This window comes from Vibrio sp. V12_P9A6T4, assembly GCF_963874835.1.
In the GTDB taxonomy this organism is placed as follows: Bacteria; Pseudomonadota; Gammaproteobacteria; order Enterobacterales; family Vibrionaceae; genus Vibrio; species Vibrio anguillarum.
In genome coordinates this window covers 1-57,671 of the sequence record NZ_CAWNJO010000030.1, presented here as the reverse complement: position 1 = coordinate 57,671, position 57,671 = coordinate 1, and the positions used below count along the sequence as shown (strand labels likewise).

The window sequence follows — 57,671 nt, the reverse complement described above, 5'->3', positions numbered from 1 at the left end:
CGCCAAGTTCTGTGATGTAGTTGTAGCGGCCCGGAAAATTGACCGCCAACCATTCAATAAAACCGTTTAAGCGCACCGTCGCTTCCATACTGCTGGTGGCAATCGCGTCCCAGCCATGTTTCCAGTGCACCATTGCGCTCGCCACACTCATCATGAGAATCATAGGGATAGCCATAATGCGAGTAAAAAGACCAAGTGCGATGCATATACAGCCGAGAACTTCTGTCGCGGCGGCTAAAAATGCCAGCAGTTCTGGAAAAGGTAGATTTAAACCACCATCGGCGGTTGAGGCGCCAAACCAAGCAACGGTTCCAGCGAAACCAACCACTTTGGAATGAGCGCCGACAAAAATCACCGGCACGAGAAAAAGTCGAATCGCAAGTAGTACTATAAAATCGAATTTTTTAAATTTTTCGATCACGCCATCGTACCAATTGAGGGCTGAGTGAATCATAGAGTTTCTCCTAATAAATACAGGCTGATGAGTCCTTGTTGCTGAAACGTTTGAACCCACGCCAAAAAATGGAAGTTGGATAGGTGTTGAGCTATCTGTTGTTCTAGTTGCGTTAGTGACTGCGTTGGGGCGTTTTGAATCATCTGAATTAGGGCGATATCCACTTCTCTGAGTTTTTGTGATACCACCTGATGCGATGCATGACGAAATACCCCATAACAGACCGTTTTCTGTTCTTGAATCAAAAAAGTGACCGATTCTGGATGGACAAGAAAAGGCACTTCGACCAGTTTTAACGTTGGGTTAAGCTGTATGCAAAACGCCTCCGGTTGAGCTTCAAGATCATCCCACCACACGTTGAGATCCGGCACATGGGCGCTATCCATTTCAGCGTTGAAAACGATCCATTCATATTCAAGCAGTGCGATTTGCTCAGCACTGAGGTTAACACTGGCGTTATGGTTATTTTGCTGTTGGATAAACTGAACAAATTCAGTCGCAATCTGATGGAACTCAGGCTCCATAGCGCCATGTATTACCAGCCATTCGTCTGTCAAAATGTAGAGTGTTTCCTCGTTAAGTTGAGCGTAAAACAGAGGAAAAGTGCGCTTAATGACAGAGTAGATATTCGCTCGAATGAACTCTCGATAACGGCAGGGCGGTTCGCCTTGCGCGACAGGAGAGCGGATCACGCAGGTCAGTGCGTGCATTGACATACTCATGTTCATTGGTGGTTTAAGCATGGCTACGCTCCACATCGATAACTAATGATGGCGCTGGTTGCATAATATCGTGATGGATAGTGCGCAACTCTTCAGTCAAAACCACCAGAGGGGGCACATGATGATCACGTTCAAGCAGCAAAGGACGGCTACCTTGTTGAGCGTAAGCATAACGAGCCAAGTCAATCACCTCTTGTTGTACTGGTTTGCCATGGGTATCGAGCAAGAAATCTTCGCGCTCTTTTAAGTGACCTGCGATGTGGTAATAGCAGATCGCTTCGCTCGGTAAAGTGGCCAGCATGTCAAACGGGCAGTAATTGTGGTTACGGCTATTCACATACACATTATTGATATCAATCAGCAGCTGGCAGCCGCTGCGCTCAACTATCTCAGCAATAAATTCGCCTTCGGGGATCTCCTTGCCGTAACTGTGGTAGTAGGAGATGTTTTCCAGCACCAAAGGGCGTTGCACAATATCTTGAACGCAGTGAATGCGATCGACCAAGTAAGCAATGCTCTCTTTATAGCGCGGGATAGGCAGCAGTTCATACAAGTACCCTTGGGCATCACGCGAAAAGCTCAAATGCTCACTGTAAATGTCGATGTTAAATTCATCTAAAAATGCCGCTACCTTTTTCACAAACGCTTTGTTCAGTGGCTGACAATCGCCAATCGACAAACTCAGCCCATGTGCAACCAGAGGATAGTGCTTTGCTATCTGCTGTAACTGCTCGCGTTTAAGTCCGCCCATGTTCATCCAGTTCTCCGGAGCAAGCTCAAGGAAATCGATGTCGGGATGGTCAGGCAACTGGCATAGCAAATCGATGTGTTCGCTACGCAAGCCGATGCCTTTTGAAGTGCGATCTATTGCCCGCATACACCACCAGTGATTTTGCTGTTGGTTAGAGTAATGGTTTCAGCGGAAGGTGTGATTCCCTCTGCGGTTAAGCCGCATTTACCATCTCTGGCGCGTACTAAACGTCCTTGCGGATCGCTTTTTAAATCCTGCTTTTCAAAACGTTTTTCAGTACCACATTTGCCAGCCGCGCATTTGCCACCATTTTGAGAGGTGGGTTGCGCACTCACTGGTACTTCCGTTGACGTTTCTGCAACGCTCATTGCAGGATGAAGAGCAATGGCCGAAGTCATCGCAATAGACAAAACAATTTTACAATTCATGGGTTATCTCCTTCACGGAACTCATTGGGTAGCTTGAGAGATCACGGGCGGCAATAACTTCGCCGTGATAAAACTGCTTGATGATCTTGGTGGACTCTGATTTATGTTTAAGGCCGACTCCCATCCAGTGGTTGAGCACGAGCAGTTTAGGATTGATTTTGGCTGCAATTTCGCCAATCACTGAAGGTTTAGCGTGCATAAATGCGGAAACTTCATCGGCTGACTCATGAACAGCCATCGGCATGACTAAGATGTCAGCGCCTTGAGCAAAATCGAGAAATGCTGGGTTACTGCCGTTTTGATCGGCAGAAATAACAATAACGCCCTGATCACTTTCAATACGATAAGCCAAACATGGCACGTCCCCATGAGGAATACCGAGTGCGTAAATGGTTAAACCGTCTTGTTGATACACTTTAGTTGGTGTCGTGGTTTTGTAAGAAACATCAGTGATGGTGACTGGGAACAAACCATCGCTGCCATCATACAAACCGTTCAAATAAGCATAAGCGCCATCTTTGCTATTAAAGAGTGCGTCCATATAGCCTGATAGGCTAGGGAAGGCTGATCCCGCTTGCGGGCCTGCAATATCTAGTGGGTCTTCTCGCTTAAAGAAGTAGCCGCCTTTGAGCAGCGCGGGCAAGTCTGCAACGTGATCGGTGTGAAAATGGGTAATGCCTAGAAAATCCAAATCTTCCAGTTTAGAGCCTGATTGGCCAAAGCGCAGATACGCGCCGCCGCCAGCATCAATCATGATTTTAGATTTGCCTTTCCACCAAATCACTTCCGCTGAAGAAGAGCGCAGATCATCTGAAATTGGCCCTCCTGATCCTAAAACTTGTAAAGTGAACTCTTTGTCGAGCGGTTCTAACGAGTTTGCGTAAGCACCGATGGCACCGCACGACAAACTGATTGCGAGCACCAGCGCCTTGAGTGGTTGTTTCATGCTGACTACCTTTTGATTGTCTTTTTTATGATATGTGGATACCTAGGGCGAAAAGAGACTTGCGATAAAAGTGCAAGCTTTTTGATTCTCGTCAAGGTGTAGGTGAAAGATATGATTTAAGAGGATGTTTGGTCAATCTTGATTTTCTTACCTATTGGTTAAGGTAAATTGAACAATGTGGTGTGATGCAATGATAAGCCTGTTAGATTCTAGGTTTGCACCGCATAGCTAGAACCAATTAATACACATAAAAAAATAACAAATGTTCTATTTAGAACGGCATCACTCTAGTGTTCAGTGATATTTAACCCACGTTTACTTTTAAGTGATGTTATTTTTGGGTGGTTTTGAATAGGGTAAAGCTATTATTTTTTACAAATACCTATGATGTCAGTAATGTTTATTATGAAGATGAAGCCAAGCTATTACGTGATTCCTATGCTTATTGCATTTAATGTCCATGCGGCTGACAGTCAGTGTGATGTGATTTCCAGCCAGTTACACGATGTGAGCAATGGCTCTGAAGCGGTTGAACATTCTGGCGGGTACAGCGTTCGTGACAATCCGCCTATTCGCTGCGCCGAGGTCGTGTTTAAGACCAAACAGAGTTACGACAAAGTGGTTGCTTGGATGAATGATGATTTCACGGCGATTTATGTCGATGGTTCAGAAGCAACGTCCAATATGGTTCGATTTCGAGAGGATGATGTAAAAGCTGGCTACGTGAAAATGAAGGTAAATCAACCAATTACCGCTTATGTCTGTTTTGGTCAATCGAGCGTTCCGATCAGTCAAATAGAGTGTGATATAAAATAGATTGCTTAGCAATGTTAAGTGCCATCTCCTTAAATGGGGGAGCAAATGATAGTCAGGCCTTATCCTGACAAAGCCATACATTTCGATACCCAATCCTTTTCTCATTCAACGTACAATCGCCGCACTTAATTATTGAAAAGGGTTGTTGTAACGATGTCAGCAAAATTTGTACTCTCACCCATTATGGGTTTGATGGTTTGTTTGGGTATGCATACACCAACAGTATTGGCTGAGTCAGTCGCTTGGGATCAAGCTGGTCAGCAATGGCAGACTCAACAATCGCAACATTTTATCGTGCACTTTCGCAGTGAATTGGCCCAGTACGCGGCACGTTCGTTAGATATTGCCGAGAAAGTGCATCAAGACCTTGCCAGTCAATTCTCAAAGATGCCAGCTGAAAAAACGCACCTAACGTTGGTGGATGACTACGACTATTCCAACGGTTGGGCAACGCCGCTGCCTTATGCTCAAATTCGCTTGATCTTAAATCCCCCCAGCGATGTCAATGGATTGGAAGGCAATGATGAATGGTTGCACATGCTCATCCGCCATGAGTACACTCACATTGTTCATATGGAATTAAATGAGCGTGCGGTTACCGGAGCTCGACGTATTTTTGGCCGTCACACACTGCTTTTCCCGCATGCAATGACACCCTCGATGCTGTTAGAAGGGTTAGCGGTTTACATGGAAAGCCAAAATGAACAAGGTTATGGACGTTTGCACAATAGCCATTTTGCGATGCAAATGCGCATGGAAGTGGCGAGCGGACAACTAGCTGATCTCAACCAAATCGTGGTAGCGAACAAACGTTTACCGCTTGGCAGTAATTACCTCTACGGCGCGTATTTTATTGATTATTTAGCCAAAACGTATGGCGAAGACGCACTCCAACATTTTTTAAGCGATTATAGTGGCTACCTAATTCCGGGCGTTTTCTTAAACCGAAGCGCTCAACGTGCTTTTGGTAAAGACTTTTTTGCGCTTTGGCAAGAGTTCCGTGCCGATCTAATCACGCAGTTTTCAGATCAAATTGTGCAAAGTAAGGAACAGCCTTCGGAGGCTCAATCTCTCGATAGCCAGCCGTTTGAATATCTATTAGCCAATGGTGGATCAGAGCAATTACTGGCTTGGCGTCGTGATGGGGTTGATCGAGCAAATTTAGCGATGTGGGATAGTAAGCAAAATCAATGGCAGCGTTTATTGACTACAAAAAGCTTAACTAGCCTCGATGTTCATCCCCAACAAGGTATCGTCGCGTCACAAGTGAATAGTTATCTTGATGGACGAGTGTTGAATGATCTTTATCGCTACGTTGATGGGCAGTGGCAGCGTTTAACCGAGCAACAGCGCTTTACCCAAGTACGCTGGAGCCGAGATGGGCAAAGTGTTTTCGCTACCCGTCATGAACAAGGGTTGCCTGAATTATGGCAGGTGACGCTGGATGGGCAGCAAACCCGCCTATGGCAAGGCACATATGGTTGGGTCATTGGTGATATGGCGCTGTCTCCGACAGGCGACATTTATGCTTCCGTGAAGCAGCCGTCTAGCGCTTGGAATATCATGCGTTTTGTCGCCAAAGAGCAGCGTTGGTTGGCTGTCACTGAAACATCAGCAACCGAGCATCAATTGAGTTTTACCCAAGAGGGTGAGTTGCTGTTCAGCGCCGATTACACGGGGCGTTATCAGATCTACCGAATGGACTTGGCCAGTTTGCAGTTGGAGCAGTTAACCAATGAAATTGGTGGTGCTTTTTCTCCACAATGGAATCAATCGCAAGGGCTTATCTACCAAGCTTATGAGCATGATGGTTACCATTTGCGCCACATTCCGACGGTGACGGCTTTCAATGAGGCTCCGCTGTCTTCCTTTGCCAAGGTGACATCCGTTGCTTCGACGCCGATATCTCAGGCCGAAAAAAGTAACACTACCGACTACTCACCGTTGTCGACTTTAACGCCACGTTATTGGGTTCCCGTTTGGCAAGGGGATGATAACCAATCGTTACTTGGTTTCTCGACCAGTGGTTCAGATGTGTTAGGGCGACATCAATATGAGATCCAAGCGGCTTGGGATACAAAAAATGCGTTGGCGACGTACCAATTGGGGTATCAATATGACAACCGTTGGCAAGCGACGCTCAGCCGAGAGCATGAGTTTAAGTTAAACCCATTGACCAATAAAGACGATCGCATTGTCCGTCAAGATGACTTGACGTTACAACGTAATTATTTATGGCATGGTCTCGATGATAACTTAACGTTTGGTATCGGCACTTATTGGCAGAAAGAGTCATTGATCAAAGCGCCTCAAGGTACACGCTATACACAAGCCAGTGATGAGTGGCTGGCAGGGGCTGCGCTGCAATGGGATAACCGTGAAGGCTTATTGAATGTTCCCGGTTATGCGTGGGGTCATTACGCTGATTTGGTATGGGAGTCCAATGTTGGCGGTGATTACTCTGGACAAAAATGGCAGGCGCAGTGGCAAGCACATTGGGACCTCCCGGGGAGCTTCAACCTTACCACTCATCTTGCGGCGGGTTATGCGGACTCAAAAGCCAAAGCGTTTGAGCTGGGCAGTTACGAAGGTGACAGCGCGCAGCTCTATGGCCGCCAACAGATAGCGTTGCGTGGCTACAGCTCTGCGGCTCAAGTAGGGCAAGCTTACGCGACACAAAGTGTTGAACTAAGCCGCTTATTGTATCGCGCTGAACGAAACTGGAATTTGTGGCCAATTGGCTTGGGGGATATTTCAGGTTCTGTATTTGTCGACTCAGGATCAAGCTGGAACGATAACCAAAACTACCAAGCCCTGACGGGGGTTGGTGCTGAAGTGCAGATCGATACCATCGTACTTTATGGCGGCACGTTACCAGTACGGATTGGTTACGCTCATGGATTAGACAGTAAATTAGGCAAAGATGAAGTGTATATCAAGCTAACGGCTCAGTTTTAACCGTTTGTTGAGGAGGAAAGGGTCGCATCAAATGCGACCCTTTTTGCGCTGTAAGCCGAAGCAAGGCTTACTGCTTACTCAAACCTAACGCTTCTTGTGGGGCATGGTTATTTTTTGTCATAATTCTTCCGTAATTTGATACATCTTTTTCCTCGGTCTTACAGCTGATGATTGGTACAACTCATTGGCTGCGCTGTTCTGGATTTTCATTCCCCTCAATCGACGAGGAGCCTTAGTGACTTTAAGTAAGAAAATCCTCAGGCAGTGAACTTAATTAGGTCGATCAACGTAATTAACAATTAAGTAAATTGTTGTTATTTGATTGCCTAGTCTTTTTTGATTGAGGAAAGAGTGATGTTAGAGACCCTCATGTTGTCGCGGATCCAGTTTGCCGCCAATATCAGTTTTCATATTTTATTTCCAACCATTACGATTGCGCTTGCATGGGTGATGGTGTTTTTTAAGTGGCGTTTTGTACGAACGCAAGCTCAGTTGTGGTTGGACTTATATTATTTCTGGGTCAAGATATTTGCCCTGACTTTTGCGCTCGGTGTTGTTTCTGGTATCACGATGAGTTTTCAATTTGGGACTAACTGGCCAGGATTTATGGAGAGAGTCGGTAACGTCGCTGGGCCATTGTTAGGCTACGAAGTGATGACGGCTTTCTTTATGGAGGCGACCTTCCTTGGCGTGATGCTTTTTGGGCGTGGAAGAGTACCTGAATGGGTGCATACCTTAGCAACCGTGCTGGTGGCGATAGGCACATCACTCTCTGCTTTTTGGATTTTAGTTTTAAATAGTTGGATGCATACACCTGCTGGTTATGAAGTGATTGAAGGCATTGTTCATGTCACCAGTTGGAAGGAGGTTATTTTTAATCCTTCTATGCCGTATCGGCTTGTACATATGTTGCTGGCTTCTTTACTCACCGCAAGTTTTGTCATTGCAGGGATCTCTGCTTACCAATTTTTGCGTAATGCGCAACTGGAAGCAGCGAAAGTGGGCCTTAGAGTCGGCATTATTCTCGCGGCCATTGCTATACCAATACAAATTTTTGTTGGCGATTTACACGGCTTAAATACGTTAAAACACCAACCCGCTAAAATTGCTGCGATGGAAGGGGTGTGGGACACGGAGCAAGGAGCATCGTTACTCTTATTCGCTTGGCCGGATGAAGCCACACGTAGCAATCACTTTGAACTCGGCATTCCTAAATTAGCCAGCTTAATACTCACGCATGACCTCGACGGTGAAATTGTGGGTTTAAATCAATTTGCACCGGATCATCCCCCGGTTAAGCCACTGTTCTTCGGCTTTCGAATTATGGTCGGAATTGGCGTGCTGATGCTGCTAGTGAGTTGGTTTGGTGCATGGCGTTTAATTCGTAAAAAAACCTTACCCAAGTTCTATCTTTATACCGTTGTCGCGATGACGTTTTCAGGATGGGTAGCCACATTAGCAGGGTGGTATGTTACTGAAATTGGCCGTCAACCATGGCTTGTTAGTGGTGTATTGCGTACTTCTGATGCAGTTACTGCGATTGGAAGTGGTTCTGTTGTGCTGTCATTAGCCATGTATTTAACCATTTATGCCGTATTGCTAGTTGCTTATATCCATACACTGTTTTATTTAGCAAGGCAGTTCTCCACAGGCATAACGATTCAACCGATTGACGAGCAAAAGGCACCATTATGATCTCTTATCTACCGGAAATTTATCTTTTATTGCTTGGTTTTAGCGTTTTCATGTATGCGGTACTTGATGGTTATGATTTGGGTGTCGGTATTTTATTACCCCAAAATAATGAGCAACAGCGCGATAGAATGATCGCCTCCATTGGTCCTTTCTGGGATGCCAATGAAACATGGCTAGTGCTAGGCGTTGGTATTTTATTGATTGCGTTTCCAAGTGCACATAGCTTGATTTTGACAGAGCTGTATTTGCCCACCGCACTGATGCTGATCGCATTGATTATGCGTGGTGTAGCGTTTGATTTTCGTGCAAAAGCGAAAGCGGATCATAAAGACCACTGGGACTTGTGTTTTAAAACCGGTTCTTTACTTGCCGCATTAACCCAAGGTTACATGATTGGACGGTATGTGATGAGCTTTGAGGAATCGATGCAGGCTTATGGCTTTGCACTACTCAGTTCGCTGTGCGTGACGGCTGCTTATGTTTATATCGGTGGTGCTTGGTTGGTGTTAAAGACCGAGGGCGCGTTACAAATTCGGGCGGCGCGCTGGTCACGCCGTGCGGGCTGGTTGGCCGCGCTGGGCATTTTTTCAGTCAGTATTGTTAACCCGTTATTTAATCCACTGGTCGCGGAACGTTGGTTTAGTTTCCCTGAAATGCTGTTATTAGCTCCTGTTCCGCTGGTGGTGTTAGTTACGATTTTTATGGTTGATCGCTATTTAAAAAGAGTGCCTGTAGTGAATGATATGGGAGTTCAATGGCCATTTTTTGGCGTGATGCTAATTTTTGCATTAAGCTTTCTTGGATTAGCCTATAGCTTTTTCCCTGATGTCGTCCCCGGGATAATGACGGCTCAAGAATCAGCCGCCTCTACGGCTAGCTTATTGGTAGTGGGCATTAGTGTCGTGATTGTGATGCCGATGATCTTGCTGTACACCTTTGTGGTTTACCGAATCTTTAAAGGTAAAGCGACAGATTTAAGCTATAAATAGCAAGAGAATGGATACTATAACGGCCTCAAAAGAGGCCGTTATTTTTAAACCCACGATATGAGGTTAGACTTGGAAGCGACGTACCGTATTTTGTAGCATTGCTGCCAACTGGCTAAGTTCGACGCACGCTTGAGCAGCGCTGGAAGAACCTTGTGCAACTTGCTTAGCTGATTCACTAATGCGTTCGATATTGCGACTGAGCTCCTCGCTAACCGAATCTTGCTCTCCGCACGCACTGGCGATTTGGATGGTCATATCAGCAATATGCGCGCTTTGATTACTTATGTGGTCAATCGCGATTTGAGTCTGGCCACTTTGCTCAACACATTGCCCCATAAGTACACTGCTTTGTGACGTCGCTTCACGAGCCCGCACTGCGCATGTTTGTAGGCTTTGGATTATATTGACGATGTCACCCGTCGATTGCTGGGTTTTGCCGGCTAAAGCACGAACTTCATCAGCAACAACAGCAAAACCACGCCCTTGTTCACCAGCACGCGCCGCTTCAATTGCTGCGTTAAGTGCAAGCAAATTGGTTTGGTCGGCGATGTTGCTTATCACGTCAACGACAACGTTAATTTGCTGTGCTTGTTGCTCAAGTTCTAATACGCGTTGTTCTGCTTGATCAATTTCTTGAGTCACAAGAGAGATAGCATTAGCGACGGAATCCATCTGTTTTGATCCAAGGATGGATTGTTGGTTACTTTCACGAGCGGCGTCAGAAGCGACTTCTGTGCTTCGTGCCACTTCTGCAACCGTTGATTTCATTTGCGTCATGGCCGTAGCAATGTGCATGACCTCGACCTGTTGCTCTTGCATGCCCTGTGATGTCTGTTCAGAGACGGCGCTAACTTCATCGACAGCATGAGATAGTTGAGTCGCTCCGGCGATGATCTCTTCCACCATTGAGCGTAAATTCTCTTGCATACTTGAACATGCATCGGCCAATTCACCTAGCTCATCTTGCCCAATATGCTGACGTGCTAATCGATGGCTTAAATTACCTCCAGCAATGGCGTTCGCTTGCTGTACAACCAACTGTAGTGGCTGGCAGATTAAGCGAGAAAGTAATAGTGTAATGAACACCATAAATGCTATCAGTGCAACGATGCTGCCTGTGGAAAATGAGGTGATAGCTTGAATAAGCGTCATCAGTTCAGAGCGATTTTTGGCAACAAAGGTTTGGTTTAAATTGAGAAGATCGTCAATCGCACTCTCTAGGCGTTCAAATGTAACCAAAGAGGCTGAAATATCCCCTTGAGCTTTTACGATATTTTGATTGAGGATATCGTCATTAAAAGAGCCAAGCGCAGTCAAGTAGTCACGCCAGAGGTTTTTAACTGGCATAAAAATCGAACGCTCGTGATCGGTCCAAACCGCACGCTCATAGGTGGCTAGTGCACTATCAATTGCTTGATAGTGTTCCTGCATCCAACGAATATCCTCCGTAATTTCGGCTTGATCGGTTGCGGAAAGCAAACTGATTTGAGCACGTCGCACAGAAGCCATATTGTATTTGACGTTATTGACCATCATCATTGATGGGAGTGTGTCATCCGTTAGATTGAGTAGGTCATCTTGTATTTCGTTCAATGAACGATATAGGTAATAACCGAAGGCGATGTTGACTAACGCGATAATAGTAAAGGCAAGCGCAATTTTTTTGCGAATGGCTAAATCTTTTAAAAAAGACATGGTAATAAGTGACCTCGGAGTAAAACAACGGAGTTATACCTGTCCCACTTGCAGCATTGCTGTATTGATCCTGTTCATTGACGCCAATTCCACCATTTTATTGATGTTTTTTCGGCGTCACTTACTGGTCATCGACAGTATCCTAAGTGGCTTGGGTATCGGGTCACGTCCATATGAAAATAGAGAGATATCCATAAAGTTGTGCATCGTATCACAATTGAAACTTGACTCCTATGGTGTTTTTGAGATTTTTGTGAGTGAGATATTGGGTGTAAAGATCTTAGGATAACGCTCAAGACGGTTATTTTAAGCTCTGTTAAGGTCACAATTCTTTACATCTCAACCACCTAGTTTATAGTGATTTCCATTTTGAATTGGGTGCTAATTGGGTAACGAAAGGGATGGTTGTACTGTTCACTTAGTACTTTTGGCGTTAAGGTAAACGGAAAAAGGTATTTGAATCATGAAATTAAAAACACGTTTACAGCTACTGTCTGCGATCGAACATAAAACTGAAATTCCGATGCTGCTATTATCGGTAGTGTATGTGATCGTCGCTTTACTACCAGATATTGCACCTTTACAACCCGGAGAGCTTGATTTTCTGGAGCATCTGCTTTGGATTATTTGGGCATTGTTTGCAACAGAATTACTCATTAAAGTGTTGCTGAGCCCCAATCCTATCCGTTATATGATTAAGAATTGGCCTGACGTGTTGATTGTGGCCATGCCATTCCTACGTCCGCTCCGTTTTTTACGCATTTTACTGATCTTGCCAAGAGCATGGCGTCAAACAAAGGCGGTACTGAGACAAAAAACGCTCAGCTTTATTGGGCTAACCAGCTTATCGACAGTGCTTCTTTCTGCGGCTTTTGTCTATTTGGTCGAAAAGGGCACGGATAGCCCAATCAATGATTTTTCTGATGCGATTTGGTGGGCAATGACCACGATTACTACTGTTGGTTACGGCGATATGTATCCAATCACTCCATTTGGGCGTGGTGTTGCCGTGTTTCTGATGTTGACGGGTATTACACTTTTTGGTTTATTGACCGCGAGTGTCGCCTCATTTTTCATTGAAGAAGATGGGCAATCAGCAGAGTATAATAGTGCACATCACACGAAACAGCTTAATAAAGTGTTAAAACAACTTTCTGTTCAACAACCTGTTCGCAAGCGTTTTCATTTAGCTCGCTACCGTGCTCAGTTGGCCTCTCGTCATAAGAAATAACCACTGAAGTTCTAGTTATCATCGTATTGGAATGCCAGAGATTGATCTAGGTGGTTTTAAGCAGAGTGATAAACTCACTGAGCGGCATAGGTTTATAAAAGAAATAGCCTTGTAAATAGTCAATTTCTCTTTCGTTCAAAAAATCAATTTGATCTTGGGTTTCCACACCTTCGGCGATGGTTTTTAACCCAAGTCGCTTAGCCAAATCGACTAAGTTTTCAACAATATGGCTAGAGATCGCATCACTACCGATCATGGTAATAAAGCTTCTGTCGATTTTTAAAATGTCAAACTTGAACTCTTGCAAATAGTTCAAACTAGAATGACCCGTACCAAAATCATCAATTGCTAGCAACACACCTATTTTATCCAATGACTGGAAGAGCTTTTTTGCTTCATCACTATCAATAACCAACTCTCTCTCAGTGAGCTCTAACGTTAAAATATGCTTACGATTGTCGAAGGTTTCAATAAAGTGTTTGCAATCATCAAACAAATTGGAAGCTACGCAGTGCTTGGCTGAAATATTAAATCCAATACTGAAATGCTCTGGAAATTGTGACTGATGTAATGAAAGTTCACGCTCTACTTGTGACATTAACTGAGTCGTAATAGGAATGATTAGCCCAGATTCCTCCGCTAAGGGAATAAAAAGATCGGGCCTCACTAATCCATGAACAGGATGTTGCCAACGGGCAAGCACTTCGATATGGCAGAGCTGGCCACTACCATCAACAATCGGTTGTACATACGGAATGAACTCGTTGGATTGAATAGCGCGTTTAACTTCTCCTTGCATTGACGAAGCTTGGCCGAGTTTCCAATAAGCAAAGCCGCCTAAACCAATACTCATAAGAATAACTAACATCGTGCTGGTTTGTTTGGTGTTTTTAAAATAAAGCCAATAGTCGTCCAATGTCAGCTTAGCTGAAAAGGTATAAGGGTATTGAGAGGATATGATGCTCAGTGTGGTTTGAACCTGCTGATCCGATACCCTCCCTTCACTATTTAATTTATGTTCACCAACTCCAAAATAGAGAATTCCATAATCTTTTAACAGAGTAATAGTGTTGGTTAGATAGTAGCCATTGACCCCCGTTATTACTGAACCTTTGGGGTATTGGCGATGAAAAGTGAGCACGGGCATTAATGGGGTTAGCCGATTACCATCAGATAAATAGAGTTCATGTGCCGTATAATGCTGAGTGCGGTAAAAAGTTTCGCCGTGTAATGAATTACAATAAACGTTTGAATCTTGTGCCAAGTTTAATGTGCGTATATCGGGAGTGGTGGCAACAAGCTCTCGTAAATATGGAAATACCTCTTTGCATTCCATCTGTAGGTAATATGACGCACGTTCGTTAGCGACTTCAGCATTTCGAATGACCCGATTAAACTGAATTTCACCTACTTTGAGTTTATCTTTAATATAATTGTTCAAATCAGTTTGTGTTTGCCAAGCAATAATTGGACTAGCAATAATAATAGGCAGTAAGCAATATAAAAAGCTAACTACCCATCGTTTACATCGTTCATATTTTACTAATCTTTGCATTAAGTCTGGTGGTTGTTTGCGTGTTGATGCCATAAGTGTAGCAAATAGATTTAGAAAACCATTAGTTTATATTGATTTACATCGCAAAATTATCTCTAGCTATTTTGTTTTCTATCTATTGTGTCTTGTGGCTAAATTATCATTTAGCCAATCCATTGAGCAAGCATGTGCTTATCTGGTAGCGCTGTCATTGCCCCTTTTTGAGTGGTGGCTAATGCTCCACAGCCATTAGCCCATTGCACTGCGTTTATGATATTACCCTTAGTAAACCACTCTTTATGTAATGACAACTGGCACAGCAATCCACCGACAAAAGCATCTCCGGCACCTGTTGTATCGATAGGTTTTACGGCTTTTCCCGTAATCAGTGTTTGCATCTCTGCTGTGATTACCAGCGCTCCTTTTGCACCTTGAGTAATGACAATCAGCGGAATGTTCAATTCTTTCACTGAGATTAATCCCTGCTCAAGGCTAGGGCGCTGCGTGAGCAAGAGCAGTTCGTCATCGGAAAACTTAACCACATCCGCCATTGCCACCACGCTCATCACCACTGGGATCATCTCTTCGGAGTTAGGCCAAACCTCTTCTCGTAGATTGGGATCAAAACTGACAAATCCCCCGTTGGCTTTGATGCGTTTAATCGCTTCAATGGTAGTGCTGCGACTCGGTTCACTGGCCAGTGCAATCGAGCAACAATGCAACCATTCGCCCGCTAAAAAGGTGGGAATGTCTGAACATTGGACAAATTGATCCGCGCTAGGTTTCACCATAAAGGTAAAACTGCGTTCGCCGTGCGAGTCTAAATCGACCACTACGGTTGATGTTCTTTGCTGCTCATCCAACTGCAAATATCGGGTATTCACTTTCTCTTCGGTTAATGTGGATTGCATAAAGCGCCCCATAGGGTCATTACCCACACGGCCAAAAAAGGCGCTATTACCCCCCAATCTTGCGATGGCAACAGCCACATTCGCCGGAGCACCGCCCGGACATTTGAGATAGTGTGTTTCACTATCAGGAATTAAGTCGACGACCGCGTCGCCTGTCACCCAAACTCGATTCATTTTTTCTTCCAATATCCGTGTTATTCGCTGAAGAAATAAGCCCACTCACATCGAGCGGGCTTAGGAGCATAACAGCCTTGGGGGTTACGCTGTTGCTTGTTTATCAAGCTTTGCGCGCTCTTTGGCACCCAAAACAAGTGTTAAGGTAAAGGCAATGACAAAAGAAATCAGCATACCAATCATGTAGTAGCTGATTTTCTCTGGGTTAATAGAAATCACTCCTGGAAGCCCAGCCGCGCCTAACGCTTGTGCTTTGACATTAAACAAGGTAATGAATGCACTGGCACAAGCTGAACCGATGATCGCAGCAATAAATGGGTAGCGAAGTTTCAGGTTTACACCGAACATAGCGGGTTCGGTAATACCCAGAAGGGCGGTCACACCTGATGGAATCGCAATGCCTTTTAATTTGATATCTTTGGTGTTCATACCAACCGCTAAAGCTGCTGCTCCTTGTGCGACGTTTGACATGGCCGCAATAGGAAAAATAAACGTACCGCCAGTAATGGCGATGTCAGCCAATAGTTGTGTTTCGATAGCAATAAAGCTGTGGTGCATGCCAGTAATCACAAACGGTGCGTAGATAAAGCCAAACAGTGCACCACCAATGAAGCCAGCAGAATCGTATAGCCAGTTCAGCCCATCACCCAATAGAAAGCCGATATCGCGAGTAATCGGGCCTACCAGTGTGAAGGTTAAAAAGCCTGCAATGAAAATCGAGAGCATAGGCGTCAGTAAATTATCCAGTACAGAAGGGATAATTTTGCGCAGGCCATTTTCGATTTTTGCAAGAATAAAGGCGGAGACTAAAACGGGTAAGACAGAGCCCTGATAGCCGACTTTCTGGATCTCAAAACCAAAAATATTCCAAGTAGGGATGGTGCCTGCGACAGACGCGCCGCCAAATCCCCAACCATTAAGCAGGTCTGGGTGAACCATCAACATACCTAATGCAGCGCCAAGGAATGGGTTGCCGCCGAATTTTTTAGAAGCAGAAAATGCCAACAAAACAGGAAGATAAACAAAAGGGGCGTTAGCGAAGGTGTTGATCATGCTGGCAAGATCAGCCAAGCCCGGGTTGGCATCAATCAGTGACTGCCCTTCGATAAAAAGCCCAGTGGCTGTCAGTACATTGAACAACCCCATCAATAAACCGCCAGCAACGATGGCCGGGATAATAGGGACAAAAATGTCCGACAACCCTTTAACGGCGCGCTGCACTAGGTTCTGCTTTTGTGCACCCGCGCTTGCAACATCATTGGTTGACATTTCAGCAAGGCCGGTCAACTTGGCCATTTCCGCATAAACTTGGTTAACGATACCGGAGCCAAAAATAATTTGATATTGGCCAGCGACTTTGAATTGTCCTTTGACACCTTCAAGTGAATCAATGGCTTGTTCATCAACCAATGCGTCATCTTTTAGCGCTAATCTTAAACGTGTTGCACAGTGAGCAAGGGCTTGGATATTTTCTCTGCCACCTAATTGCTCTAATAATTGTTTTGCTATGACTGGATAGTTCATAACCCACCCCGGTTGTTGTTTGGTATCCAGATGACTTGATCTCTTTAAGATAAGCATGGTGGATAAAATTAAAATAAGTATTCTTGGGAACGTTTGCAGAATGGATTTTTGATGAATAATTCAAAGTAGTCAAAAGCCAACCATTGATTCTGTGAATTAGATCAGTAAAAGAGAGATCGATAATTCTACAAACAGCGTTAGAATCACACTATTCGATCGTTTGCAGCGCTGAGTTTTGCAAACAATCCCAAAACAGAATGAGTAAGGTTATGTATGTCGAGTTTGCACGATGTCGCTAAGCTGGCCGGAGTTTCTAAATCGACGGTTTCACGCGTTGTAAATGATGAGTATGGTGTTAAAGAGTCTACAAAAATCAAAGTTTTAAAGGCGATTTCCGAGTGCGGCTATATGGTCAACCAAGTCGCTAAAGATCTCAAATCACAAAAAACCAATTTAATTGGAGTCATCGTTCCGCGAGTCTCTTCGCATGCGACAGCACAAGGCGTTGATGGTTTAAGTGCCATATTTGAACAAGCGGGCAAACACGTGTTGCTTGCCAATACTCATCAAGATCACGCTAAAGAATTGGAATATATTCAAATATTTAATCAAAAGAGAGTCGAAGGCATTGTACTTTACGCTACACACCTTGATATGCCATTAGTGAAAGCAATCCAACAATCTAATGTCCCGGTGGTATTGGTTGGGCAAGATGGCTCACTGCACGATATCCCGAGTATTGTTCATGATGATCTTCGCGTTGGATTCGAAGCGGGTAAACGGTTGATAGCAAAAGGTTGTCAACACATTGGTTTTATTGGTGTTCAGAGCGATGACGTAGCGGTGGATTGCTTGCGTTCTCAAGGGTTAGAGCAAGCACTGGGTATCAACAATTTAACCCTGTTGTTTCATGTGCGTGGTGATTTTTCGATTGAATCTGGTTACTTACAAGCTAAAACATTAATCACTCAATACCCACAATTAGATGGTCTTTTTTGCGCAACCGATAGAATTGCGGTTGGAGCGGTGAAAGCACTGCAAGAGTCTGGGTTTCAGGTTGGATCGCAAATAAAAGTATTAGGAGTTGGCAATGATGAGCTCGCATTTGTCAGTAACCCAAGCTTATCAACATTCAACTATGCCTTTGATAAAGCAGGTGAAAATGCAGCCAAGATGTTGCTTGAACGTATTGCGGGTCGTGGGCAGGAGATGAGTAAAGTCGTGTTAACATTCCAAAATATCGAACGTGAAACCGGCTAAGACTGAAGGTACTTGCTGAGGGGAAGCCCGCATAATTGAGGGTAATATTTCACCAATGCTTGCAAGCAGGCTTATTTTTTTATATTTTGCAATCGTTCCCGAAAATTGAGTGTAAGTCATGTCATTAGAAACAGTGCCAGTGGAAAAAATGTCATTTGAAGAGATGGTGAGATTAGTTGGCGGCCCGGCCAATATTCATAGAGTACTCGCACCAAGAGGCGAAATCGTTATTGCGCTGCGAGATCCAGCTTTAGTCAATGTTTTGCCTAGCCATATGCGATTGCGAGAAGTGCTTGGTGAGTGGCAGCTTTCATTTTTGATTCAACAAGATAGCATCAATGAATATGCCGATGAACTGATCAACAGTTTAGGTCGAATGATTGATTCTCAGCTGCGGCTTAATGCGTACGCCTATTCCTCGCCAAACGATTGTCCCTTTCGTCCAACGTGGCATATTTCTCCGCCGCAAGGGCTGCTCAATGACCCAAACGGTTTCATTTATCACCAAGGAAAATATCATCTTTTTTATCAGTGGTATCCTTATGGGTGTGAGCACAAGGATAAATATTGGGTACAACTGACGAGTACTGATCTTATTCACTGGCAATGGCAAGGTATTGCACTGACTCCATCAGATTGGTATGACAGTCACGGAGTTTTTTCTGGTCATGCTTTAAGTCACAACGATGAGTTGATGCTCTTCTATACTGGCAATGTTCGGTTAGGTGAACAGCGATTGCGTCAAACAACGCAATGTTTAGCCGTGTCGCAAGATGGTCTCCGTTTTGAAAAACGTGGCCCAGTGATCCGTAATTTGCCAACGGGTGTCACGGAACACATTCGCGACCCTAAAATAGTGCGCCACCGAGGCAAATGGCTCATGTTGCTTGGCGCGCAAACAACGCAGTTGCAAGGTCGGCTGGCGATTTACCATTCACATGATCTTAAAGAGTGGCATTTCGATGGTCTATTTGGTGAAGAAATCGCACCGCTAGGTTACATGTGGGAATGTCCCGATCTGTTTGAAATTGCGGGCCAAAGTTATTTTGTTTTTGGCCCTCAAGGGATTATTTCAGATAACGTGAACCACACAGTTATCCATCAGAATCGTATTGCAAAAGTCTTATGGGATGAAAATGATCATCCTCACTTTTGTCATCTGCAACCACTGGATCACGGCTTTGATTTTTATGCTCCTCAAACCATGCAAACGGCAGACGGGCATCGTGTCTTGTGTGCATGGATGGGGCTGCCTGACGAAGTTAATCATCCTAGCTGTGACAACGGCTGGTTGCATCAACTTACGGCACTACGTGAGTTGAGTGTTGAGAATGATCAACTTATTCAAAGGCCTATAAGAGAACTAGAGCAGTTATGTCACCAGCCGGTAAGTTTGGAGTTAAGCGATAAATGCACCATTCTCAACACCAAAAGTTTTGAAATGTGTATCACTTTGCCGTGGGGGGCAAGCTTACGTTTGTTTGAAAAAGATGAGCAATACGTTGAACTGAGTTTAGATGCCCAGCAAAAAGTATTACGCTTTGATCGTTCCCATACTTTGATACGCCAAGGTGATGTGATTCGTGAATTGGCCTTAGAGTGTGAACAGGTTGAGCTGCAGATTCTCGCGGATAATTCTTCATTAGAAGTGTTCATCAACGGCGGAAAAGCAGTGATGAGTGCAAGAGTGTTTACCGAACAAGAGGCGACAGGAGTATCACTATTAAATGCGTTGGTTACGGCCAAATACTCTCCTATCCAGCCCGTCAGCGCTTCTTCATTCGCTACTCAATTCTAAATTAAGCCGAAAGTAAACTTTCGGCTCAAAAAATAATAACCTTTTTCTTTCTTGGTCTATCCTTAAGTAAAAGATAAGTGAGATCAACATGATCGGTATGAGTTCAAACAATAGCAGAGATGATATTGACCTCTCTTCTGGTCTGCGTCCTATTCATTAAACACAAGAGTCAGATGGCTATCATGCGGTGCGATGAAGTCAACGCACAGTGCTTAACTCATACCATTGATTAAGGCGAAATGAAGTATGTGGAAAAGTGTCAAAGTGATCTTTGTTACCCAAGTTGTTCTGGCAGTGTCCATTGTGTTGGGCATTTCTAGTTACATTGATTACCAGTCAAAGAAAGCGGAGCTACAGCATAGCCTAGATACATCAATCTTGAATGCAAAAGAGCGCTTGAGCTACAGCCTACCTAAAGCAATTTGGGATTTTGATTTACATGCCGCCAAACTCACTATTTCAGCAGAGTTAAATAACCCAGACATACAAGCGGTTAGAGTGAAAGATGCGGGTGGTACACCGCTTCTTTTCCTGAGTACATCACCCGACTCTCAAGATGTGAAAGAGATGGAGCCCAATGAGGGAAAACAATACGAATCCATGCTCTCTTCGGTGCAAAAGCTCACCTTTGTTGAGTATGAAAAGGAAAATGAAGTTGGTCAGGTAGAGCTTTTCTATAACACAGATAGGCTAGAAAAAACCTTGTTACAAAGTCTGCAATATAGCCTGATTGAGTTGCTGATTTTAGATAGCGTAATGATTGTATTCTTAATTTTGGCGTTAACGAAAACCGTCCTTCGCCCGCTCAACGATTTGACAGAGCGAGTGGCCGATCTTGCAACCGGTGAAGGGGATTTAAGTCGTATCATTCCAGAACCCAAATATAGAGAGTTTTCGCAGATCATCCGCAGTATTAATCATTTTACGGAGTCGCTAAGGGAGATAGTTGTACAAGTAACGAATGCTTCTGTGCAGTTAAAAGACACCGCAGAGATGAGTGGTCAGGTTGCCATGAGAAATGCGCAGCAAATTGATCAACAAAAACACAGTTTATCGACCGTCGCTGCCGCTTCCACACAGATGAGTCAGTCGGTGGCAACAGTGGCTGAAACCGCTAATGACGCCGCAAGGCAAGCAAGTGAGGCTTCTCAATTGGTCGATAATGTTTACCACTCAATAGAACGCTCTGCCGCCGAGATTGTAAACATGCGTTCCGAAATGGGTTCGGTAAACGCGGAGATGCATAAGCTGCTTGATGAAGGGCGAAAAATATCAACGGTGGTCGGGGTGATTAATGACATTTCCGAGCAAACCAACTTGCTGGCACTGAACGCTGCTATTGAAGCGGCACGCGCAGGTGAGCATGGTCGTGGTTTTGCAGTAGTGGCTGACGAAGTGCGCAACCTTTCGACCAAAACCAGCCAATCCACCGAACAGATCCAAACCAATATTCGCTCACTTAGCAGTGCAACAGAATCGGTTGAGCAAGAAATTATTCGCATCTCTAATTTGTTAGAAAGCACCGCTAAGCGAGTATCAGAGTCACAACATTCTGTTGAGCAGGTGAAAAATACTATCTCTGAAATTTCTGAAAGAAATGGAGAGATTTCGCATGCCACAGAAGAGCAGAAACAAGCCATTGATGAAGTCAGTCAGGCGATTGTTGAAGCATCAGAGGCCACTAATGAGCTGTCGAGTAGTGGTCAAGATAATGCTCAGAGAACGAAAGAAGTTCTTCAACTGAGCTCAAACATTAAAACTCATATGCGTAAGTTCAAAACATAAGTTCCACCTTCAAGGAGAAGAAAGTATGAAGCGTCTGTTGATCTTTATTTTCAGTATGATGATGGCCTTACCGAGTAGCTTTGCTGCTACTATTACGGCTGCGCAAGATCCATGGCCACCGTTTATTTCACCGGATAAAAGCATGCCGGGGCTATCGGTAGAAATCGCTGTTGCGGCTATGAAAACACAGGGCTATGACGTCAATTTTCAAATCATGCCTTGGTCACGAGCATTAGATGAGGTGAGTAAAGGCAGAATTGATCTGTTGCCTGCAACTTGGTATACGCAGGAGAGAACGGCTTATTTACTTTACAGTGACTCATATTTAGAAAATGAACTGAGCTTTATTAAAAGAGCGGGCGATGCTTTCGAATTTTCAGGTTTAAATAGTTTGAGTGGCAAACAAGTTGGCATCGTTAGGGGCTATGGTTATGGGGATGACTTTTTATCCGCCACTAATTTCAACAAACCAGACGCTAATGATCTCACGACTAACTTGAAGAAACTGCAAGCCAAACGAATCGATCTTACCCTTGAAGATAAGTTGGTTGCGTTATCGACCATGAAAGAGGCGGGCTTAAATAGCAGTGATTTTCAGTTTACCACTGCATCTTTGTCTAAAAATCCTTTACATGTTACCTCAGGTAAAGCAAACCCTAATGCGCAGAAATATATTGATGCGTATAACAAAGGGTTAGCCACGATTAAAGCTGACGGAACATTTGATGCCATTTTAGCGAAATACGGTATTCAGTGATTTTTTTAAAAAAAAGGCCGCAGTTTTAACGCTGCGGCCTTTTTCTATTCCAATAGGATTTGAATCCTTTGAAGTAAGCATTGGGGTAAATATTAGCGCTTCGAGCCGCGCTGCTCAGCTTTGCGTGCTAATTTTTGCGCACGCTTTTGCTCGATCAGTGATGCGGTATCACCGCCAATGTGTGCTTCTCCACGCTGTTTTGCGAGCTGAACTTGTTTTTCTCGCTCACGGAAACGGGCCAGTTGTTCCGCAGAGTGAGTACCGAAGCAGGATGGGCAACTGACGCCTTGCTCGTAGACTTCGCTCTGTTTGTCTTCATAGGTAATCGGCAAACGGCAAGCGTTACATACATCGTAGTGACTCTCTTTTAAAGCGTGCCCTACAGCCACTCTGCCATCAAACACATAGCAGTCACCTTGCCATAAGCTCTCTTCTTGCGGCACTTCTTCTAAGTATTTCAAAATGCCACCTTCGAGATGGTACACCTCATCGAACCCTTGCTCTTTTAAATAAGCCGTGGACTTTTCACAGCGAATCCCGCCAGTACAAAACATCGCGACTTTTTTGTGTTTCTCTGGTGCGAGGTTCTTCTTCACATAATCAGGAAACTCACGAAAGGTTTCAGTGTGTGGGTTAAGCGCATTTTTGAAGGTGCCGATTTGGATTTCATAATCATTACGGGTATCGACAACCAGCACATCAGGGTCTGAAATTAGCGCATTCCAGTTTTCTGGTTTCACGTAAGTGCCCACAACGTGACGAGGGTCAATACCTTCAACGCCCATAGTGACAATCTCTTTTTTTAGCTTCACTTTGGTACGGTTAAATGGCTGCTCTGAGGCTTGTGATTCTTTGTAAACCGTGCCTTTCAAGTTCGGTTCTGCATCAAGCCAAGCTAGTAGCACATCTATCCCTTTGCGTGTTGATGCCACAGTGCCGTTAATTCCTTCACTGGCTAATAATAGCGTGCCACGAATTTGGTTTTCCTCCATTAGTTCAAGAAGCGGTGCTTGCAGCTCTTGGTAGTGATTGAGTTCAACAAACTTATAGAGTGCACAGACGACGTACTGACTCATGGGGTACCTTTTAAAAAACGATATAAAGAATTGGGGCGCATTATAGCGAAGGGACGCGCCCACAAATACGGACAATTATTAAGGACAATATTAGATGGGGTAGACCATTGGGAAATCCATGGTTGGATGTGCGGCGACAAGCGACGAGTAGCCATACACCTGCTCAATTCTTTCTGCATTGAGCGCTTCCCAAGGTGGCGCATCACAAACCAGTTTGCCATTGTGCAGCATCACCATGCGATCTGCATATTGAGCCGCAAGGTTGAGATCGTGCAGCACGACTACAACAGCGCACTGCTCTTGGCGTGCTAATGAACGTGCAATGCGCAGTGTATTGTGCTGGTGAGCCAGATCTAACGCTGACGTTGGTTCATCCAGCATCAGGATTTTTTTGTCACCGGAGTGGTGAAGTTGAGTTAATACCCGCGCCAGATGTAAACGTTGTTTTTCACCACCCGATAAAGCCGGGTAGAGATTGTTCGCTCTATCGCTGATATCGGTTTGTTGCATGTAGTGTAGCGCCACTTCACTGACTTGTTGGTGGCATAAATTTAATGGCAGTGCGCCTAATTCCACCACTTCTTGAGCGATAAAAGGAAAGCTCAACGTACTTTGCTGCGGAAGAATAGCCAAGTGCTTTGCTAACTCATTCGGTTGCCACAGTGCTTGCGGAACACCGAAGTAAGCCATTTTGCCTGTTGATGAGATTTCACCGCTGAGTATTTTCAGCAAGGTACTTTTTCCAGCACCATTGGGGCCAAGTAACGCTGTGACTTGACCTGAAAAAATCTCAATATCAATCTTATCCAAAATGGTTCGATGGCCAAATTTAACCGATATATTACTGGCTTGGATCGCTGCCGTTGTACTCAAAATACTTTGCCTTTTTGTTGAAACAGAAGATAAAGGAAGAAAGGTGCACCCACCAGCGCAGTCACAATCCCGACAGGCAGCTCCGCAGGTGCCACTGCTATACGGGCAAACATATCGGCGACAGTGAGTAAGAGTGCACCAAGTAAAGCCGAAATGGGGATCAAACTACGGTGATCGGGGCCAACCAGCATCCGGCCTAGATGAGGGATGACCAAACCGATAAAACCAATCATACCCACCGCGCTGACGGTCACTCCAACGCCGAGTGCGCTGAGTAAAATCATTGAACGTTTAAGCCGTTGCACAGAAATGCCTAGATGACGCGCTTCAGACTCGCCAAGTAATAGTGCGTTGAGCGCCATCGCTTGACGGGAGAAACAGACGAGCAGCAGCAGTAAGGTCACAGCGCACAAGAGAATATTTTGCCAGTTTGCACCCGCCAGTGATCCCATTGACCACAATGAGAGATCGCGTAGCATTTGATCGTCTGCAACATAATTCAAATAGCCAATACCCGCCCCCGATAGCGCGCTGATGGCGACGCCTGCGAGTAGCATGATGGTGACGGAAGTACCAAATTTACTGGTGCCTAATCGATAAACCAACAAGGTAGTCAATGCACCGCCTAAAAAGGCAAAAATAGGTACCACCGCAGCGCTCATCCACGGGTTGGAAAACAGCGCTAAATTGGCGAATAGCACAATCGCAAGTGCGGCTCCGAGGGCTGAACCTGCCGAAACACCGATAATGCCAGGCTCAGCTAATGGATTACGAAACAAGCCTTGCATCACCGTTCCGCACAGCGCCAAAATTGCGCCGACCAACAAGCAGAGCAGGGTACGCGGAAAGCGTATTTCGTGGATGACTAAATTGATGTGCGCGGCAATGTCATTGGAGTGCAGCACGAGACTTTTTATGCTGTCACTGAAGCTGATATTCATTGGACCAACGGTGACAGAATAAAGGCTCACTAAGATTACCAAAACTAACAGCGTTGCATTCACCACATTTTTTGAGAGATGACGTAACAAAATAAGCTCCTTAAGGATAGAGCAATGCGTTTAGACGTTGCGCTTCAGCCAAGCTTTTAAGGCCTAACCCGCCGACGAGAGCGTGGCCATCGATGGTGATGATCTGCTTATTTATCCCAGCCGGAGTTGCTACTAACGTCGGTATGGATTGCAAAATGGCGTCTGCTCCTCCGAGTTTTTCATAACTGCGGCCACTGACTAAAATCACGTCTGGTTGCATCTCAATTATCGCTTCCATCGACAGTGGTTTATAAGACGTCACTTGTTCAGCGGCTGGGTTAACCGCGCCAGCCAACTCAATAATGCTGTTTGGCGTGGTGTCACTGCCCGCCACGTTAGCTGCTCTTCCTTCGTGGATAAGAAGAAATAGCACCTTTTTCGGAGTCTTGTGGGTAGATTGATGGTGGATTAACGCCGCTATTGTGCTTTGAACTTGCTGTTTGAGCGCTTTAGCTTGAGGCTTTGCATCAGCGAGCGTCGCGATTTGGTCAATGCGTGCCAACAACCCCTGTGGTGTGGATTCATCATTCACCACCTCGACGTTAACGCCAGCGCCTTTAAGCTGTTGCAATGTGCTTTCTGGCCCCATTTCACTAGAACCAATCAATTGTGTTGGTGCTAAGGCTAATAATCCTTCTGCGGATAATTGGCGATGATAACCGATTTTTGGGAGAGCAAGATCGTTTGGAATTTCACTGGTGACATCGACCGCAACAAGTTTATTTTGTGCGCCTAACGCAACGAGGATTTCGGTCACCGCGCTGCCCGCACTGATAATCCGTTCTTGCGCGCAGAGCCAAGGTGATAAGATGAAGAGCGTTATGGCAACAAGCCAATGAGAAAGAGATTTGTGTGTCATCGTGTTGTACTCATGAAAATCATACGGTTTTTAAAAGCGTGTATGAATAGGCTATTGGGGATGGTCGGTTAATAACTGAGTGGCAGCGATGCCATTGTCTTGCAAGAACGCCAGCAATTTAACCAACTGCTGCACTTCGGCGGTTTTGTCTGCGCCAATCACGATGGGGCGATCACTCGCTTTGCTTTGTTCTAACAACGCCAATGTGAAGTTATTCCAATCGATATACTGTTTGCCATCGATAGCCCAGTAAGGTTCGTGCGCCAGAAGATTCACTGTGATTGACTGCTTGTTCACTTCACTCACGGTGGGTGAGTCGGTTGTTGGCAGTGAAACGTCTAATGACTCAAATTTAACCGCGGCTGTAAGCAGTAAAAACACCATGACAATAAAAATGATATCCAACAATGGCGTTAAATCTGGCATTAATGCGGATGAGTGAGAGTGCGGCGTTTTAATCATGAGGCATTACCACATCATTATCAGAGACGTCTTCATACTTAGCTACACGCTCTTGTTTGGTGGTGCAATCATGCTGTAAAGAAACACCTTCGAGCCATAAGTTGACATAATTGAGTGTGTGCTCAAGTTTTGCCATCACTCTGTCAGCCCATACGCCAAGCAATTGAGCGCCGGTAATTGCGGGAAGCGCGATCAGCAAACCTGCAGCCGTGGTTCGCATCGCAATGCCTAGGCCATCCGCAAGGTCGTTTGGCGTAATATTGCCAGAAGAGAGCGCCACCCCCTTGAACATTTCAATTAAACCTAACACAGTGCCAAGTAAGCCTAGCAGTGGGCTGATCACACCAATCAAAGATAAAATACGCAGTCCGGAATGCAGTTGATGACGCTTTTCTTGCAACCAAATGCCCGCCGCATCTTCACGTAATCCTTTGGAGAAATCGTGATGAGCAAGCAGCATGGCAACCCCTTTATAAAGCAATGGGCGCTTGCTGGAAAATTCACTGGCTAACGCCTCAATTTGCGCTGTATTGGTCGGTGATATTTGGTTGAGCGCACTACCGATCGCACCTTTTCCAACACCAAGGCTAAGCAGTACTTGGAAAAGCCGTTCAGTAATGATCATGGTCGCAAGTGCTGAGCAGACAAAAAGAGGCCGGGCCATCAGGCCAAGTTGTTGTTCTAGTTGAGTAAGTAGTTCCATTATCCTTCCAATTTAAAACGTACTGGGATTTGCACTCGGTGGGCTATTTTTTCACCGTTCACCACTTGAGGAGAGAATTTCCATTGTTTGATGGCATTAAGAGCCGATTCATCCAGCAGCGCCGCGCCCGACGAAGAGAGCAGCACCTGTTTGATTTGGCGGCCGTTTTCGTCTAACCACACCTCATACATAGCGACCCCTTCAATTCCTCGTTTTTGTGCAAGCCTTGGATAAACAGGAGGGGCTGGGCGAGTAACAAAAGACGGCGCATCGACTAATTTCGGTTGATTAGTTGCGCCGCTGCTGCTTGGGGCGGCGGCGGTTTTCGGTGTCGATTCAGCGCTATTTTCATTCTCTACAGAGGATGTCACAGCTTCCTTTACAGGAGTTTGCACTTGTGCTGATTTTGTCGGTATTTTAGGAGCCGGTTTGTCTTTTACCGGTTTTGACAGGCTCTTTTTCTGCACCACTTTTTGCGGCTCTTTTTTTGCTGGTTTGGGTTTGTTGGCTCTCTTTTCTGGAGGTGGGGTTTTTGTTGCTTGCTCTTGTACTACCTGAGCTTGAGGTTGAGCCACAAAGTTAATCGACACTGAGGTGGATTGATTTCCCGCAGGCATGGCAAACACTTTTGATTCGTCATCAACAAACAAGATCGCCGCGTGAATCGCGAGAGATAGACTGCCAGCGACAAGATATCTAGTGAAATTCACGTGGTACTCCATATAGCAACAAAGCGTTCTGATGAAGGGATTATTACTCAACATCAAAATAAGATCAATTATCAATTGCATTATCATTTGCATCAAATTATGATTTTACGAATTTAAAAGCTGGGTTAGAAATGCCTTGTTAGCACAGGGTTTTCGATCAACCACAATCAATCATAAACAACCTGAATTAATTCACCCTTGCCATAATTTTACTTACTAGATCGGGTTTTTAGTGGCGATTAATGTGATGTACTGAGCCAGCGTAAGGCGATTTAAAGCGAAGAACGAACTGGAAATGAATATGGATTTACTTGAACAGAAAGTGGCCTCTTTATTAGAGCAACAACCGACCTTATTGCCGGCAGCGATGGCGCAAGAGTTGAATGTGACTGAATTTGAAGTGGTGCAGGCATTGCCTAAAGAGATGGTTGCGATTGTTGATGGAGCTCAAGCTCAATCGCTGTTGGAATCATTAGCGGATTGGGGAATGGTCACAACGATTGTCCACTCTTTTGGCTCTATATTTGAAGTGAAAGCACCTTTTCCAAAAGGGAAGTTGGCTCGTGGCTATTATAACTTGATGGGTAAAGAGGGTGAGTTACACGGCCACTTAAAGTTGGAATCCATCCAACACGTTGCTTTAGTCAGCAAGCCTTTTATGGGACGTGAAAGTCATTACTTTGGTTTCTTTAGTGAGCAAGGCGATAACATTTTTAAAATTTATCTAGGCCGAGATGAAAAGCGCGAACTGATTGCAGAGCAAGTCGCACGTTTTAAAGCACTACAACAAGACGTTCATTCCAACCAATAATATTGATATAACGATAAGCCCTGAACGCAATGCGAAAGGGTCGAGGAGAAAGTCATGGATCAGCAGATCAAACAAGAGCGATTACAAGGACGATTGGAACCTGAAATCCAAGAGTTTCGTCAAGAACGCCGTACATTGCAATTGGCTACAGTGGACGCGGAAGGCCGTCCGAATGTGAGTTACGCGCCATTTGTACAAAACCAAGAAGGTTACTTTGTGCTGATTTCGCACATCGCTCGTCATGCGCGTAACTTGGAGGTGAACCCGCACGTCTCCTTGATGATGATTGCAGACGAAGGCTCATCAAAACAGATTTTTGCGCGTCAACGGCTGACGTTTGACGCCGTTGCGAGTGTCGTACCACGTGAAACGGCATTATGGCAGCAAGTCATTGGTCAAATGCAAGCTCGTTTTGGCGAGATCATTGACGGCTTAAGCCAGCTGCAAGACTTTGCTTTATTCCAGTTGAAAGTAGAAAAAGGTCTTTATGTGAAAGGCTTTGGCCAGGCGTATCAAGTGTCTGGTGATGACATGGTTGATTTTGTGCACCTTGATGAAGGGCATAAGAAAATTTCCAACGCGTAATCTTAATCGCTCAAGATACATTGGACATTGTAAGAAAAGGCTAGTTATCTAGCCTTTTTTATTGAGGAGTTCATGGAACAACAAAGCCAGCATAACGCTGGCTTTGTGAATAATGGTTTAATCGCTAAAACTCATATTTAGCGGTAATAGCATAGTTACGCTCAGCTTGAGAGTAGTCGTTATCTAAGTTTGTTTTACCGCGGATATCATTCCAACGGTAGTACTCTTTGTCGGTTAAGTTAAATATGCCCGCAGTAATAGTGACATCTTGCATTGGTTTAAAGTAAGCGGTGATATCGACAATGGTCGCACTCGGCAGTTCAACTTGGTTTTCTGTACCGCTATTAAGTTGGTCACGGTTGATATTACCGGCTGACTTCGCAGCAGTATAATTCAACTTCAGGCTAGTACCCCAAGTGGTACTTTCATCATCATAATTTAGTGCTGCGACAACATTCCATGGGTTTACGCTGTTCAATGGACGTCCGTTACCATCTTCACCTTTGCTATAACTTGCCGCTAGGCGTGTTGACATACCATTCGGCGCTCCAATTAATTGATCCAATTTTAATTGATTTGATAATTCAATCCCTTTGATCGTCGCTTCACTTAAGTTGACATAGGAGTAGTGGGTTATTCCGTTCACTTTATTAGTTGTAACTCGTTCAATGAAATCATCATAGTCGCTATAAAATGCAGAAATTTCAGTTGCCGAGACGTTTGTATTGTGACGATAACCCAATTCATAGGCCAAGCTTGTTTCTGACTTAAGGTATGGGTTTGGATCGTTCACATAACGGTGAGCAATGTTGTCATACGTGTAGTACAGCTCAGTAAAGTTAGGGGCACGGAAGCCTTGGCTGACTTGAGCAAATACTGAATGTTGATTATTGATACGGTACAGTGCGCCAAGACGGCTGGTGAGTGCTGAATCGTCAAATTTAACGAGAGGTTCTGTGGTGCTACCACCGGGATCGGTGCTAAATGAATCATAACGAAGGCCTGGTGTGACAATCAAATCACCGCTCAAAAGGGTGATCTCATCTTGAACAAAGAGGCCGATTTTTTGGTCTGTAGCATCCGGTGTATAAACCAAAACTTGATTTGGCGTTGCAGGATCCGAGTTGAGTTCTGTATTGGTATTTGAAATATCGCTACTGGCAAAACTTAAACCATAAATAAAGTTATGTTCGGTTTGACCTAAGGTAACTAACTTATCCAGTTGCGTTTCTAATTCAATTTTATCTTCATTATAGAAGTAATCTTTGGTTTGTTGGTTGTCCGCATTGGCTGGAGTGTAAGGAGGCCTTCCTGACGATGCTGGCTGAAAACGGTGCGTTAAACCGTTATCTTCTTTGCTTTGCCAAGATGCTCGGCTAGTGATGGTGTCTGCGATGGCAGAGTCAGCTAGCCAAATGTGTTTGATGCCAAGGCGATACTGTTTCGTTGTATCTTGACCATGATAGTTTTTGTAACTGGAATGAGCGATATCAGAATCTGTTTTGTTATGCAGTGCTTCACCAAAGAACTCCAAACGGTGAGCATCGCTCAGTTGATATTGGAGCTTAAGTAGCAAGTCATTTTTTGCACTATCTTGACTCTCTATCGAATAATCTTCTTTACGATCTGCAAAATTTTGTTGCTCTTGTCCATCACGGCGAGTATAGGCGACCAAGGTCTCTAAATTGCCACTTCTATTTGCAATGGCAATATGTTCACTGAAAGATTTATCTTCTGAAGAGTAGGAAAGCTTTGCTTGTCCGCCTGTGGTTGCGTCTCCTTTTAGGAAATCACGAGGATCTTTGGTGTCAAAAGCGACGACACCACCAATGGCATCACTGCCGTGAAGGCTTGACGCCGCACCTTTGATGACTTCAACACTCTTTACCATATCGGGATCGATACTGATAGCGCTCGAATTGACAAAAGAGTAAGGACCTCCGTCGAATGCTTGTCCTTGTGTGACTCCATCAACCATGATTTTGATTCGATTACCTTCTACGCCGCGAATATTGATGGTCTGTACACCTTGGCGAGATGAGCTATTGGTTGAAACTCCAGGGGTATATTCAAGGATAGCTGCGACATCTTTTGCCATATTGGCTTCAATGTCTTTGCTCGAAATGACAGCAACAGAAGCGGCGGTATTTTCGATGGTTTGAGAAGTTCGCGTTGCCGAAACAACAACCTCATCGAATCGAGAAACTTCTTCTGCGAGAGCAGCAGGGGAAAGCGCTAGCAATATGGAGGCTGATAGTAGTGTTTTAGTGTACATCTGAGTTATTACCTTATTCATCAATAACAGATTCAAGCTGTGCGCAATGATATTAGATCTAAATGGTAATTACTATCATTTGTGTTTGTGTGCTGGGGTGAAATATAAATAGAATTAGGAGTATATGTTTTAAATATCAGTCATTTGATATGTAAAACACTTGCTTTACTTAATTTTTCGATGACTAAAGTTGTGACTTTAATCACTTTCTTCTAGTTCAAACCTAGCCAAGCTGCACCACGGATGCCGCTGCTGTCACCATATTTCGCTTGGGTAAACACAATCTGTGCACTATCAGAAAAAACATAGTTCGCTGTTGCCCGAGGCAGATCAACATACAGCGATGCTACGTTTGATAATCCTCCACCAAGCACTATCACATCAGGATCCAACACATTGACGATGCAAGCAAAGCTGCGCGCCATTTGATCAATCAATTGTTGATAAAGCTTTGTTGCTTGTGGGTCTTGCTGCTGGTAGCGAGTGATAATTTCGGCTGCATTCCACTCTTGTTGACCAATCAACTGAGCACTCTTTGTTAAGCCAGAACCGGAGATAAAGAGTTCAATGCAGTTATCGCGTCCGCAATAACAGTGGCGATTAGGCCCATCACGTTCATTGGTAAAACTTGGCAGCGGATTGTGCCCCCACTCACCGCATACGGCGTTCGCACCGACCAATACCTGCTTGTTGATTACAATACCGCCGCCGCAACCTGTGCCCAAAATCGCGCCAAAGACTACGTTACCATCTTTGGCGGCACCATCGACCGCTTCAGACAGCGCAAAGCAATTGGCATCATTGGCAATAACAACATTGCGTTGCAGGCGAGCGCACAGATCAGCTTTTAAATCTCGACCATTTAAAAAAGTGCAATTGGCATTTTTGATAAGCCCTGTCGCTGGGCTGATGGCTCCGGGAAGTCCAATCCCGATTTGGCAGTGAGTTTGCGTTTCGCTTTCGGCCATTGCAACCAGTTGACATAAGGTGCTTAGAAAAAGCTCGTACTCATGTGGGGTAGGGGTTCGGTGTTTAAATAGGGTGTTTCCTGATTTATCCAGTACGCAAATTTCAATTTTGGTGCCGCCAATGTCGAAACCTATCAGCATGATTTTTCCTTATTTTGGATGTTGAGTGTGAGTCCTGACTATGGAATATAGTCTAATAATCAACGTGTTTTGTCTTTGAACCGAACAAGATAACGTGAAGTGGTGAGATTTTTTCTTTTGATTGCTGAGAAATGTTATATTATAACATTTCTCAGCAAGTGATCTTTTTATTGAAAAGGGGAGTATCTATCCCCATAGTTAGGTCATCAATGGGTCAATTCGAATGCAAATCAATTCAGCATTGCAACAAGCAATTATTCAAGTGAGTGTAGATATGGCGGAAGTACGAGCCAGAGTGGATTTCAAAGTCGGTCTAAAAAGCAATATTGACGCCGAAATACTCTCTTTTAGAGGACTGAAAACAGACAAAGAACATGTTGCGGTCATTTTTAAATCCGCTGATGTTACTCAGGAAACTCCTTTAGTCCGTATGCATTCAGAGTGTTTAACGGGCGATGTTTTTCACTCATCACGCTGTGATTGTGGTGAACAATTAGAAGAAACCATTAATAAAATGGGCGAAGTTGGCGGCATTATCCTCTATTTGCGTCAAGAAGGTCGAGGCATTGGTCTGTACAACAAAATTGATGCCTATCGCTTACAAAGTGCGGGGATGAATACCTATGAAGCCAACAATCATCTTGGCTTTGGTGACGACTTGCGTGATTTCACTGAAGCGGCGCAGATGTTGAAAGCGTTAAATGTAACCAAGATTCGTTTAGTCACTAATAACCCTAAAAAAAGTCGTGAGCTGAAGGAGCATGGTATTGAAATTGTAGAGGTCGTGAATACCGCGGCACATATTAAGTCGGGTAATGAAAATTACCTCAAGGCCAAAGTTTCCCATGGCAAACACAACTTAAAACTATAAGTCAGACTTATAGATGACAGCCAAAAACCTCATTTCGGTGAGGTTTTTGGCGTTTTTACCTTGCAAAAAAATGGATAATTTGTATTATCGGCGACTAAAAGTGCAAATGATAATAATTAGCACTACCATAAGATAACGCTCAAATCGCCTCAACAAGGATGCTCCCATGAAAGTTAACACGCTTCTTATTCAGTCAATTGCTGCCTCACTTGCCATCGCAAGTAGTGCGTCATTTGCCGTTACCGTCACTAAGGAGCAGGTGGTCGAACATTATGCCAATATTGCCCATGCCGTGTTTGCAGATTCGCTGACGACCGCTCAATCATTAAAAAAATCAATTGATCAGTTCTTGATGACTCCCTCGGCGGCTAAATTGGAAGAGGTGAAACAAGCGTGGTTAGCATCGCGAGTGCCTTACCAGCAGTCCGAAGTCTTCCGTTTTGGCAATGCCGTTGTTGACGATTGGGAAGGGCAACTCAATGCTTGGCCTCTTGATGAAGGGCTGATTGACTACGTCGCTACTGATTACCAATATGAACTGGGCAATGAAGGCGCCAGCGCTAACATCATTGCCAACCAAACGTTGAAAATTGGCGCGACAACGATTGATGTCTCGACTATCACACCAGAGCTGATTGCCAGCTTAAACGAAATTGGTGGCTCTGAAGCTAACGTCGCTTCAGGTTATCATGCCATTGAGTTCCTACTGTGGGGCCAAGATTTAAATGGCACCAATGCGGGAGCTGGTGCTCGTGCTTACACGGATTTTGTCGTGGGTAGCGAATGTACTAATAACCATTGTGATCGCCGTGCTCAATACTTAAAAGCGGCTGCTCAACTGCTCGTGCAAGATTTAGCATGGATGGAAAAACAGTGGTCTGCGGATGAAAAAGCCAATTACCGTCATGAATTACTTGCTGAATCAGCAGACAATGGTTTGCGTAAGATGCTATTTGGTATGGGCTCTTTATCACTGGGCGAATTAGCGGGCGAGCGTATGAAAGTGGCGCTAGAAGCAAACTCGACTGAAGATGAGCACGATTGTTTCTCGGATAATACCCATAACTCTCATTACTATAATGAACAAGGTATTTACAACCTTTATACGGGTTCGTACCAGCGTCAAGACGGAAAGGTACTAACAGGCCCAAGCCTGAATGATTTAGTGGCACAAAAGGATGCACAAGCAGCCAAAGAGATTCAAAAGCAGTTTGACAGTGCGCGCGCTGAAGTCGGCAAATTAGTCACGTCGGCTGAAAAAGATAATCAGCATTTCGATCAATTGATCGCGGCTAACAATCCTCAAGGCAACGCGATAGTCAATGGAGCCATTATGGCTTTAGTGGCTCAAACCGCTTCGATAGAACGTACCGCTTCAGTGATTGGGATTGATAACCTTAATCCAGATACTGCAGACCACGAATTCTAATAATAAGATGAAAGATCCAAGGGCTCAGATGAGCCCTTTTCCACGTTTACACTGAATAAAGATGTTGAGAAAAGCCCAATGAGATCGTTTTTTACCGTCGCGCTCCTAACCTTGCTTGCCAACCCCGTTTATGCCGATGAGGTGAAATCGGGTGGCAAAACCAGTACAACCAAAGCTGGGCCGAATGCTTACTCGCTTCCTGCGGCCAATTTGCCCATGAGTAAACGGCTCGATTTTAGCGTGGGAAACAGTTTCTTTCGTAACCCTTGGGTGCCAGCGCCATCATCCACTGATGCAAGAGATGGTTTAGGGCCGCTTTTTAACACCAATGGTTGCCAAAATTGTCACATCAAAGATGGTCGCGGCCATCCGCCAGAAAAAAATGACACACATGCCGTTTCGATGTTGGTTCGCCTGAGTATTCCAGCGGTGACGGATGAACAAAAAGCGATCTACGCCAAAGAAGGGGGGATCCCCGAACCCATCTATGGTGGACAGTTACAAGATTTCGCTTTGCCCGATCAAAAAGCAGAAGGACAAATCCACATCACTTATCAAGAGATTGCGGTTGCTTTTACGGATGGCCACCAAGTGATGTTACGTAAACCCAATTTAAAAATTGCTGAACTTGGTTATGGCGATATGCATCCTGATACCCAGTTTTCGGCGCGTGTCGCCCCGCCAATGATTGGCCTTGGCCTACTTGAAAGCATTGCTGATGCCAGCTTATTAGCAATGGCAGACCCTGAAGATAGTGATGGCGATGGTATCTCTGGCAAAGTGAACCGTGTTTGGGATGTAGAAAAAAAAGATTTTGCCATCGGGCGTTTTGGTTGGAAAGCCGGGCAGCCTAGTTTAATGCAACAGAATGCCGCGGCGTTTAACGGCGATTTAGGATTGACCAGCCGTTTATTCCCAAAAGAAAACTGCACCGAGAAGCAAACACTCTGTCAAACCTTACCTAACGGCGGCGACCCTGAGGTCAGTGACAACATTCTTGATTTTGTCGAATTCTATTCTCAGCATTTAGCCGTTCCAGTGCGTCGCAATGTCGACGATCCACAAGTGAAGCTGGGTCAATCATTGTTCAAACAAGTTGGCTGTGAGAGTTGCCACCGCACTGACCTTAAAACGGTAAAAAGAACGGATCGCCCAGCCTTGTCAGAGCAAGAAATCCATCCTTACAGTGATTTACTACTGCATGATATGGGCGAAGGGTTAGCCGATAATCGTCCAGAAGCCTTAGCTAATGGACAAGAGTGGCGTACCCCGCCTTTGTGGGGGATCGGCTATACGCAAGAGGTGAGCGGCCATACTTATTTTTTACATGATGGCCGAGCGCGTAATCTCATGGAAGCGGTACTTTGGCATGGTGGTGAAGCGCAAAGTGCCAAAGAGAAAGTACGTCAATTCAATGCCAGCGAACGCAACGCGTTGATCGCTTTTCTTAATTCTTTATAGGGTGCGAGCATGAAATTTCCTCTGCTATTTTCGATAGCGGTTACCAGTGTACTTTCGGCTTGCCAACCGACGCCGAAATCAGCGCTTGAGCCGCAAAAAAACAATCATGTTAGCCAAGGTGTTTATGAGGTTGAATTTGCTGCGGCGCAGCGTTTTGCTCAACAATCGCACCAGCTTGCTCAATTATTTGATCAGCAATGCCAGCCGGGCGATGTTGCATTGCCCTTGCTGAAAGAACAGTGGCAGCAAACTATTGGGGCGTGGATGTTTTTACAAGGGCAAGAGAGAGGGCCAGCTAAAGCACTCGAGCAAAGTTGGAACGTACAATTTTGGCCAGATAAAAAAGACACCACCGGGCGAAAAATGAGCCTGTTAGCGAGCAGTGGCAAGCACTGGAGTGAGGAGCAGATTGCAAACCAGAGTGTCACAGTGCAGGGGATTGGCGCATTGGAATGGTTACTCTATGACCCTCAATCGCCGCTTCTGAAAAACCAGCAATTAGAAACGGGCTGTATGATTGGACAAGCGATCAGCGCGAATTTGGCGACGAAATCTCATTTGATTGCTGAGCAATGGCAACAGAATCCATGGTTGATGCTGGATCTGAGCGCTTGGCAAGCCGAATACATTGCGTTGCTCTCCAACCAGCTTGATTACAGCATGAAAAAACTGAGCCGCCCCTTAGCCAATATCGGCCAGCCACGCCCTTATTTTTCAGAATCGTGGCGCGCCAAAGTCTCTTTGAATAACCTGCAAAAGAATGTGCAAGCGATGCAAGCACTCTATTTAGCAAAAGACGGTTTAGATCAGATGTTGCGGGAAAGAGATCAAGTCGCCATGGCCGAACGCGTAAAAGCACATTTATCCTTGATGTTGGAAACGTGGCCGCAAACAGCCAGCTTATTTGATTTATTGCAAACAAAAGCAGGCTACCGTGAGGTGCTTGCGCTCTATAACAAGTTCGAACAACTCAATTATTTACTGCATGACGAAGTCGCGGTAGAGCTAGGCGTAGTGATAGGATTTAATGCAACCGATGGTGACTGATCTAACAAGGCGTACGCTACTGAAAGCGGCGTTATTGAGCGCATCAGCTCCCCTGCTGCCGCTGGGGTGCGCCACTACGCGCCGTGGCCCACAACCCGCTTTGATTGGTTGCGCTATTCATAAAGGCTCGCAGTTTCGCGCCGTTGTAGCCGGCGCCCAAGGCCAAGCGATTCACCAATTACCTTTGCCTGCAAGGGGACACGGTGTTGCTATTCATCCCACCTTGACGCATGCGGTCGCTTTTGCCCGTCGTCCCGGTGAGTTTTTGATGGTGTTTAACTATCAAAATGGAGAACTCATCAAATTGCAACTGGCGCAACCCACGCGACATTTTTATGGGCACGGCGTTTACTCAAATGATGGTGCGTGGCTTTATGCAACCGAAGGCGAGAAAGCGACAAGTCGCGGCATTATTGGTGTATATGATGTGCAGCACAGTTACCAAAAAGTGGCTGAGTTCAGTGGGTTTGGTATTGGCCCTCACGAAGTCATTGTGATGCCAGATGGCAGGCTCGCGATTGGGGTGGGTGGGGTGCATACCTTAGGCCGAGAGCCACTCAACGTAGAGAGCATGATGCCAAGCTTGACCTACCTTTCTCATCAAGGAGAAGTGCTTGAGCAAAGGATATTGAACGACCACCATTTGAGCATCCGCCATCTTGCTCATGATGGTGCAGATACTGTGCTGTGCGGCCAACAATACCGAGGTCAGCCGGAAGAGTATCCACCTTTGGTAGCGCTACATCACCAAGGTGGCGAACTCATTCCGCTCTTGGCAGAGCCTGAACAATGGGCAAGATTCAACCATTACATTGCCAGTATTGCGGCGACCGACCAATGGATTTTAGCGACTTCTCCACGTGGTAACTGTTACGGTATTTGGTCAAAAGAGACACTGCAACTGGTTGAGTTGGCCTCTTTGCCGGATGCTTCTGGCGTGGTAGTGCAAGATCAGCAGTTCCAAGTCAGTTCAGGAGCTGGCTTGGTCGTTAATTCACCCTATCCTCAACCTGAAATACGCACGCGTAGTAATGTCCAATGGGACAATCACTGGTCTGCCATTGATTACTCTCGCCAAAAAAGCTGAGTAAGCGAACTAAATTTGTTTAATGATAATTCTCATTGCATGAGAGTTTATGAATATATTGTTGATATCGACAACAACGTTTAGCAGATAGCCGTTTCTTTTGCCATACTGAAACGTGAATCAGCGTTGTTGGATAGATCGGAATGAGTAAAAGCATCCTATTTGCTTTATTATTGATTTTTAGTAGCTTTTCTCTTTACTCTGCCGAGAAAGTACAGCCTTTTGCTGTCTCGCAAGAGAATGCCTCGTTGCAATCTTTTATCCAATATCCGCATTTAGTCGAACGAATTTACCAAGAGAATGAGAATCGGCGCATTTGGCAAGATAAGCAGATTGTTCGTCAATTTGAACATCAATTGGAAGTGATTCGCCGAGCGGGGTTTAGCCCTTTATTTTCACGCCAGTTAGCGCAAATGAAAGCATATCGGAATCAGCAAGCGTTCAACGAATACGATCTGCTGGCGACCGATACTTTACTTTTGTATTTGAGTTACGCCGAGCAAGCTCCCAAAGTCGGTATGGCTTGGTTCTTTGAACGTAAGCTCAACTCTGCCATTGCTCCACCAAGCCAAGAAGCCTTGTTCGCCCTTCATGTTGCGGTAGAAGTTAACAGTATCGGCGATCTGCTCAATGGTTATGCGCCGAGCAATGCGGCTTATGATCAACTGCTACACGCCTATGATTTTTTGCTCAGTACTGAAAATGCAGCGCTCTCGTTGTACAGCCAAAAAGGGTTAAAAAAACCTGGCGATAAGCTCTCACAACGTAGTGTGCTTATTGCCCGCTTATCATTAGTTAATATCGATGTTAGCACAGTGCGTGACGACGTAACTTGGTATGACAACAGCTTGGTCAAACCTGTGAAAGAGTTTCAAGCGATGCACGGTTTAAAAGCTGACGGCATGATTGGCCCCGAGACCTTAAAGTGGTTAAATTTGTCTTTGCAGGCACGCCTGTCTATGTTGGCATTAAATGCAGAGCGAACTCGTTTGTGGCCAGAATCAAAAGAGACACAGATCGTAGTCAACGTTCCCAGTTTTGATATGCGCTACTGGTATTTAGGTAAAGAAGTCTTTCAGTCTAAAGTGGTGGTGGGCCGAGTTTCACGCAAAACGCCACTTATGAGCACCAAATTAGATTCTTTGATCCTAAACCCGACGTGGAATGTGCCATACAAAATCATGGTTGAAGATATTCTGCCGATGGTAAAAAAAGATCAAAACTATTTGCGTCAACACAACATTGATATTGTTTCGAGCTGGCGTTCGAACGATCAAATTGACCCAAGCAACATCAACTGGTCTGCGGTGAATCCGGCCTCTTTTCCCTACCGAATGCGTCAGCAAGCCGGGCAAGATAATGCATTAGGTCTGTATAAATTTAATACGCCCAATCGCAGAGCGATTTACCTACATGATACGCCGAGTAAATACCTATTCAATAATACGTCGCGAGCCTTTAGTTCGGGTTGCATTCGAGTACAAAATGCCGATAAGTTTGCTTCGATGATATTAGAAACCCAAGGTATTAATGGTGATAAATTAATGGGTAAAGAAGGGCCTGCGAATGGCACGATCCCATTAAAGCAGCGCATCCCCGTACACATCATCTACCAAACTGTTTGGTATGAAGGTGGGGAACTGCACTACCGAGATGATATCTATCGTTATGATGCATTCAGTACCAGTAATGGGTGAATGGATACCGATAAAACAGTGGTCACCTAAGTAAGCAGGGATGCGTCTCTCAATTTACCAAAAAATGACTTAATAAAGATCTCTTTTATGTTCAAAGAGTAACGATGCTGTGGCTCTCTCTTGAGCATTTCGAGCACAATTTATGCATTTGATCTTCACAATGGAGTCCGGTAGTGTCCGGGCTTGTTGAAAATAAATTCAGTTGTGAAGGTATCAAACCTTGTTAGTTTCTCGTCGTCACTTTATAAAATTGGCTGGTAGTGGTGTAGTTGTAGCGGCGTGTGCCCCCCAAATAGTATTGGCATCGTACCCTGAAACCTCTCGCATACTCGCGATGAATAATTTACATACCGGTGAAACACTTGAAACCTGTTATTTCAACGGTGTTCGTTATGTTCGATCTGAGCTTGATCGGCTCAACCATATTTGCCGTGATTTCCGCCGCAACGAAGTCCATCCAATGGACAAAAATCTATTTGACCAAATATCGAAAATTCAATCTCTACTTGGCACTCAAGCGGAAGTACAAATCATCTCTGGTTATCGATCTCCTGCCACCAATGAAATGTTGCGCACTCACTCCTCTGGGGTTGCTAAGAAAAGTTTCCATATGCTAGGCCAAGCAATTGATTTTCGGTTAGATGGTGTTCAGTTGAGTCAAGTACGCGAAGCGGCGATCGAATTGGGCGCTGGCGGTGTTGGTTATTATCCTAGCAGTGATTTTGTGCACATTGATACTGGGCCTGTACGTCATTGGTCATAAGGCTGTTCGTGACTTGTCAAATGAAAGTGTCAATGTCATAGTTCGGCCAATTGCGAATTCGAACAAGGTTTTAGTATGTCGTTAAAGTATCAAGTGGTGCCCGTGACTTCCTTCTCTCAAAACTGCTCTATCGTTTGGTGTGATGACACCATGGAAGGGATCGTGGTTGACCCTGGCGGTGATGTGAAACAGCTCGTGATGTTGATCAATGAACTCGGGGTAAAAGTGGTCAGTTTGGTTCTTACTCATGGTCATTTAGATCATGTCGGTGGAACCGAACCGCTGGCGCAGCAATTGGGCGGCGTCGATATTATTGGACCACATAAAGCGGACAACTTCTGGCTACAAGGCCTCGAAGGTCAAAGCAAAATGTTTGGTTTTCCACTGACGGAAGCCTTTGAACCTACCCAATGGCTTAATGACGGTGATGAAGTGAAGTTTGGCCTTCAAACTCTACAAGTATTGCACACGCCCGGCCACACGCCCGGTCACGTGGTGCTGTTTAGCCAGCAAGCGAAATTGGCGTTTGTTGGTGATGTATTGTTTAACGGTAGTATCGGCCGTACGGATTTCCCGCAAGGTGATTTCAATACCCTGATTCACTCGATCAAAACTAAGCTATGGCCACTTGGCAACGATGTGACGTTTGTGCCCGGCCATGGTCCGCAATCGACTTTTGGCCGTGAACGTGCCAATAACCCTTATGTCGCAGATGAAATGCCTCTGTATTGATCTTGATTAGGCTCAGAGTGTTCCTTCTGCGCCCATTAAATCATGTCTTAGTCTGGTTCGGCCGCCGCGAGGTAGCGCCGAATCAGCCCTACAAACGCCTCGGCGTCACGATCCAGATCGTGCGCTGAGATAAAAATATCATAATCAAAAAATTGCCGTTGATAGCGCATCCGATTGGCTAACATTGCCATAAGACCATGATAGTAATTACCGTTTGTCGCAGTGTAAGGTGCGTTGTCGAGTACCAAATCTTCAAATTGAGTCTCTTTGCGCTGTTGTTTTGCTCCTAAGTAGAGCAGCGCGCGCTGGCTGAGCAAGATCTCACTAGCGATTCTGGGACACACACTCTCAAGGTAAGGTGAATAATCCTTCAGTTTGATCCCAATCCAAGGCAAAGGTTGGTGCCAACCATGATATTCATAACTGCATACCCCAATGCGGCTAATATTGTTCCATTTTACGACCCAACCTCCTTTAAAGAGATGCTGCTGAAAATGGGTAGCGGTTAGGGTGTAGCTAACTTTTCCTTTCAAAATCAAAAGATAGAAGGTGATTAGAGTCACTGCCAGTGCACTTACTAACAGCAGCGCATGAATAATGTTGGATGAGAACATGACAATGCAAATTGAAGCGATGATACAAGTCGTATTGACCCATTTAACCACAGGTGATTGCAGAGAAAAGCGCGTATTAGACAAATGTTGGGTGTGCATAAACCAGTGAAACTCCTTCGAGCTACAGCATCGTTGTTGGCTGTTGCGACCTGTATAAATTGTAGTCAGTTACCGCATCAAAATGCGTTTTTGCCCCTCAATCTGTGCTATGCCCTACAAATCGAGGACGATTTTTGATATAAAACGCGCTTCAAATTTTCACCACTGCTTGAAACGCAGTGAAATGGAGAAATATTCGATGAGACTTGCTCATAAGCGTAAGGTGCAGGCAAAATTGCAAAAGCGTATTAAAGCGACTGTTGCAAACTTGATCGCCTCTCAATCAGCAAAGCCTGTAACAGCGCAATCGACCGTAGCAAAAACCGCTGCAACAAAAGTAGTTGTGGAGAAAGCTGCGGCGAACTCTAAAAAAGTGGATGTTGCGTTAACGCCAAAACAGCAACAGGTTTTAGATATCGTCGCTAACCACGCAGAAGGTATGAATCCTAAATCGATCGGCTTAAGTGCTGGTCAAGAAGATGCGAAAGCTGCCGCTTGGGCCACTGGCGCACTCAAGAAACTAGTAGAAGAAAATCTGGTAGTGAAAGAGCAGTTAGCAGGCAACAAAGTTATCTATAAAGCCATTTAATCTGCTGTTCGTTGTGAATGAATTAGCCTCGGTAGCCCCGAGGCTTTTTTACGATCAAATTTTAAAATGCAATCAAAGCTACTCTTCTTTGGTAATAGAGCCAATTTCGAGCATCGGTGCGACATCGATGTTTTCGGCATTCATCATAGAAGATAAACGTTGTACTGATGAGAGCAACAGGCTTTGCTCCCACTCTTGAAGCTGCCTAAATTGTTCGACAAAGCTTTCTTGCAATGGTTGCGGTGCCTTTTCTAGCAGCTTCTTACCTTCGTCTGTTAAATGGGCGTGCACTTTTCGTTTATCGGTATTGCTGCGAATTCGCTGTACGTATCCGTTGCGCTCTAATCTATCCAAAATGGTGGTGGCAGTGGCCTGGCTCATGTTCGTATGATCCGACAATGTGCGGATAGTCACCTCACCAAGGGTTTGAATTGAACGCATTAGAATAAGCTGGGGACCAGTAAGCCCAGCGTCTCTATTCAGTTTTTTAGAGTGCAGATCAATTGCGCGAATAATTTGTCGAATTGAGATCAAAACTTCTTCATGTTTTTCCAAACTCATTGTCCCAAAAAGAAAGTTATTAATAAGCGGGGACCATAGCGCAGTTCTTTTCACTTGAAAAGTAGCATTCGACCTCTTTTGTTTTGGTCTAAGATGATGAGTGTATAAGTTGAGATGTAAAATGATTAGTGCTCGAATGTTTTTGTTTTCGATTTTCACCCTAAATTGGTTGAAGTTTAACCATTAAAGCTTGTTTCTTGCCTTCTATGGCATTTTATGTTGCTTTTTAGTGGATTTTTTCTGTGATTTTGGTAGGGTATTCAGCATATTGAAAAAATAAATTGCTATGAGTACGAAGTTATTTTTGGTTTTTGTCTTAAAATTGTTTCGTTCTCATGGTTATTAATCTCAACTGAAAAATCATGTCTAGATTTCTAGAGAGGTAAAATGACAAAAGGTATTGATAAGTACAGTATCGACAGTACTGACTACACTGTCGGGCAAGATAACGTGCAAAAGTGGGGGTTTGATGTTCATAACCCAGTGTTTGGCTTTAGCGCCGGATTTATTGCGCTATTTTTAGTCGCCGCTTTAGTCGTTGATCCTGAGGTTGCGAAGAGCGTGCTTGATGGCGTTAAATGGAAAATTATTGGCACTTTTGACTGGCTGTTTATTTGGTCGGGTAATCTTTTTGTGCTGTTTTGCTTAGGCTTGATTGTTTCTCCCTTTGGTAAAATACGTTTAGGTGGCCAAGAGGCGACAGCAGACTACTCTTTTATTTCTTGGCTCTCTATGCTGTTTGCCGCAGGGATGGGTATTGGTCTCATGTTCTGGAGTGTCGCTGAACCTGTGGCGTATTTTACCGGTTGGTATGAGACGCCCTTAGGCGTTGCAGCCAACACACCCGAAGCGGCTAAACTAGCATTAGGTGCAACCATGTACCATTGGGGTTTACACCCTTGGGCCATTTACGGTGTGGTAGCGCTTTCCCTGGCGTTCTTTACTTACAACAAAGGGCTTCCGCTTTCTATTCGCTCTATTTTTTACCCGTTGCTTGGTGATCGCGCTTGGGGCTGGGCAGGGCACATCATTGATATTCTGGCTGTATTAGCAACATTGTTTGGCTTAGCAACGTCATTAGGGCTGGGGGCTCAACAAGCGGCTAGTGGTATTCATCATGTGTTTGGCATTGATGCCGGAATGGGCTTACAAATTGTCGTGATTACCGTCGTTACTTTATTAGCAGTGGTCTCCGTGGTGCGTGGTATTGATGGTGGTGTCAAAGTCATCAGTAACATCAATATGATCGTTGCGTTCTTGCTGTTGATTTTAGTTGCACTGATTGGCTATACCGTAACCTTTTCATCCATTCCAACCACATTAATGGCGTATATTGAAAATATCATCCCACTCAGTAACCCGCACGGTCGAACTGACGAGGCTTGGTTCCAAGGTTGGACAGTGTTCTATTGGGCTTGGTGGATTTCATGGTCACCATTTGTTGGAATGTTCATTGCGCGAGTATCAAAAGGTCGTACTATCCGCGAGTTTCTCACCGCCGTATTATTAGTACCTACTGCCGTTACGTTGATCTGGATGTCTGTATTTGGTGGTTTGGCGATTGATCAAGTCATCAACAATGTTGGTCAATTAGGCGCGAATGGTTTGACCGAAGTGCCACTGGCGATGTTCCAAATGTTTGATGCACTGCCTTATGGCACGTTACTTTCAGTGATTGCGGTTGTGTTAGTGTTGGTATTTTTTATCACATCATCAGATTCAGGGTCACTGGTCATTGATAGTATTACTGCTGGAGGCAAAGTGGATGCCCCTGTCTTACAGCGTATTTTCTGGGCGTTGATGGAAGGTGCTATTGCCGTAGCCTTGTTATGGATTGGTGGCACCAATGCTATTGAAGCGCTGCAAGCCGCCGCCATATCAACGGCGCTGCCATTTACTATCGTGCTGCTGCTGATGTGTATCAGCCTACTGTTGGGAATGCGAACCGAGCTCTTGAAACGTTAATTTCGACATTGATTTGAAAAGGCGACGAAAGTCGCCTTTTTTGATGTTTTTTTGACGATCGTCATTAGAGTGTTTTGCTAAAATACTAAGAAAAGCAAATGGTTATCTTGTGTCAGAATTCGACATATATTTCGTGCATCTTGTGTTAAATCTGGTTAATATTCGCCTCCGTTCCTGTATCTAACATTCTGCAAACCAATGAAATTAACCTTAAAGCAAAAGCTAATCGGTGCCAGTCTTTCTGCCGTCGTCGTTATGGCGAGCGCGTTGACTTGGCTAGCCGCTGATCAACTCTTTGAACAAACTCGAAATGGCGTATATTCGCGGGCAGAAAGCTTGTCAGCTGCCGCTGCGAAAGGCATTTCGGACTGGATTGTGGTCCGTAAAGAGATCTCAACCGCTTTTAATGACTACACCGCTCAAGATGATGTCGTTCCTTTCTTACAGCAAGCTCGCAAAGCGGGTGGCTTTGATGATATTTTCTTTGGTACACCGCAAGGTGAGATGTATCGTTCACACCCTGAGCGTAACCGTGCTGACTATGATCCTCGCCAACGTCCTTGGTATAAAGATGCCGTTTCAGCGAATAAACAAATTATCACCACCGCTTATAAAGACGCGATCACCAATGCACTGTTGGTGACAATTGCAGATCCTGTGCGTCGCAATGGGCAATTTGTCGGCGTCGTTGGTGCCGATGTGTTAATCGATCAGTTGATCCAAGATGTCATCAGTTTAGATGCGGGCAAAAATGCCTACGCGATGTTGATTGATGCGCAAGATGGAACCTTTTTAGCGCATCCAGATAAAAATTTCTTATTAAAACCAGTGTCGTCATTGTCGAAGACGTTGACGATGAACATGATAGAGCAAGCAGTGGCTTCAGGTACCGTTGAAGACGCGTCATTACAAGGTGTTGATAAACTATTTTACTTCGCCAAAGTGCCGCAAACCGATTGGATCTTTGCTATCCAAATGGATCGTGCAACGGAAGAAGCAGCGCATACATCCTTGCTCATTGACCTAATTGTGACTGCACTTGTGATTACTATCGCTGTGATTGTGATCGTCTCTTGGTTAGTGAGCTTTTTGTTTAGAGATCTTAGCCGAGTATCCAAAGCCTTAGAGGAAATTGCTTCCGGAGACGGTGATTTAACTCAACGTCTTGAACCAAGAAGTGATGATGAAGTTGGGCAATTAGCACAAAACTTTAATACCTTTGTCGGTAATATGCACACCATGGTTTCTAAACTCAGCTTTGTTTCTGCTGCGTTGTCTGAACAGTCAAAACAGACGGCCGCTCAAGCCAAAGAGCGTAGTGCGCGTATCCGTTTACAACAAGATGAAATTAATATGGTGGCTACGGCCATCAATGAAATGGCCGCAGCTACACAAGAGATTGCCGGTAACGCAGATCATACCGCTCAAAACTCTGGCGAAGCGGTAACGGCTTGCGTACATGGTTCGAATCAAGTTTCACAAACACAAGGTTCGATTCAAAATCTGGCTCAAGAAGTTCAAGTGGCCACTGATGTTATCCTTGAGCTGGAAGCACACGGTAAACACATCAATACGATTCTGGCGACTATTCAAAACATAGCAGAGCAAACTAACCTGCTAGCATTGAATGCGGCGATTGAAGCGGCGCGTGCTGGTGAGCAAGGTCGTGGCTTTGCGGTGGTTGCCGATGAAGTTCGTGTGCTTAGTCAACGTACACATGCTTCGACAAAAGAAATTCAGCAGATGATCGAAACGTTGCAATCAACGACGGGTAAAGCGGTTGGCATTATGGGTGATAGCCGTATGCTTGCTGGAACCAGCGTAGATGATGCGAACGCCGCTGCAGCAAGTTTGATGCAAATTCATAATTCAGTTGAGCGCATCAGTGACATGGCGACGCAAATTGCCTCGGCCGCTGAAGAGCAAGCTTCTGTGACGTCGGAAATTACTCGTAATACGGAAGGGATCCGCGATGTTTCTAACGATCTTGCACAAGAAGCGCATGAAGCAGCCGCACAAGCATCACAACTTTCTGAGCTTTCGCATCAGTTAGAAAATGAAATTCGTCGCTTTAAGCTGTAAGTTCTAAGCGTAAAAGCCGAGATGTGATTAAAAAGAGGAACCTAACATGGGTTCCTCTTTTTTTGCTCGTGTCGAGCACGGTACTAAACCTTGAAAGAATCCCTTGAAAGGATAATCAAAAAGTTATAGCCACAACGTTCGGACACTTTGCTGCCGATCAAAATGATGAGCGATTTGTGCTTGGAATAATTCCGCGGTGGCAATAGCATCAACTAAAGCGTGGTGTGGGGTGTACGCTGGTAGCCCATAACGCGCTCGCGCTTGCCCTAAACGCACTGATTGTGGTTTTTGCCCTTTTAACTGGTTCCATAAACCTCCATGTAACCGTTGTTGAATTTCCGTTTCCAATTGCAAAGTATCGATCACAGGGAACTCAATGCCTTCACCCAATCGCACTTTTAATGCTTGATTGAGAAAGCTACGTTCAATATGACGGTAATGGACTACAACAATTTTTCCAGATAAGGCCTTCAGTATTGACTCCTGCACTTCTGCCAAATCTGGCGCATCTAAAATATCGTTGTGTGTGATGCCATGGATAACCACCGAATCCTCTTTTAACGCTTGGCGTGGCCGAACTATCCAATGTTTAGAGCGGTTGAGATAGATACGGTTTAAGGTAAAAGGCACCAAGCCAATGGTGATAATGTCATCATGCTGCGCACTTAAACCCGTTGTTTCCAAATCTAAAGCGACAAACTCTATTTCATCGATTGGCGTGCTACCCTTAGCAATCGGCCTTGAATAAAAATCTTTGAGTAACGGATGGTTAACCAACGACTGCTTATTGGCATATTTTGCTACCCAATCGATGCTCGGTTTTTGAAACCATTGTTTAATCATCACTCTCACTTAAAGTTATTGCTGGCTTGATAACGGAATTTTAAGAAATTTTGCGCATTGCTTAGGATTTGAAACGCATCTTTTAAGTTGCGTCTTTCAAAATCGGATAGGTTTTCTGGCTCGATATTGTTATCTGGCTCTATTTCTTGTTCAACGTCAGTCGCTTGGTGGCGAATGCGTACCATAGCGATAAACTCCATTGCATCACGCAGATCTTGCGCCCGTCCTTTGGGTAGAATTCCGGCTTCAATGATGTCATCTAAACGTTCAAACGAGTTGGTAGAACGTGAACCGACAGCCAATGCATGCACACGGATTAAATCCGCTAACGGTGCCGTGCCGCGACGTTTTAAATTGATGGTGTTATTGTGTCGTCCATCTTTTTCCATCACAAAGTCTTTGAAAAACCCCAATGGTGGCGTGCGGTTCAGTGCATTTCGTGCAAGGCATGCAAGAAATCGATTATTTTTGCGTGCTCGCCGTACAATAAACCCATTCAGTTGTTCTGCCCATTTGGTCCTGCCACACACTCCGTATAAGTCAAAAAAGATGGATGCATTCAATAGCGCCTTAGGGTTAGGGTTATCTATCCAATCGGCAAAGCAGGCTTCCCATTCTTTACGAGTCATACGCCACATCGGGTTGCTGGCCATAATGTCCCCCGTACAGTAGCTGTAACCGCATTGATCTAAGCTGTCGCAGACAAATTTGGCGAACGCTTCGAAATAAGCACCATGTTGTGTTTCTTCATAGCTATCGTCCAAAATTAAAGCGTTATCTTGGTCCGTGACAATTAACTGTTCGTCACGGCCCATAGAACCCAAGGCTAAAAAGCAGTATGGAATAGGCGGTGAGCCTAGTAATTCTTCAGCAAGTTCAATGATTCTTTGTTTAAAGCTACGGCCAATCACTGACATCGCCGTGCCGATCATATGTGAGTTTGCATCTTCATTGACTAAACGAACAAAACTGTCTTTGACTTGGTGCGACAGTGTGGCTAACTCTTCAACGCTTTGTTGCTGGAAGATGCGACTGACGAGCAGCAATGAGTTTTGTGATTCGTAGCGAACAATGTCGGTCGCTTCAATGATACCGATCGGCTTTTTTTCTTTGAGTATAGGAAGATGATGAACATTGTACCGAAGCATTTTCAGCATGGCCTCATAGACATAAGCATTATGATCTAATGAGATAACCTCCGTTGTCATCACTTCCGTGACGAGGTGATTAGGATCGATGCCAACGGCTAATACACGCGTGCAGAGATCTCGGTCAGTCAGGATGCCGATTACCGGGCTGTTATCGTCGTCACTCTCTTGCAAAATATCAGGGTCAATCACCAGCAGTGAAGAGATACTCTCTTCCGCCATCTTGATCGCCGCATGTTGAATGGTTTCTGTTTTGTAAACGAAAGGGGCTTCTCGGCTGAGTAAGGTTCGCACTTTCGAGGTGGTGAGATCATTCTGCTCTGTTTTATTCAGTACGGCTTGGCGAAGGCGCGCGTTATCTTGCACTTCAACGAAATCAGCAAAGGAATCATAGTTGTCATATAAATCCTGAAACCTTGCCTCTGGAATACAATAAACCAGCGTATCTTCAATCGCTGTGACCGGAAAACGAACACGGTTATTGGTCAATAGCCCCATTTGACCAAATAAACCGCCTTCGGTTAGGCGGTTGTATAATTCGCCTTTGCGACGGTACACCTCGACGACGCCGCTGCGGATCAAATACAAGTCCTGGATATGATCACCAAAATGAATGATGGGTGTACCTTGTCGAAAATAGGAGATTTCTACGCTCTGCGTCACTTCGATCAGTGTTTCTTCAGGTAGTTCATTGAACGGTGGATACTGAGCAAGGAAGTTCTTGATTTCAATTAATTCTGCTTCCATGGAGGCTTCCTTGTGTTTCGGAGTTCATATTGTGGGATTCTGACGTCGTGAGCCAGCTAAACGATGTAACTGGTCAAAGGGATCCGGTTACATCGGTGGCATTGGACATAGGATTCAGAGAGTTATAGTACATGAAAAGAACGTGCTTTGCAGGCAAGAGGGGAAAGTGTACGCGCTTTGAGGTGAATCAAGTGTCATTTCAGTGAATTGAAGATAAAAAAATAGCCGACAAGTGGCGGCTATTGTTGTCTATTTCTTATCATTATCGATTATAGAACCGCTGCAATACCTTTGCACAGTGGGCCCATATTCGATTTCGTCATGCCTGCCACACTGATACGGCCGGAACCGACGATGTAAATTGCCAATTCATCTTTCAGACGAGCAACTTGTTCCTTGTTCAAACCAGAAAAAGAGAACATGCCATTTTGACGTTCAATAAAGCTAAAATCAGCCTTCACACCTTCTGCTTTTAGGGTGGTAACAAACAGCTCACGCATCTCTTGAATACGTTCACGCATTTCCGTCACTTCGTTTTCCCATTCTGCGCGTAGTTCGGCGTTGTTGAGGATATAAGTAACGACCGCAGCACCGTGCGCTGGTGGATTTGAATAAATGGAACGAATGATCGCTTTGATTTGTGAGAAAGCTGTTTCAGCGACATCTGTTGAGCCAGCAACGATGGTAAACGCACCCACGCGCTCATTGTACAAACCGAAGTTTTTAGAGAATGAGCTCGCTACTAAGATCTCTTTATTGTATTTCGCAAAAGTACGTAGGCCCTGTGCGTCTTCTTCAACACCTTTCGCAAAACCTTGATAAGCAAAGTCAAACAGAGGAAGAAGCCCTTTATCAGCGACTAATTTTGCTAACGTTTCCCACTCTTTATCGGTTGGATCAATGCCAGTTGGGTTGTGGCAGCACCCGTGTAGAAGAACAATATCACCCGCTTGAGCTTGCTCAAGATCGGTAAGCATCGCTGCGAAATCTTTATCTTTCGTTTCGGCATTGTAGTACGAATACTGCGTGGTTTCTAAACCAGCCGCATTAAAAACACCGTGATGGTTTGCCCATGTTGGGTTGCTGATCCACACTTTCACGTCGCCGATTTGACGCTTAATAAATTCACCAGCTACACGCAGTGCACCAGTACCACCCGGCGCTTGCGCCGTTTTTGCGAGCTTTTGCGTCACAATCTCAGATTCATCGCCAAACAGCAGTTTTTGTACCGCGAGCCCATATTCAGCAGTACCTTCAATGGTGAGATAAGATTTGGTCTTTTCAGACTCAAGCAACGCCGCTTCCGCTTTCTTTACTGTCGCAAGAACAGGTGTTTCACCTGCTTCATTTTTGTAGATACCAACACCGAGGTTAATTTTTTCAGTGCGAGGATCTTTTTTAAACTCTTCGGTTAAACCAAGAATAGGGTCAGCCGGAGCTGCGACAACTTTTTCAAACATAATCATCATCCATGTAAAGTGTTAGAAGGGATTTTAGAAACATAAAATTAAGGTATTTATACCTTTATGAAATATCCGTTACAACACACAAAACAGAAAAACTGAAAATAATTTGTGTTGGCTAAGAATCATGAACAAAAAGGCGATTTTTTTAAAAAAACTCTATCATCCACCGTTTTCAGGCGGGGAGATTAAATAGGTTTTACTTTGAGAAGTAGTCAGCTCAACGGCAAAATTCATCATCAAATACGATATTTTGCCATTGAGCGGAGGAGTTACTGTAATAAGAGATTAATGTTTATCCTGATGGCGAGCGGCAATGGCGACAAATTGTTGTTCAACGCTCAAAAAAGCCTCTACGACTTGTGGGTCAAAATGTGTCGCTTCGCCCTGTAGAATGATGGTTTTTGCTTCATCATGAGAAAACGCGGGTTTGTAAACGCGCTTTGAGATGAGCGCATCATATACATCAGCCAGTGCCATTAAACGGCCTGAGAGTGGAATCTCTTCCCCTTTGAGTTGTTTTGGATAGCCCGAACCATCCCATTTTTCATGGTGAGTGAGGGCGATTTCTTTCGCGATTGCTAAAAAGGAACTTGTGCCAAGGTGCTGCTCGGCAATCGACAGCGCTTGTGCGCCGATCTCAGGGTGCCCCTTCATAATAGTGAACTCATCATCGGTGAGCTTGCCGGGTTTCAGTAGGACGGCATCAGGGATACCGACTTTGCCAACGTCGTGTAATGGGGCTGATTTGTAGAGTAAATCAATGTAAGTGGGTGTTAATAAAGGCTGATATTTCGGTTTTTGGCTTAGATATTGCGCGAGTACTTTGACATATTCTTGAGTACGTAAAATATGAGCGCCAGTTTCATTATCGCGAGATTCAGCTAAAGCGGCTAGGCTGACGATGGCGACATCACGCGTGGTTTTCACTTCATCCTGTGAGTTTTGTAGGCTATCCAACATTTGATTGGTCAACCAAGCCACAGAGCCTAACTCGTTATTTTCAAAAATCGGTAAGCGTTGTGCTATATCACCTTGAGTCACTTGGCATAGCGAATTCTCTTGAGCGTGCAATATTTGCCTCATCAGCTTTCCCCACTGCCAGAGGATAGCGATTACATAACCGCCCAAAACCAAAGAAACATAAATAAACTCTTTAATAATACTTATCTTGCCATGCCCATTGATTAAACTGGCAGGGTTATGTTCAAGCCAAAAAAGATCTTTCACCGCGACCATCGTGAGTGTGGCTGTCAGAGTGATGATCATCAGCATCATTAACCCGATCATCTGCTTAACAATCGAATGCCTTTCACCTTGGAGTTGTTGACGATTCAATTGTACTGCGTGCTGGCGATATTGGGCTCGTTTAGCGATGAGTTGTAATAAGCTTCCGGTAAAGAAACCAAACAGTGTTAAACCAAACAGGACTTTTACGTTGCTATCGATGGTGAATTGATAGTGCTGATTGTAATAAAGAGCGAGTGGAATACTGACAAGAAAAAACAAAACACTATCGAACTTCGCATACTGTTCTGTTTTTGCCCAATGATGGTGAATAAAGACATATCGACGCATTACCCATGCACAAAATACACTAATCGTGACATGAGTGGTGATTTCTAATGCGCTTAAACTGGACAACATCGGACAGATTCGTCCGCCATAGGTGGCAAATAGCAGCGCAGCTAAGAGGTAGAGCAGTGCGGTGAGTTGGCTGTTGTTTCGCTTGGTATTATTCATGAATTTGATTTCATTACAGTATGTGATGCTTAAGTTTAGGTGATTAAATTCGTTCAATGTTGTGTTTTCGTGATTAACCGATGTGCGGAGGATCAGAAAAGCGATGGATTCTAGTGATGTATTTCTAGGAAAGATAGCTAAATTAAATGAAGCCCATGTGATCCGATCAGTGCGTCATGTTATGAGAACAGAGGAGAGGGCCCAATGACGTTACTCAGCCGAACTTAACGAAAGTCAATCGTTACTCTGACTGATAAGAGTGGACTGTTTAAAATTACCTAACACAACAAAAGTAAAATTACATCTACCGACTACATTGCAGATTCCTCCAAGCTTTCCTATCTTTAGTTATGAGCTCTAGGCGTTGCATAACAACTTCTTACATAACGTCATAGCTTTCGTCAGTGTTTTATGGCTAAAGGATAATAAATCATGCTCCTCATTAGGCTGGTACGTGTTTACGTGCCCTTAGTGCTATTGTCGATAGTTGCTCTTATGCCGCAGCCAACACATTTTGGTGTTTGGGCTCTATTATTTGTTACTTTTGCTAGTGTTAGCTATGCAATTTGGAATTACGAATCCTTCATTTCCCAAGTCAAAGCTCAAAAAAAGACGATTGAACACCTTTCTCAAACACAAGAGATCCAACTGGATGGATATCATTCTTTAGAGCCTCTCTTTGCTCAATCTCTGCCAGTGTGGTCTCGTCATATTGATTTAGCCAATGTGCAACTTACCGATTCTGTTACTCAACTGAGCCAGCAATTTGGTGATCTTGTCACGCAGCTTTCACAAGCACTTTCCTTCTCGCAAGGCTCAACCTTAAAAGATGATCGTAATTTAATGAGCGAAATTGAGCGTTGTCGAGCGATGCTTTCTAAAGCGGTTGATGAGCTTAGAGAAAGCCAAAAGACAAGAGAGCATATGCTTGATGAAATGCGCAGCCTTGATCAATACACAGTCGATTTAAAAAAAATGGCAACCGATGTGGTGGGCATTGCTGAAAAAACCAACTTATTAGCACTTAATGCTGCCATTGAGTCAGCCAGAGCGGGAGAGGCCGGTCGAGGTTTTGCAGTGGTGGCCGATGAAGTGCGAAACCTCTCACAGCGTTCAAGGGAGATCGCTAGCAGCATGACGGAGAAAGTGAACGTTGTCAGTGATGCGATTAATACTACATTTAAGACGGCTGAAATGGCTATTGCGGCTGAGAGTGAACAAATGGAACAAACCGAGCAGCGTATCGATTATGTCATTAACCACTTCCAAGATATGGCACAAACCTTACAGCAACAGTCTGAGCGGTTAAAAGAAGATGCATTTTCGGTGAAGGAAACAATCAGTAGTGTGATTGTGAAATTGCAATTTCAAGACCGAGTAAGCCAAATATTAGAGCAAATCAGCACCAATCTCAAAGAACTCAGTGACTCATTAGAGCTGCTCAAACAAGACAGCAATCATGCGATCGCAGGCGAATTATCCCCGCAAAAATGGCTGGAAAAAATGACCAAGAATTACACCATGATAGAACAACATGAAAGCCACAAAGGCAAGGTTACTGAGGTGAAAAGCAAGGTGACTAGCACGGACATTACTTTCTTTTGAGAACCGTAAATGAATAAATGAGGAACTCTGTGATGAACAAAACGGTACTTGTTGTAGATGATTCGGCTTCAATTCGGCAGGTTGTGAGTATGACCTTAAAAGGAGCCGGCTATCAGACGATCGAAGCTCATGATGGTAAAGATGCATTATCCAAATTGGCCGGGAATCGTGTTCATTTGGTCATCAGCGACGTAAATATGCCGAATATGGATGGCATTACCTTACTTAAAGAGCTGAAGCAAAGGCCAGACACAAAATTTACGCCAGTGATTATGCTTACAACTGAATCTGAGGCATCGAAGAAAGAACAGGGTCGTGCTGCGGGTGCGAAAGCTTGGGTTGTAAAACCCTTTGCACCTGAACAGATGCTTGCTGCCGTAGCAAAACTGATCCAAGCCTAAGGGGGGATTATGCTGACTCCACACCAAACCGATGAGCAATTAATGTTAAAACTTGACGGTGAACTGACGATTTATGAGGCTCGAAATTTGTTTGAGCAGCTGACCCCTTTTGTGTCTCATAGCGAGAAGATCGCCATTGAACTTTCCCAAGTCACTGCTCTGGACAGCAGTTGCGTACAAGTATTGATGGCATTTAAAAAAGCAAGAATAGAACAGGGATGTGAACTGATTCATCACAGTGAAGTCGTGGTGGATGTGCTGGGTAAACTGGGGCTAGTGGGATGGTTTCATGACCCTATCGTTCTTTCGAGTTCACAATAAGACAAAGTGACAAGCTAATGACGAAGCCCCAGGGAGATACTATGGACGAAATGATGGCTGCGGCGCTCCAAACTTATTTTAATGAGAGTAGGGAGTTGCTTGAAGGGATGGAATCTGACCTTCTTGAACTGGATAGCGGGAATCTTGATGGCTTAAATGAGCGATTAAACGCAATTTTCCGAGCAGCGCATACTGTAAAAGGCTCAGCAGGGATATTTAACTTAAATGAGATCGTTCGTTTTACTCATAAAGTAGAAAGCTTGCTTGATTTATTGCGCTCAGAACAACTTAAGTTGCATGAAAAGCATATTTCCTTGTTGCTTGAGTGCCGCGATCACATGGTGAGCTTGATTGATGATGCTCAAGCGGGGCAAGAGTCATCAGAAGATGACGTTACCGGACAGCGCTTAGGAGCCCGATTGTCTGAGTTTTTAGGTCAATCTGAACCAGAAAGTCATTCACCAACCACGGAATCTGAACCTGATCACACCGCACTCGACAATTTCTGCTGGCATATCTCTTTAACTTTCCCGCTTCATGCATTCCAAGATGGTATGGATCCGCTCTCTTTTCTTTCTTATTTAACTACGCTGGGAGAGGTTATTTATATCGAGGCTGTCGACCGAAAATTACCTGATTGGCACAACTTTGATCCGGAATGTTGTTATTTGGGTTTTGAACTGCGTTTCTATTCGCCGGCATCTAAACAACAAATCGAAGACGTGTTTGAATTCATTCGTGAAGAAGGTGACGTTCGCATCTTTCCACCCAGTGCCAAAGTGGGTGACTTCATTGATCACATTCAATCAATGCCCGATGAAAATTATAGAATTGGCGAAATATTAGTTCGTTGTGGCGCGCTCACTGAGACTGAATTGAAGCGTGCATTGCAGCAACAAAATGAGCGGCGAGAAGCGAGTTCGGACGCGATACCCATAGGCGAAATTATCACTCAGGCTGATGCTCAATTAGCACCCGTACTCAATGCGGCGGTCGATAAACAAAGTAAAGCCCGAGAGGCGCTAACCAAAGAGCAAAAAAGCTTGCGAGTGGATGCTGAAAAGTTAGATACCTTAATTAATTTAGTCGGGGAATTGGTCACCGCAGGTGCCGGCAGTGCATTACAGGCGGAGCTAATTGGCGAAAATGTAATGATTGAATCTGTTGCACGGCTCAATGGCCTTCTCGAAGAAGTCAGAGACGCGGCACTACAGCTTAGAATGGTGGCTATCGGTGCGACATTTGCCCGTTTTCAACGCGTTGTTCGTGATATGGCGAAGGAGCTAAACAAAAGTATTCATCTTACGATTACCGGTGCGGATACCGAATTAGATAAATCAGTGATTGAAAAAATTGGCGATCCTTTAATGCATTTAGTGCGCAATGCGATTGACCACGGCATTGAAACAGAGGAAGAGCGTGTCGCAAATGGTAAACCTTCTCACGGCACCATCACGCTCAATGCTTACCATGACTCAGGA

50 protein-coding genes (1 of these 50 running past the window's edge) are annotated in these 57,671 nt (G+C 44.7%); 26 read left to right on the top strand and 24 right to left on the bottom strand.

Going from position 1 to position 57,671, the window contains the following annotated elements:
• The 5 genes in view from AACQ42_RS01660 to AACQ42_RS01640 are tightly spaced (each overlapping or abutting the next) and all read right to left on the bottom strand, a layout consistent with a single transcriptional unit that may run on beyond the window.
• Positions 1–454, bottom strand: the 5' portion of a protein-coding gene (locus AACQ42_RS01660; RefSeq protein WP_017044810.1) for an HvfX family Cu-binding RiPP maturation protein. It extends 146 nt beyond the left edge of the window; only the first 454 of its 600 coding nucleotides appear in the window; it begins with the start codon at positions 452–454; the stop codon falls past the left edge of the window.
• Complete coding sequence (locus AACQ42_RS01655; protein WP_094165028.1) at positions 451–1,197, bottom strand: HvfC family peptide modification chaperone; 747 nt, start codon at positions 1,195–1,197, stop codon at positions 451–453. The genes AACQ42_RS01660 and AACQ42_RS01655 overlap by 4 nt, the downstream gene beginning before the upstream one ends.
• Positions 1,190–2,053 carry a DUF692 domain-containing protein gene (locus tag AACQ42_RS01650; protein ID WP_094125506.1) on the bottom strand — a complete coding sequence of 288 codons (864 nt, stop codon included), beginning with the start codon at positions 2,051–2,053 and terminating at the stop codon, positions 1,190–1,192. The genes AACQ42_RS01655 and AACQ42_RS01650 overlap by 8 nt, the downstream gene beginning before the upstream one ends.
• The gene (locus tag AACQ42_RS01645) at positions 2,041–2,355 is read right to left on the bottom strand and encodes a hypothetical protein (RefSeq protein ID WP_094165025.1); all 315 of its coding nucleotides are present in this window, start codon (positions 2,353–2,355) and stop codon (positions 2,041–2,043) included. Before AACQ42_RS01645 ends, AACQ42_RS01650 begins: the two co-directional genes overlap by 13 nt.
• Positions 2,345–3,301, bottom strand: a complete 957-nt coding sequence (locus AACQ42_RS01640) for an MBL fold metallo-hydrolase (protein WP_094147388.1) — start codon at positions 3,299–3,301, stop codon at positions 2,345–2,347. The genes AACQ42_RS01645 and AACQ42_RS01640 overlap by 11 nt, the downstream gene beginning before the upstream one ends.
• A 396-nt stretch (positions 3,302–3,697) precedes the next feature.
• On the opposite strand from AACQ42_RS01640, the gene AACQ42_RS01635 reads away from it, so the two are divergent.
• The 4 genes from AACQ42_RS01635 (at position 3,698) to AACQ42_RS01620 (ending at position 9,759) form a co-directional block, all read left to right on the top strand.
• A complete protein-coding gene (locus tag AACQ42_RS01635; RefSeq protein WP_019280950.1) occupies positions 3,698–4,117 on the top strand; it encodes a hypothetical protein in 420 nt (139 codons plus the stop codon).
• 153 nt (positions 4,118–4,270) lie between these two features.
• Positions 4,271–7,075 (top strand): TolB, encoded by a 2,805-nt coding sequence (locus AACQ42_RS01630; RefSeq protein ID WP_094165023.1) that lies wholly within the window; start codon positions 4,271–4,273, stop codon positions 7,073–7,075.
• Between the two features lie 354 nt (positions 7,076–7,429).
• A complete protein-coding gene (locus tag AACQ42_RS01625; RefSeq protein ID WP_094165021.1) occupies positions 7,430–8,770 on the top strand; it encodes a cytochrome ubiquinol oxidase subunit I in 1,341 nt (446 codons plus the stop codon).
• Positions 8,767–9,759 carry a cytochrome d ubiquinol oxidase subunit II gene (locus tag AACQ42_RS01620; protein WP_094165019.1) on the top strand — a complete coding sequence of 331 codons (993 nt, stop codon included), beginning with the start codon at positions 8,767–8,769 and terminating at the stop codon, positions 9,757–9,759. Before AACQ42_RS01625 ends, AACQ42_RS01620 begins: the two co-directional genes overlap by 4 nt.
• Positions 9,760–9,822: 63 nt before the next feature.
• Here the strand turns inward: AACQ42_RS01620 and AACQ42_RS01615 are convergent, their stop codons facing one another.
• Positions 9,823–11,454, bottom strand: coding sequence for a methyl-accepting chemotaxis protein (locus AACQ42_RS01615; RefSeq protein WP_094165017.1), 1,632 nt, complete (start codon positions 11,452–11,454; stop codon positions 9,823–9,825).
• Positions 11,455–11,917: 463 nt separating this feature from the next.
• Here AACQ42_RS01615 and AACQ42_RS01610 point away from each other — a divergent pair, with 463 nt between their 5' ends.
• Positions 11,918–12,685 carry a potassium channel family protein gene (locus AACQ42_RS01610; RefSeq protein ID WP_094165015.1) on the top strand — a complete coding sequence of 256 codons (768 nt, stop codon included), beginning with the start codon at positions 11,918–11,920 and terminating at the stop codon, positions 12,683–12,685.
• A 46-nt stretch (positions 12,686–12,731) separates the two neighbouring features.
• Here the strand turns inward: AACQ42_RS01610 and AACQ42_RS01605 are convergent, their stop codons facing one another.
• The 3 genes from AACQ42_RS01605 to AACQ42_RS01595 all read right to left on the bottom strand — a co-directional run bounded on the left by AACQ42_RS01605 (position 12,732) and on the right by AACQ42_RS01595 (position 16,828).
• Positions 12,732–14,126, bottom strand: a complete 1,395-nt coding sequence (locus AACQ42_RS01605; protein ID WP_254918557.1) for an EAL domain-containing protein — start codon at positions 14,124–14,126, stop codon at positions 12,732–12,734.
• A 257-nt stretch (positions 14,127–14,383) separates the two neighbouring features.
• Positions 14,384–15,304 carry an aminoimidazole riboside kinase gene (locus AACQ42_RS01600; protein ID WP_094165013.1) on the bottom strand — a complete coding sequence of 307 codons (921 nt, stop codon included), beginning with the start codon at positions 15,302–15,304 and terminating at the stop codon, positions 14,384–14,386.
• 84 nt (positions 15,305–15,388) lie between these two features.
• Positions 15,389–16,828 (bottom strand): sucrose-specific PTS transporter subunit IIBC, encoded by a 1,440-nt coding sequence (locus AACQ42_RS01595; RefSeq protein ID WP_026028729.1) that lies wholly within the window; start codon positions 16,826–16,828, stop codon positions 15,389–15,391.
• 273 nt (positions 16,829–17,101) lie between these two features.
• Here AACQ42_RS01595 and AACQ42_RS01590 point away from each other — a divergent pair, with 273 nt between their 5' ends.
• The 4 genes from AACQ42_RS01590 (at position 17,102) to AACQ42_RS01575 (ending at position 22,428) form a co-directional block, all read left to right on the top strand.
• Complete coding sequence (locus tag AACQ42_RS01590) at positions 17,102–18,088, top strand: LacI family DNA-binding transcriptional regulator (protein WP_094165011.1); 987 nt, start codon at positions 17,102–17,104, stop codon at positions 18,086–18,088.
• Positions 18,089–18,206: 118 nt separating this feature from the next.
• A complete protein-coding gene (locus AACQ42_RS01585) occupies positions 18,207–19,886 on the top strand; it encodes a glycoside hydrolase family 32 protein (protein ID WP_094165009.1) in 1,680 nt (559 codons plus the stop codon).
• A 246-nt stretch (positions 19,887–20,132) separates the two neighbouring features.
• Positions 20,133–21,671 (top strand): methyl-accepting chemotaxis protein, encoded by a 1,539-nt coding sequence (locus AACQ42_RS01580; protein ID WP_013856727.1) that lies wholly within the window; start codon positions 20,133–20,135, stop codon positions 21,669–21,671.
• Positions 21,672–21,696: 25 nt separating this feature from the next.
• On the top strand, positions 21,697–22,428 hold the full coding sequence (locus tag AACQ42_RS01575; protein WP_013856728.1) for a transporter substrate-binding domain-containing protein: 732 nt from the start codon (positions 21,697–21,699) through the stop codon (positions 22,426–22,428).
• 92 nt (positions 22,429–22,520) lie between these two features.
• On the opposite strand, the gene trhO is transcribed toward AACQ42_RS01575, so the two are convergent.
• The 7 genes from trhO to AACQ42_RS01540 form a co-directional block, all read right to left on the bottom strand.
• Positions 22,521–23,504: an oxygen-dependent tRNA uridine(34) hydroxylase TrhO gene (trhO, locus tag AACQ42_RS01570; protein WP_047691801.1), complete on the bottom strand. Its 984-nt coding sequence runs from the start codon at positions 23,502–23,504 to the stop codon at positions 22,521–22,523.
• Positions 23,505–23,594: 90 nt separating this feature from the next.
• Positions 23,595–24,377: a heme ABC transporter ATP-binding protein gene (locus AACQ42_RS01565; protein ID WP_094165007.1), complete on the bottom strand. Its 783-nt coding sequence runs from the start codon at positions 24,375–24,377 to the stop codon at positions 23,595–23,597.
• Entirely contained in the window at positions 24,374–25,318 is a 945-nt protein-coding gene (locus tag AACQ42_RS01560) for a FecCD family ABC transporter permease (protein WP_232471681.1), read from the bottom strand. Before AACQ42_RS01560 ends, AACQ42_RS01565 begins: the two co-directional genes overlap by 4 nt.
• Before the next feature lie 100 nt (positions 25,319–25,418).
• A complete protein-coding gene (locus tag AACQ42_RS01555) occupies positions 25,419–26,267 on the bottom strand; it encodes a heme/hemin ABC transporter substrate-binding protein (RefSeq protein WP_094164116.1) in 849 nt (282 codons plus the stop codon).
• Positions 26,268–26,318: 51 nt separating this feature from the next.
• Positions 26,319–26,729, bottom strand: coding sequence for an ExbD/TolR family protein (locus AACQ42_RS01550; RefSeq protein ID WP_013856733.1), 411 nt, complete (start codon positions 26,727–26,729; stop codon positions 26,319–26,321).
• On the bottom strand, positions 26,722–27,432 hold the full coding sequence (locus tag AACQ42_RS01545; RefSeq protein ID WP_094165005.1) for a MotA/TolQ/ExbB proton channel family protein: 711 nt from the start codon (positions 27,430–27,432) through the stop codon (positions 26,722–26,724). The genes AACQ42_RS01550 and AACQ42_RS01545 overlap by 8 nt, the downstream gene beginning before the upstream one ends.
• The gene (locus AACQ42_RS01540) at positions 27,432–28,142 is read right to left on the bottom strand and encodes an energy transducer TonB (RefSeq protein ID WP_026028299.1); all 711 of its coding nucleotides are present in this window, start codon (positions 28,140–28,142) and stop codon (positions 27,432–27,434) included. The genes AACQ42_RS01545 and AACQ42_RS01540 overlap by 1 nt, the downstream gene beginning before the upstream one ends.
• A 301-nt stretch (positions 28,143–28,443) precedes the next feature.
• On the opposite strand from AACQ42_RS01540, the gene hutX reads away from it, so the two are divergent.
• Together hutX and hutZ are read left to right on the top strand one after the other, a co-directional pair.
• A complete protein-coding gene (hutX, locus tag AACQ42_RS01535) occupies positions 28,444–28,953 on the top strand; it encodes a heme utilization cystosolic carrier protein HutX (RefSeq protein ID WP_088732522.1) in 510 nt (169 codons plus the stop codon).
• A gap of 54 nt (positions 28,954–29,007) precedes the next feature.
• Positions 29,008–29,538, top strand: a complete 531-nt coding sequence (gene hutZ / locus AACQ42_RS01530) for a heme utilization protein HutZ (RefSeq protein ID WP_017044790.1) — start codon at positions 29,008–29,010, stop codon at positions 29,536–29,538.
• A 124-nt stretch (positions 29,539–29,662) separates the two neighbouring features.
• Here the strand turns inward: hutZ and AACQ42_RS01525 are convergent, their stop codons facing one another.
• Together AACQ42_RS01525 and AACQ42_RS01520 are read right to left on the bottom strand one after the other, a co-directional pair.
• Positions 29,663–31,813: a TonB-dependent hemoglobin/transferrin/lactoferrin family receptor gene (locus AACQ42_RS01525; protein ID WP_094165003.1), complete on the bottom strand. Its 2,151-nt coding sequence runs from the start codon at positions 31,811–31,813 to the stop codon at positions 29,663–29,665.
• A gap of 212 nt (positions 31,814–32,025) precedes the next feature.
• Complete coding sequence (locus AACQ42_RS01520; protein WP_017050566.1) at positions 32,026–32,922, bottom strand: ROK family protein; 897 nt, start codon at positions 32,920–32,922, stop codon at positions 32,026–32,028.
• Positions 32,923–33,145: 223 nt separating this feature from the next.
• Between AACQ42_RS01520 and AACQ42_RS01515 the strand changes: the two genes are divergently transcribed.
• From AACQ42_RS01515 to AACQ42_RS01480, 8 genes are all read left to right on the top strand, one after another.
• Positions 33,146–33,793, top strand: a complete 648-nt coding sequence (locus AACQ42_RS01515; RefSeq protein WP_013856740.1) for a GTP cyclohydrolase II — start codon at positions 33,146–33,148, stop codon at positions 33,791–33,793.
• Between the two features lie 166 nt (positions 33,794–33,959).
• Positions 33,960–35,222 carry an imelysin family protein gene (locus AACQ42_RS01510; protein WP_094165001.1) on the top strand — a complete coding sequence of 421 codons (1,263 nt, stop codon included), beginning with the start codon at positions 33,960–33,962 and terminating at the stop codon, positions 35,220–35,222.
• Between the two features lie 78 nt (positions 35,223–35,300).
• Positions 35,301–36,683 (top strand): di-heme oxidoreductase family protein, encoded by a 1,383-nt coding sequence (locus AACQ42_RS01505; RefSeq protein WP_088732517.1) that lies wholly within the window; start codon positions 35,301–35,303, stop codon positions 36,681–36,683.
• 9 nt (positions 36,684–36,692) lie between these two features.
• Positions 36,693–37,730: an imelysin family protein gene (locus AACQ42_RS01500; RefSeq protein ID WP_088732516.1), complete on the top strand. Its 1,038-nt coding sequence runs from the start codon at positions 36,693–36,695 to the stop codon at positions 37,728–37,730.
• Positions 37,720–38,817 (top strand): DUF1513 domain-containing protein, encoded by a 1,098-nt coding sequence (locus tag AACQ42_RS01495; protein WP_176429640.1) that lies wholly within the window; start codon positions 37,720–37,722, stop codon positions 38,815–38,817. The genes AACQ42_RS01500 and AACQ42_RS01495 overlap by 11 nt, the downstream gene beginning before the upstream one ends.
• 143 nt (positions 38,818–38,960) lie before the next feature.
• Positions 38,961–40,514, top strand: a complete 1,554-nt coding sequence (locus AACQ42_RS01490) for a L,D-transpeptidase family protein (protein WP_094164997.1) — start codon at positions 38,961–38,963, stop codon at positions 40,512–40,514.
• Between the two features lie 220 nt (positions 40,515–40,734).
• Positions 40,735–41,277, top strand: coding sequence for a YcbK family protein (locus AACQ42_RS01485; RefSeq protein ID WP_017044782.1), 543 nt, complete (start codon positions 40,735–40,737; stop codon positions 41,275–41,277).
• Between the two features lie 75 nt (positions 41,278–41,352).
• Positions 41,353–42,009: an MBL fold metallo-hydrolase gene (locus AACQ42_RS01480; protein WP_013856747.1), complete on the top strand. Its 657-nt coding sequence runs from the start codon at positions 41,353–41,355 to the stop codon at positions 42,007–42,009.
• A 47-nt stretch (positions 42,010–42,056) separates the two neighbouring features.
• On the opposite strand, the gene AACQ42_RS01475 is transcribed toward AACQ42_RS01480, so the two are convergent.
• Complete coding sequence (locus AACQ42_RS01475) at positions 42,057–42,722, bottom strand: DUF2982 domain-containing protein (protein WP_094164995.1); 666 nt, start codon at positions 42,720–42,722, stop codon at positions 42,057–42,059.
• A 199-nt stretch (positions 42,723–42,921) separates the two neighbouring features.
• Between AACQ42_RS01475 and AACQ42_RS01470 the strand changes: the two genes are divergently transcribed.
• A complete protein-coding gene (locus AACQ42_RS01470; RefSeq protein WP_026027541.1) occupies positions 42,922–43,311 on the top strand; it encodes a hypothetical protein in 390 nt (129 codons plus the stop codon).
• 78 nt (positions 43,312–43,389) lie between these two features.
• Here AACQ42_RS01470 and AACQ42_RS01465 read toward each other — a convergent pair whose 3' ends face one another.
• Positions 43,390–43,866, bottom strand: a complete 477-nt coding sequence (locus tag AACQ42_RS01465) for a MarR family winged helix-turn-helix transcriptional regulator (RefSeq protein WP_010320725.1) — start codon at positions 43,864–43,866, stop codon at positions 43,390–43,392.
• A gap of 393 nt (positions 43,867–44,259) precedes the next feature.
• Between AACQ42_RS01465 and AACQ42_RS01460 the strand changes: the two genes are divergently transcribed.
• Both AACQ42_RS01460 and AACQ42_RS01455 read left to right on the top strand, forming a co-directional pair.
• Positions 44,260–45,837: a BCCT family transporter gene (locus AACQ42_RS01460; protein WP_094164993.1), complete on the top strand. Its 1,578-nt coding sequence runs from the start codon at positions 44,260–44,262 to the stop codon at positions 45,835–45,837.
• 198 nt (positions 45,838–46,035) lie between these two features.
• Positions 46,036–47,919: a methyl-accepting chemotaxis protein gene (locus AACQ42_RS01455; RefSeq protein WP_017043629.1), complete on the top strand. Its 1,884-nt coding sequence runs from the start codon at positions 46,036–46,038 to the stop codon at positions 47,917–47,919.
• A 123-nt stretch (positions 47,920–48,042) separates the two neighbouring features.
• Here the strand turns inward: AACQ42_RS01455 and AACQ42_RS01450 are convergent, their stop codons facing one another.
• The 4 genes from AACQ42_RS01450 to AACQ42_RS01435 all read right to left on the bottom strand — a co-directional run bounded on the left by AACQ42_RS01450 (position 48,043) and on the right by AACQ42_RS01435 (position 53,863).
• Positions 48,043–48,762 (bottom strand): 3'-5' exonuclease, encoded by a 720-nt coding sequence (locus AACQ42_RS01450; protein ID WP_069571721.1) that lies wholly within the window; start codon positions 48,760–48,762, stop codon positions 48,043–48,045.
• 5 nt (positions 48,763–48,767) lie between these two features.
• Positions 48,768–50,657 carry a DUF294 nucleotidyltransferase-like domain-containing protein gene (locus tag AACQ42_RS01445; RefSeq protein ID WP_094164991.1) on the bottom strand — a complete coding sequence of 630 codons (1,890 nt, stop codon included), beginning with the start codon at positions 50,655–50,657 and terminating at the stop codon, positions 48,768–48,770.
• Between the two features lie 269 nt (positions 50,658–50,926).
• On the bottom strand, positions 50,927–52,117 hold the full coding sequence (locus AACQ42_RS01440; RefSeq protein ID WP_088717991.1) for an amino acid aminotransferase: 1,191 nt from the start codon (positions 52,115–52,117) through the stop codon (positions 50,927–50,929).
• A gap of 291 nt (positions 52,118–52,408) precedes the next feature.
• Positions 52,409–53,863 (bottom strand): HD domain-containing phosphohydrolase, encoded by a 1,455-nt coding sequence (locus tag AACQ42_RS01435; RefSeq protein ID WP_094164989.1) that lies wholly within the window; start codon positions 53,861–53,863, stop codon positions 52,409–52,411.
• Between the two features lie 432 nt (positions 53,864–54,295).
• On the opposite strand from AACQ42_RS01435, the gene AACQ42_RS01430 reads away from it, so the two are divergent.
• The 4 genes from AACQ42_RS01430 to AACQ42_RS01415 all read left to right on the top strand — a co-directional run.
• Positions 54,296–55,468, top strand: coding sequence for a methyl-accepting chemotaxis protein (locus tag AACQ42_RS01430; protein ID WP_088732503.1), 1,173 nt, complete (start codon positions 54,296–54,298; stop codon positions 55,466–55,468).
• 17 nt (positions 55,469–55,485) lie between these two features.
• Positions 55,486–55,869: a response regulator gene (locus AACQ42_RS01425; RefSeq protein ID WP_013856759.1), complete on the top strand. Its 384-nt coding sequence runs from the start codon at positions 55,486–55,488 to the stop codon at positions 55,867–55,869.
• A 9-nt stretch (positions 55,870–55,878) separates the two neighbouring features.
• On the top strand, positions 55,879–56,190 hold the full coding sequence (locus tag AACQ42_RS01420; protein WP_013856760.1) for an STAS domain-containing protein: 312 nt from the start codon (positions 55,879–55,881) through the stop codon (positions 56,188–56,190).
• A 41-nt stretch (positions 56,191–56,231) separates the two neighbouring features.
• A partial coding sequence (locus tag AACQ42_RS01415; protein ID WP_254918556.1) for a chemotaxis protein CheA occupies positions 56,232–57,671 on the top strand: 1,440 nt, incomplete at its 3' end.

Coding starts and splice junctions, on each gene's coding strand:
- AACQ42_RS01655 (WP_094165028.1), bottom strand. CDS start 1,197: ATGCTTAAACCACCAATGAACATGAGTATGTCAATGCACGCACTGACC.
- AACQ42_RS01650 (WP_094125506.1), bottom strand. CDS start 2,053: ATGCGGGCAATAGATCGCACTTCAAAAGGCATCGGCTTGCGTAGCGAA.
- AACQ42_RS01645 (WP_094165025.1), bottom strand. CDS start 2,355: ATGAATTGTAAAATTGTTTTGTCTATTGCGATGACTTCGGCCATTGCT.
- AACQ42_RS01640 (WP_094147388.1), bottom strand. CDS start 3,301: ATGAAACAACCACTCAAGGCGCTGGTGCTCGCAATCAGTTTGTCGTGC.
- AACQ42_RS01635 (WP_019280950.1), top strand. CDS start 3,698: ATGTTTATTATGAAGATGAAGCCAAGCTATTACGTGATTCCTATGCTT.
- AACQ42_RS01630 (WP_094165023.1), top strand. CDS start 4,271: ATGTCAGCAAAATTTGTACTCTCACCCATTATGGGTTTGATGGTTTGT.
- AACQ42_RS01625 (WP_094165021.1), top strand. CDS start 7,430: ATGTTAGAGACCCTCATGTTGTCGCGGATCCAGTTTGCCGCCAATATC.
- AACQ42_RS01620 (WP_094165019.1), top strand. CDS start 8,767: ATGATCTCTTATCTACCGGAAATTTATCTTTTATTGCTTGGTTTTAGC.
- AACQ42_RS01615 (WP_094165017.1), bottom strand. CDS start 11,454: ATGTCTTTTTTAAAAGATTTAGCCATTCGCAAAAAAATTGCGCTTGCC.
- AACQ42_RS01610 (WP_094165015.1), top strand. CDS start 11,918: ATGAAATTAAAAACACGTTTACAGCTACTGTCTGCGATCGAACATAAA.
- AACQ42_RS01600 (WP_094165013.1), bottom strand. CDS start 15,304: ATGAATCGAGTTTGGGTGACAGGCGACGCGGTCGTCGACTTAATTCCT.
- AACQ42_RS01595 (WP_026028729.1), bottom strand. CDS start 16,828: ATGAACTATCCAGTCATAGCAAAACAATTATTAGAGCAATTAGGTGGC.
- AACQ42_RS01590 (WP_094165011.1), top strand. CDS start 17,102: ATGTCGAGTTTGCACGATGTCGCTAAGCTGGCCGGAGTTTCTAAATCG.
- AACQ42_RS01585 (WP_094165009.1), top strand. CDS start 18,207: ATGTCATTAGAAACAGTGCCAGTGGAAAAAATGTCATTTGAAGAGATG.
- AACQ42_RS01580 (WP_013856727.1), top strand. CDS start 20,133: ATGTGGAAAAGTGTCAAAGTGATCTTTGTTACCCAAGTTGTTCTGGCA.
- AACQ42_RS01575 (WP_013856728.1), top strand. CDS start 21,697: ATGAAGCGTCTGTTGATCTTTATTTTCAGTATGATGATGGCCTTACCG.
- trhO (WP_047691801.1), bottom strand. CDS start 23,504: ATGAGTCAGTACGTCGTCTGTGCACTCTATAAGTTTGTTGAACTCAAT.
- AACQ42_RS01560 (WP_232471681.1), bottom strand. CDS start 25,318: ATGAATATCAGCTTCAGTGACAGCATAAAAAGTCTCGTGCTGCACTCC.
- AACQ42_RS01555 (WP_094164116.1), bottom strand. CDS start 26,267: ATGACACACAAATCTCTTTCTCATTGGCTTGTTGCCATAACGCTCTTC.
- AACQ42_RS01550 (WP_013856733.1), bottom strand. CDS start 26,729: ATGATTAAAACGCCGCACTCTCACTCATCCGCATTAATGCCAGATTTA.
- AACQ42_RS01545 (WP_094165005.1), bottom strand. CDS start 27,432: ATGGAACTACTTACTCAACTAGAACAACAACTTGGCCTGATGGCCCGG.
- hutX (WP_088732522.1), top strand. CDS start 28,444: ATGGATTTACTTGAACAGAAAGTGGCCTCTTTATTAGAGCAACAACCG.
- hutZ (WP_017044790.1), top strand. CDS start 29,008: ATGGATCAGCAGATCAAACAAGAGCGATTACAAGGACGATTGGAACCT.
- AACQ42_RS01525 (WP_094165003.1), bottom strand. CDS start 31,813: ATGTACACTAAAACACTACTATCAGCCTCCATATTGCTAGCGCTTTCC.
- AACQ42_RS01520 (WP_017050566.1), bottom strand. CDS start 32,922: ATGCTGATAGGTTTCGACATTGGCGGCACCAAAATTGAAATTTGCGTA.
- AACQ42_RS01515 (WP_013856740.1), top strand. CDS start 33,146: ATGCAAATCAATTCAGCATTGCAACAAGCAATTATTCAAGTGAGTGTA.
- AACQ42_RS01510 (WP_094165001.1), top strand. CDS start 33,960: ATGAAAGTTAACACGCTTCTTATTCAGTCAATTGCTGCCTCACTTGCC.
- AACQ42_RS01505 (WP_088732517.1), top strand. CDS start 35,301: ATGAGATCGTTTTTTACCGTCGCGCTCCTAACCTTGCTTGCCAACCCC.
- AACQ42_RS01500 (WP_088732516.1), top strand. CDS start 36,693: ATGAAATTTCCTCTGCTATTTTCGATAGCGGTTACCAGTGTACTTTCG.
- AACQ42_RS01495 (WP_176429640.1), top strand. CDS start 37,720: ATGGTGACTGATCTAACAAGGCGTACGCTACTGAAAGCGGCGTTATTG.
- AACQ42_RS01490 (WP_094164997.1), top strand. CDS start 38,961: ATGAGTAAAAGCATCCTATTTGCTTTATTATTGATTTTTAGTAGCTTT.
- AACQ42_RS01480 (WP_013856747.1), top strand. CDS start 41,353: ATGTCGTTAAAGTATCAAGTGGTGCCCGTGACTTCCTTCTCTCAAAAC.
- AACQ42_RS01475 (WP_094164995.1), bottom strand. CDS start 42,722: ATGCACACCCAACATTTGTCTAATACGCGCTTTTCTCTGCAATCACCT.
- AACQ42_RS01470 (WP_026027541.1), top strand. CDS start 42,922: ATGAGACTTGCTCATAAGCGTAAGGTGCAGGCAAAATTGCAAAAGCGT.
- AACQ42_RS01460 (WP_094164993.1), top strand. CDS start 44,260: ATGACAAAAGGTATTGATAAGTACAGTATCGACAGTACTGACTACACT.
- AACQ42_RS01455 (WP_017043629.1), top strand. CDS start 46,036: ATGAAATTAACCTTAAAGCAAAAGCTAATCGGTGCCAGTCTTTCTGCC.
- AACQ42_RS01450 (WP_069571721.1), bottom strand. CDS start 48,762: ATGATTAAACAATGGTTTCAAAAACCGAGCATCGATTGGGTAGCAAAA.
- AACQ42_RS01445 (WP_094164991.1), bottom strand. CDS start 50,657: ATGGAAGCAGAATTAATTGAAATCAAGAACTTCCTTGCTCAGTATCCA.
- AACQ42_RS01440 (WP_088717991.1), bottom strand. CDS start 52,117: ATGTTTGAAAAAGTTGTCGCAGCTCCGGCTGACCCTATTCTTGGTTTA.
- AACQ42_RS01435 (WP_094164989.1), bottom strand. CDS start 53,863: ATGAATAATACCAAGCGAAACAACAGCCAACTCACCGCACTGCTCTAC.
- AACQ42_RS01430 (WP_088732503.1), top strand. CDS start 54,296: ATGCTCCTCATTAGGCTGGTACGTGTTTACGTGCCCTTAGTGCTATTG.
- AACQ42_RS01425 (WP_013856759.1), top strand. CDS start 55,486: ATGAGGAACTCTGTGATGAACAAAACGGTACTTGTTGTAGATGATTCG.
- AACQ42_RS01420 (WP_013856760.1), top strand. CDS start 55,879: ATGCTGACTCCACACCAAACCGATGAGCAATTAATGTTAAAACTTGAC.